At 65.8% G+C, this 57,671-nt stretch carries 42 protein-coding genes (2 of these 42 cut by a window edge); 28 read left to right on the plus strand and 14 right to left on the minus strand.

Annotated features, from left to right (window positions below; all coding sequences use genetic code 11):
* The 7 genes from gyrA to dnaA all read right to left on the minus strand — a co-directional run.
* A protein-coding gene (gyrA, locus tag AB4Y72_RS16705; RefSeq protein WP_441427262.1) for a DNA gyrase subunit A crosses the window boundary here: on the minus strand, nt 1-243 show its 5' portion. Its footprint begins 2,517 nt before the window's first position; only the first 243 of its 2,760 coding nucleotides appear in the window; the start codon lies at nt 241-243; its stop codon lies beyond the left edge, outside the window.
* A 61-nt stretch (nt 244-304) separates the two neighbouring features.
* Nucleotides 305-2,326, minus strand: a complete 2,022-nt coding sequence (gyrB, locus tag AB4Y72_RS16710; protein ID WP_441427306.1) for a DNA topoisomerase (ATP-hydrolyzing) subunit B — start codon at nt 2,324-2,326, stop codon at nt 305-307.
* 505 nt (nt 2,327-2,831) lie between these two features.
* On the minus strand, nt 2,832-3,392 hold the full coding sequence (locus AB4Y72_RS16715) for a DUF721 domain-containing protein (protein WP_441427263.1): 561 nt from the start codon (nt 3,390-3,392) through the stop codon (nt 2,832-2,834).
* Nucleotides 3,389-4,606 (minus strand): DNA replication/repair protein RecF, encoded by a 1,218-nt coding sequence (recF, locus tag AB4Y72_RS16720; protein ID WP_441427264.1) that lies wholly within the window; start codon nt 4,604-4,606, stop codon nt 3,389-3,391. The genes AB4Y72_RS16715 and recF overlap by 4 nt, the downstream gene beginning before the upstream one ends.
* Nucleotides 4,607-4,633: 27 nt before the next feature.
* Nucleotides 4,634-5,518 (minus strand): phosphogluconate dehydrogenase (NAD(+)-dependent, decarboxylating), encoded by an 885-nt coding sequence (gene gnd / locus AB4Y72_RS16725; RefSeq protein WP_441427265.1) that lies wholly within the window; start codon nt 5,516-5,518, stop codon nt 4,634-4,636.
* Between the two features lie 102 nt (nt 5,519-5,620).
* Nucleotides 5,621-6,745 carry a DNA polymerase III subunit beta gene (dnaN, locus tag AB4Y72_RS16730; protein ID WP_018775670.1) on the minus strand — a complete coding sequence of 375 codons (1,125 nt, stop codon included), beginning with the start codon at nt 6,743-6,745 and terminating at the stop codon, nt 5,621-5,623.
* A gap of 597 nt (nt 6,746-7,342) precedes the next feature.
* Nucleotides 7,343-8,764 carry a chromosomal replication initiator protein DnaA gene (dnaA, locus tag AB4Y72_RS16735; RefSeq protein WP_223982550.1) on the minus strand — a complete coding sequence of 474 codons (1,422 nt, stop codon included), beginning with the start codon at nt 8,762-8,764 and terminating at the stop codon, nt 7,343-7,345.
* Between the two features lie 463 nt (nt 8,765-9,227).
* On the opposite strand from dnaA, the gene rpmH reads away from it, so the two are divergent.
* The 8 genes from rpmH (at nt 9,228) to AB4Y72_RS16775 (ending at nt 14,989) form a co-directional block, all read left to right on the plus strand.
* On the plus strand, nt 9,228-9,365 hold the full coding sequence (gene rpmH / locus AB4Y72_RS16740; RefSeq protein ID WP_003800212.1) for a 50S ribosomal protein L34: 138 nt from the start codon (nt 9,228-9,230) through the stop codon (nt 9,363-9,365).
* A gap of 41 nt (nt 9,366-9,406) precedes the next feature.
* Nucleotides 9,407-9,817, plus strand: a complete 411-nt coding sequence (rnpA, locus tag AB4Y72_RS16745; protein WP_441427266.1) for a ribonuclease P protein component — start codon at nt 9,407-9,409, stop codon at nt 9,815-9,817.
* Nucleotides 9,810-10,220 carry a membrane protein insertion efficiency factor YidD gene (gene yidD / locus AB4Y72_RS16750; protein WP_441427267.1) on the plus strand — a complete coding sequence of 137 codons (411 nt, stop codon included), beginning with the start codon at nt 9,810-9,812 and terminating at the stop codon, nt 10,218-10,220. Before rnpA ends, yidD begins: the two co-directional genes overlap by 8 nt.
* Before the next feature lie 15 nt (nt 10,221-10,235).
* Complete coding sequence (yidC, locus tag AB4Y72_RS16755; RefSeq protein ID WP_441427268.1) at nt 10,236-11,216, plus strand: membrane protein insertase YidC; 981 nt, start codon at nt 10,236-10,238, stop codon at nt 11,214-11,216.
* Nucleotides 11,216-11,803, plus strand: a complete 588-nt coding sequence (locus tag AB4Y72_RS16760; RefSeq protein ID WP_441427269.1) for a Jag family protein — start codon at nt 11,216-11,218, stop codon at nt 11,801-11,803. Before yidC ends, AB4Y72_RS16760 begins: the two co-directional genes overlap by 1 nt.
* 16 nt (nt 11,804-11,819) lie before the next feature.
* Nucleotides 11,820-12,470 (plus strand): 16S rRNA (guanine(527)-N(7))-methyltransferase RsmG, encoded by a 651-nt coding sequence (gene rsmG / locus AB4Y72_RS16765; protein ID WP_441427270.1) that lies wholly within the window; start codon nt 11,820-11,822, stop codon nt 12,468-12,470.
* An 87-nt stretch (nt 12,471-12,557) separates the two neighbouring features.
* Entirely contained in the window at nt 12,558-13,625 is a 1,068-nt protein-coding gene (locus tag AB4Y72_RS16770; protein ID WP_441427271.1) for a ParA family protein, read from the plus strand.
* 68 nt (nt 13,626-13,693) lie between these two features.
* Nucleotides 13,694-14,989 carry a ParB/RepB/Spo0J family partition protein gene (locus tag AB4Y72_RS16775; RefSeq protein ID WP_441427272.1) on the plus strand — a complete coding sequence of 432 codons (1,296 nt, stop codon included), beginning with the start codon at nt 13,694-13,696 and terminating at the stop codon, nt 14,987-14,989.
* A gap of 5,768 nt (nt 14,990-20,757) precedes the next feature.
* Here AB4Y72_RS16775 and trxA read toward each other — a convergent pair.
* The 5 genes from trxA to AB4Y72_RS16800 form a co-directional block, all read right to left on the minus strand.
* Complete coding sequence (gene trxA / locus AB4Y72_RS16780; RefSeq protein ID WP_091248528.1) at nt 20,758-21,084, minus strand: thioredoxin; 327 nt, start codon at nt 21,082-21,084, stop codon at nt 20,758-20,760.
* Nucleotides 21,085-21,123: 39 nt separating this feature from the next.
* The gene (gene trxB, locus AB4Y72_RS16785) at nt 21,124-22,080 is read right to left on the minus strand and encodes a thioredoxin-disulfide reductase (protein ID WP_441427273.1); all 957 of its coding nucleotides are present in this window, start codon (nt 22,078-22,080) and stop codon (nt 21,124-21,126) included.
* 225 nt (nt 22,081-22,305) lie between these two features.
* Nucleotides 22,306-23,874 carry an ABC transporter substrate-binding protein gene (locus AB4Y72_RS16790; protein ID WP_441427274.1) on the minus strand — a complete coding sequence of 523 codons (1,569 nt, stop codon included), beginning with the start codon at nt 23,872-23,874 and terminating at the stop codon, nt 22,306-22,308.
* Between the two features lie 171 nt (nt 23,875-24,045).
* The gene (gene murJ, locus AB4Y72_RS16795; RefSeq protein ID WP_441427275.1) at nt 24,046-26,121 is read right to left on the minus strand and encodes a murein biosynthesis integral membrane protein MurJ; all 2,076 of its coding nucleotides are present in this window, start codon (nt 26,119-26,121) and stop codon (nt 24,046-24,048) included.
* A 71-nt stretch (nt 26,122-26,192) separates the two neighbouring features.
* A complete protein-coding gene (locus AB4Y72_RS16800; protein ID WP_441427276.1) occupies nt 26,193-26,741 on the minus strand; it encodes an NUDIX hydrolase in 549 nt (182 codons plus the stop codon).
* A gap of 171 nt (nt 26,742-26,912) precedes the next feature.
* Here AB4Y72_RS16800 and AB4Y72_RS16805 point away from each other — a divergent pair, with 171 nt between their 5' ends.
* From AB4Y72_RS16805 to AB4Y72_RS16825, 5 genes are all read left to right on the plus strand, one after another.
* Nucleotides 26,913-28,391: a CCA tRNA nucleotidyltransferase gene (locus tag AB4Y72_RS16805; RefSeq protein WP_441427277.1), complete on the plus strand. Its 1,479-nt coding sequence runs from the start codon at nt 26,913-26,915 to the stop codon at nt 28,389-28,391.
* Nucleotides 28,392-28,976, plus strand: coding sequence for a histidine phosphatase family protein (locus AB4Y72_RS16810; protein ID WP_441427278.1), 585 nt, complete (start codon nt 28,392-28,394; stop codon nt 28,974-28,976). It begins immediately after the preceding gene.
* A 683-nt stretch (nt 28,977-29,659) separates the two neighbouring features.
* Complete coding sequence (locus AB4Y72_RS16815) at nt 29,660-29,902, plus strand: hypothetical protein (protein WP_441427279.1); 243 nt, start codon at nt 29,660-29,662, stop codon at nt 29,900-29,902.
* Nucleotides 29,903-30,157: 255 nt separating this feature from the next.
* Complete coding sequence (locus tag AB4Y72_RS16820) at nt 30,158-31,642, plus strand: glycosyltransferase family 87 protein (RefSeq protein WP_441427280.1); 1,485 nt, start codon at nt 30,158-30,160, stop codon at nt 31,640-31,642.
* Nucleotides 31,635-33,083, plus strand: coding sequence for a phytoene desaturase family protein (locus tag AB4Y72_RS16825; RefSeq protein WP_441427281.1), 1,449 nt, complete (start codon nt 31,635-31,637; stop codon nt 33,081-33,083). The genes AB4Y72_RS16820 and AB4Y72_RS16825 overlap by 8 nt, the downstream gene beginning before the upstream one ends.
* A gap of 81 nt (nt 33,084-33,164) precedes the next feature.
* On the opposite strand, the gene AB4Y72_RS16830 is transcribed toward AB4Y72_RS16825, so the two are convergent.
* The gene (locus AB4Y72_RS16830) at nt 33,165-33,875 is read right to left on the minus strand and encodes an ABC transporter ATP-binding protein (RefSeq protein WP_441427282.1); all 711 of its coding nucleotides are present in this window, start codon (nt 33,873-33,875) and stop codon (nt 33,165-33,167) included.
* 44 nt (nt 33,876-33,919) lie between these two features.
* Nucleotides 33,920-35,074 carry an ABC transporter permease gene (locus AB4Y72_RS16835; protein WP_441427283.1) on the minus strand — a complete coding sequence of 385 codons (1,155 nt, stop codon included), beginning with the start codon at nt 35,072-35,074 and terminating at the stop codon, nt 33,920-33,922.
* 187 nt (nt 35,075-35,261) lie between these two features.
* Here AB4Y72_RS16835 and AB4Y72_RS16840 point away from each other — a divergent pair, with 187 nt between their 5' ends.
* The 15 genes from AB4Y72_RS16840 to AB4Y72_RS16910 form a co-directional block, all read left to right on the plus strand.
* The gene (locus AB4Y72_RS16840; RefSeq protein WP_441427284.1) at nt 35,262-36,671 is read left to right on the plus strand and encodes a sensor histidine kinase; all 1,410 of its coding nucleotides are present in this window, start codon (nt 35,262-35,264) and stop codon (nt 36,669-36,671) included.
* Nucleotides 36,668-37,324, plus strand: a complete 657-nt coding sequence (locus tag AB4Y72_RS16845) for a response regulator (protein WP_441427285.1) — start codon at nt 36,668-36,670, stop codon at nt 37,322-37,324. The genes AB4Y72_RS16840 and AB4Y72_RS16845 overlap by 4 nt, the downstream gene beginning before the upstream one ends.
* A gap of 88 nt (nt 37,325-37,412) precedes the next feature.
* Nucleotides 37,413-39,434, plus strand: a complete 2,022-nt coding sequence (locus tag AB4Y72_RS16850) for a penicillin-binding transpeptidase domain-containing protein (RefSeq protein WP_441427286.1) — start codon at nt 37,413-37,415, stop codon at nt 39,432-39,434.
* Nucleotides 39,435-39,634: 200 nt separating this feature from the next.
* Entirely contained in the window at nt 39,635-41,317 is a 1,683-nt protein-coding gene (locus AB4Y72_RS16855) for an ABC-F family ATP-binding cassette domain-containing protein (RefSeq protein ID WP_441427287.1), read from the plus strand.
* 180 nt (nt 41,318-41,497) lie between these two features.
* Nucleotides 41,498-42,271, plus strand: a complete 774-nt coding sequence (locus AB4Y72_RS16860; protein WP_441427288.1) for a DeoR/GlpR family DNA-binding transcription regulator — start codon at nt 41,498-41,500, stop codon at nt 42,269-42,271.
* The gene (locus tag AB4Y72_RS16865) at nt 42,268-43,455 is read left to right on the plus strand and encodes an MFS transporter (RefSeq protein ID WP_441427289.1); all 1,188 of its coding nucleotides are present in this window, start codon (nt 42,268-42,270) and stop codon (nt 43,453-43,455) included. The genes AB4Y72_RS16860 and AB4Y72_RS16865 overlap by 4 nt, the downstream gene beginning before the upstream one ends.
* A 56-nt stretch (nt 43,456-43,511) precedes the next feature.
* Nucleotides 43,512-45,008, plus strand: coding sequence for a bifunctional phosphatase PAP2/diacylglycerol kinase family protein (locus tag AB4Y72_RS16870; RefSeq protein WP_441427290.1), 1,497 nt, complete (start codon nt 43,512-43,514; stop codon nt 45,006-45,008).
* A gap of 204 nt (nt 45,009-45,212) precedes the next feature.
* Entirely contained in the window at nt 45,213-46,154 is a 942-nt protein-coding gene (locus AB4Y72_RS16875) for an ABC transporter ATP-binding protein (protein ID WP_441427291.1), read from the plus strand.
* 3 nt (nt 46,155-46,157) lie between these two features.
* Nucleotides 46,158-47,048, plus strand: a complete 891-nt coding sequence (locus tag AB4Y72_RS16880) for an ABC transporter permease (protein WP_441427292.1) — start codon at nt 46,158-46,160, stop codon at nt 47,046-47,048.
* A gap of 34 nt (nt 47,049-47,082) precedes the next feature.
* Complete coding sequence (locus AB4Y72_RS16885; protein WP_441427293.1) at nt 47,083-48,477, plus strand: sensor histidine kinase; 1,395 nt, start codon at nt 47,083-47,085, stop codon at nt 48,475-48,477.
* 16 nt (nt 48,478-48,493) lie between these two features.
* Nucleotides 48,494-49,216 carry a response regulator gene (locus AB4Y72_RS16890; RefSeq protein WP_441427307.1) on the plus strand — a complete coding sequence of 241 codons (723 nt, stop codon included), beginning with the start codon at nt 48,494-48,496 and terminating at the stop codon, nt 49,214-49,216.
* A 319-nt stretch (nt 49,217-49,535) separates the two neighbouring features.
* Nucleotides 49,536-51,035: an amino acid permease gene (locus AB4Y72_RS16895; RefSeq protein ID WP_441427294.1), complete on the plus strand. Its 1,500-nt coding sequence runs from the start codon at nt 49,536-49,538 to the stop codon at nt 51,033-51,035.
* A gap of 256 nt (nt 51,036-51,291) precedes the next feature.
* A complete protein-coding gene (locus AB4Y72_RS16900; protein WP_441427295.1) occupies nt 51,292-52,632 on the plus strand; it encodes a M18 family aminopeptidase in 1,341 nt (446 codons plus the stop codon).
* A 429-nt stretch (nt 52,633-53,061) separates the two neighbouring features.
* Nucleotides 53,062-56,571 (plus strand): N,N-dimethylformamidase beta subunit family domain-containing protein, encoded by a 3,510-nt coding sequence (locus tag AB4Y72_RS16905; protein ID WP_441427308.1) that lies wholly within the window; start codon nt 53,062-53,064, stop codon nt 56,569-56,571.
* A 155-nt stretch (nt 56,572-56,726) separates the two neighbouring features.
* Nucleotides 56,727-57,671 carry the 5' portion of a hypothetical protein gene (locus AB4Y72_RS16910; protein WP_441427296.1) on the plus strand. 369 nt of this gene lie beyond the right edge of the window, so only the first 945 of its 1,314 coding nucleotides appear in the window; its start codon is at nt 56,727-56,729; its stop codon lies beyond the right edge, outside the window.

Raw genomic sequence — 57,671 nt, forward strand, 5'->3', positions numbered from 1 at the left:
GCCGCCGTCGAACATCGCGTAGAGCACCCGGCGGTGGACCGGTTTGAGGCCGTCGCGGACGTCCGGCAGGGCCCGGCCCACGATGACAGCCATGGCGTAGTCGAGGTAGGAGCGCTGCATTTCCGTCTGGAGGTCGACCTGTTCGACGCGGTCGGTCAGCACATCGGTGTCAAGGACAGTGCCCTCGATGGGGGTCTCGGCATCGGCCGGCCCGGCCGGAACTTCTGGTGTTTCGTCACTCATTTTCTATATTTTCCGTTTCAGGTATATATCAGTCCGGGAATATCAAGGGCCCAAACGGCCGCTAGATGTCCAGGAACCGAACGTCCTTGGCGTTCTGCTGAATGAAGTTTCGGCGCGATTCCACGTCCTCGCCCATCAGGGTGGAGAAGATCTGGTCCGCGGCCAGGGCGTCGTCCATGGTGACTTGCAGCAGGGTGCGGTGGTCCGGGTCCATGGTGGTGTCCCACAGCTCCGTGTAGTCCATTTCGCCGAGGCCCTTGTAGCGCTGGATGCCGTTGTCCTTGGGGATGCGGCGGCCGGCGGCCTGGCCGGAGACCAGCTTCGCGTCGCGCTCACGGTCGCTGTAGACGTAGTCGTGCGGGGCGTTCGACCACTTGATCCGGTACAGCGGCGGCTGTGCCAGGTAGACGAAGCCGTTCTCGATCAGCGGGCGCATGTAGCGGAACAGCAGAGTCATCAGCAGCGTCGTGATGTGCTGGCCGTCGACGTCGGCATCGGCCATGAGCACGATCTTGTGGTAGCGCAGTTTGGCCAGGTCGAAGTCCTCGCCGATGCCGGTGCCGAAGGCGGTGATCATGGACTGGACCTCGGCGTTGCCCAGCGCCTTGTCCAGGCGGGCCCGTTCGACGTTCAGGATCTTTCCGCGCAGCGGCAGGATCGCCTGGGTCTCCGGGTTGCGGCCGCGCTTGGCGGAGCCGCCGGCCGAGTCACCCTCCACAATGTAGACCTCGCACTTCTCCGGGTTCTTGGAGGAGCAGTCGGAGAGTTTCCCGGGCATGCCGAAGGATTCCAACGGGCTCTTGCGGCGGGCATTGTCTCGAGCCTTCCGAGCAGCCATGCGTGCCTGGGCGGCCGAAATGGCCTTGCGGATAACGTCCCTGGCGGGGCCGGGGTTGCGCTCGAGCCAGTCGCCCAGACCGTCGGTCACAACCCGTTGGACAAAGCCCTTGACCTCGGAGTTGCCGAGCTTGGTCTTGGTCTGGCCCTCGAACTGCGGCTCGGAGAGCTTCACGGAAATGACTGCCGTCAGGCCCTCGCGGATGTCGTCTCCGGTGAGGTTGTCTTCCTTTTCCTTGATGATGTTCTTCTCCCGCGCATAGCGGTTGATGAGCGAGGTCATCGCGGCCCGGAAACCCTCTTCGTGGGTGCCACCCTCGTGGGTGTTGATGGTGTTGGCGTAGGTGTGGACGCTCTCGGAGTACGCGTTGGTCCACTGCATCGCCATTTCCAGGGCAATGTGCCGTTCCGTGTCCTCGGTCTCGAAGGCGATGACGTCCTCGTGGACCACATCAACCTTCTTGCCGGAGTTCAGGTGCTTGACGTAGTCCAGCAGGCCGTCGTCGTACTGGTACACAACCGTGTGGAATTCCGCGGCAACTTCACCTTCGGTGGGGACAGCATCCAGGTCCAGGTCGTCGTCCTCGGACGGTTCCTCCGGAGCGCGGCGTTCGTCGGTCAAGGTGATGCGCAGCCCCTTGTTCAGGAACGCCATCTGTTGGAAGCGGGCACGCAGGGTTTCGAAGTCGAAGTCGGTGCTCTCGAAGATCGTGGCATCGGGGTAGAACGTCTGCGTGGTGCCGGTCTCGGTGGTCTCCTCGCCCTGCACCAGACCGCCCTGCGGCTTTCCGCCGTCGGCGAAGGACATCCGCCAGACGTGTCCCTGGCGGCGGACCTCGGTGTCGACGCGGCTGGAAAGCGCGTTGACCACCGAAATGCCGACGCCGTGCAGGCCGCCGGAGACGGCATATCCGCCGCCGCCGAACTTGCCGCCGGCGTGCAGGATGGTCATGACGACTTCCACCGTGGGCTTGTGCTCGGTAGGGTGCATGTCTACGGGGATGCCACGGCCATTGTCGACCACCTTGACCCCGCCGTCGGCCTGCAGCACGATTTCGATGTGCGTGCAGTAACCCGCGAGGGCCTCGTCCACCGAGTTGTCCACCACTTCATAGACCAGGTGGTGCAGGCCGCGGGGTCCCGTGGAACCGATGTACATGCCGGGGCGTTTCCGGACAGCCTCCAGACCTTCAAGGACGGTGATGTCGCTGGCGCCGTATTCACGCGATGTCGCGGTCCCGGACATCGCCGCTACGGCAGTCTCAGCCGCCGTCGTTTCCCCCACTACCGCTTCCGCTACGTCTTCCACTGCCGGGATCTCTGCATTGTCGTTAGCCACAGGCGCTTTCGACTCCTCTATGTTCGTTGAAGGCCGGCCGTTGCCCTTTCCGGGGAAAGGGCTCCTGCCAACAGGCACGTCACTGACGACGACGGCTGTTCCGCTGACCTGGTCCCGTCACCCCACACGCTGAAATTGCGTCGGAAACGGACTCAGTCGACGTTTCACCGGCGCCCAGTTATCTACAGTGATTCTATCGTGCTATAGGGCCCAAACCCGCATTCCAGAGCCCTAAACGGGAGGGAAAGTGCCGCTGAGAGGCCGCTGGCTCCCCCTGCAAGGCATTCAGGGTCCATCCCTAAGGTGCCTATACGGCTCCGGGGCGTTCGAGCGCCCTACACGCCGTTTGCGGATTTTTCAAGGTTTTTTGCAAGAAGTGCTTCAGATCCGGCGGCCGGGCCGGCCGTCCGGCCTATCCGTACGTGTCACGGGGCCCGCGGCCGTTGACCGTCCGGAGGCCCTTGCGCCAGCTCGGTGCGGCGGGTCCGAGCACCTGGATGCTGGTGACAACTCCGTCGCCGAGTTCGGTGCGGAACTTTTCCAGGAGGCTGCTGCTCAGCAACCGCAGCTGCGTTGCCCACGCGGTCGAATCGGTCCGCACGTGCAAGGTGGTGTCCGTGAAGCTCTCCGGGGTGCAGTGGGCTGAGATTTCGGGCCCGACGAGGACGGCCCATTGCGCCATCACGGAGCCGACCGCGACGGGCGAGCTCCAGCCGCGTTCGGCCACGAGGCGTCCCACGACTTTGCCCAGGCCCATCGGATCCCGGCCGGTGCCGTGGAATTGTGAGAAGCCGCGGGTTCCCCGCGCGCTGCGCGCGGGTTTCTGGGCCGCCTTACCGGAGCGCGGAAGCGCCCGCCGGATTTCGCCGCGGGCGGCCGCAGCGTCGCGCATCCTGTTCAAGGCGGACTGGGCCGCGTCGATGTCGTCGGGGTCGCGGCCCGGCTGCAGGCCGCCGTCGGTATCCTTATTCATCGATTGTCCTGCTCATCGATTCCTCCCGGGATGACCTTCACCCGCCGCCCGGTCAACTCCTCCGGGATGTCGTCCTCGACGGCGGCGGTGACCAGCACCTGTTCGGCGCCGGATACTATTGCGGCCAGTTTACGCCGCCGCTGGACGTCCAGCTCGGCAAAAACGTCATCCAGAATCAGGATGGGCGGGGACCCGCCGGTGCGGGCATCGTCGAGCATGACATAGTACGAGGCCAGGCGGAGGGACAGGCACATGGACCAGGTTTCCCCGTGCGAGGCGTAGCCCTTGGCCGGCGCCGATCCAAGCACCAGCTCAAGCTCATCGCGGTGCGGCCCCACCAATGAGATTCCCCGTTCGAGCTCCCTGCGGCGGGACGCGGCGAAGGCCTGGATGTACCGTTCCGTGAGCTGCTCGACGGAGAGCAGGCGCAAGTCATCCCTGGGTGCCTCCGCAGCGAAATCCGCACCGGGCTCCGGGCTTGTCCCGGCACCGGCGCCGTCGTCATCCAGGATGTCCTGCAAGGTGGAACGGTAGACCGCGGACGCTTCCTTGGAACCGTCGGTGAGCTGGGCATAGGCATTTTTCAGGTGCGGCTGCAGGCGGTCTACCAGCTCCAGGCGGGCGTGCAGAAGTTCCGCCCCCGCCCGCGCCATGTGCTGGTCCCAGACATCCAGCGTGGCTTCATGGCCGGCGGTGAATTTTCCTGCCCGTCCCGATTTGAGCAACGCATTGCGCTGCTTCAACACCCGGTCATAGTCGCTCCGGGTGGCGGCGTGGCGCGGCATCAGGCTGACCAGGAGTTCATCCAGGAACCGGCGTCGGTTGGACGGATCGCCCTTGACCAGCGCCAGGTCTTCCGGGGCGAAAAGCACGGTCTGGCAAATGCCCAGCAAATCCCGGGCGCGGACCGGATTGCTGCGGTTGATCCGTCCCCGATTCGCCCGGGACGCGTTGATTTCCAGTTCCAGCACCGTGGCCTGCTCGCCGCGGACCAGCTTCGCCCGGATCATCGCCCGGTCGGTGCCGAACCGGAGCAGCGGCGCGTCCGTGCTGACCCGGTGGGAATTCAGCGTGGCCAGATACCCGATCGCTTCCATCAGGTTGGTCTTACCGATGCCGTTGGACCCCACCAAAACGGTGACCCCGGGTTCCAGGCTGAGATCGACCTGGGCGTAGCTGCGGAAATCGGTGAGCGAGAGCTTTTCTAGGTACACGCGGGATTCAGGACCTCACGGGCAGGATTACTTGGCCGGCCGGGTCGCGTGGCCGCCGAACTGGTGGCGCAACGCGGACACCATCTTCATGGTCGGCGAATTGTCCTCGCGGGAGGAGAACCTGGCGAAGAGCGCAGCCGTGATGGCCGGGGCGGGCACCGCGTTGGCGATCGCCTCCTCGACAGTCCAGCGGCCTTCGCCCGAATCCTCGACGTAATCGGAGATCGATTCCAGTCCGGGGTCCTCATCGAGGGCCTTGACCATGAGGTCCAGCAGCCAGGAACGGACCACGGTGCCCTTTTGCCAGGCGCGGAACGTTCCGGGCAGGTCGGCAACGATGTCCTTGGCGGCCAGAAGTTCGTAGCCTTCCGCATAGGCCTGCATCAGGCCATATTCGATCCCGTTGTGGACCATTTTGGCGTAATGGCCGGCGCCGGCGCCGCCCACGTGCACGAAGCTGTCGGCGCGGTCGCCCTCGGGACGGAGGGCATCGAAGACCGGCAGAGCCCGTTCGATGTCCGCGGCATCGCCGCCCGCCATGAGGCCGTAGCCGTTCTGCAGACCCCAGACTCCGCCGGAGACGCCGCAGTCGATAAAGCGGATGCCCTTTTCGGCCAGTGCCGCGCCGTGCTTCTGGTCTTCGGTGAACCGGGAGTTGCCGCCGTCGATCACAAGGTCGCCGGCGTCGAGCTTGGTGCCGAGTTCGCTGATCACGGCGTCGGTGATGTCGCCAGACGGGACCATGACCCAGATGATCCGCGGGGCCGGGACAACGGCGATCAACTCGTCCACGGTGGTGACGTCGGTCAGCTCCGGGTTGCGGTCAAAGCCGGTGACCTCGATCCCGCCGTTGCGCAGGCGTTCGCGCATGTTGAAGCCCATTTTTCCAAGGCCGATTAGTCCGATGTGCACGGGGATGAACTCTTTTCTGCGCTGGGGTACTTCGGGGTGGTATCACCCAACTGACTCGCACTTGTGGCCGTTTTGAGCGGTCAAAACGGCCGTATCTGGGAGTTAGTTGGGGAGCCGGACGGGCATGACCAGGTAGCGATAGTCGCCCTGGTCCTCGCCCTCGGCGTCCTGCTGGGCCGTGATCATGGCCGGTTTCGGTGCGGTGGTGAAGGAGAAGCGCACGAACTTGGTTTCGATGACGCTCAGGCCCTCGATCAGGTAGTGCGGGTTGAAGGCCACGGTGATGTCCTCGCCGGACAGCTGTGCTTCGAGCTCTTCGGAGGCCTGGGCGTCCTCGCCGGTGCCGGCATCCAGGTGCAACTGGCCCTGGGTGAAGGCGAGCCGGACGGGGGTGTTCCGTTCCGCAACGAGCGAGACACGGCGCACGGCCTCGACCAGTTCCTGGGTCTGCACGGTGGCGTGGATCGGTGTGGAGTCCGGGAACAGCGAACGGATCTTCGGGTAGTCGCCGTCCACCAGGAGGGAGGTAGTGGTCCTGCCGCCGCTCTCGAAACCGATCAGCCTGCTGTCATCATCGGCAAGGGCAATGTTGATGTCGCCGCTGCTGCCGAGTGTTTTGGCCACCTCGTTGAGTGTCTTGGCCTTGACCAGGGCGCTCGTGGAGATGCCGGGAGTGGCAGGCTTCCACGGGACCTCGCGCATGGCGAGGCGGTAGCGGTCGGTGGCCAGAAGGGTGATCAGATCGTCCTCGATCTCCATCCGCACGCCGGTCAGGATCGGCAGGGTGTCGTCCTTGCTGGCTGCGATGATCACCTGGGAGACGGCCTGGGCGAACGAGTCGCCGGGAACGGTGCCGCTGATTGTGGGCAGCGCCGGCAGCGGCGGGTATTCGGCCTCGGGCATTGTGGCCAGGTGGAAGCTGCTTCGGCGGCACGTGAGTGTCACTTTGTTGCCGTCGGTTTCAACCTCGACGGGGGCGGAGGGCAGGCTGCGGCAAATATCCGCGAGCAGGCGTCCGGATACCAGGATGGTTCCTTCCGCACTGATGTCAGCAGGGATCTCGAGCCTTGCTGAGGTCTCGTAGTCAAAGCTCGAGAGGCTGACAGTGCCGGCTTCAGCCTTCAGGAGCAGGCCTGAAAGTACGGGAACGGGCGGCCGCGGAGACAACGACCGGGCGGTCCATGTCACGGCTTCTGCCAGGACGTCCCGTTCGACTCTGAACTTCACGGAAGGGTGCCGCCTTTCATTGCTGCTGTTTGTGCTGAAATCGCTAAAACTTTCCACGTTGCCACGGATCCCGGCAGGACTGCCGAAACCCGTCAACGAGGGAATGGTCCGCCTTCCCCGGTCTTCCTGGGCCGCTAGGGAACCACAAAAGATGTCCGGGACGGACGCACTGCAGACAGCTTAGCCCCAAGGTGAGCGATTCTCCCATCCCCGGCTTACATGAGTGTTGTTCGCCGGGCCGGTCTCCTGTGCCGGTCCGGAACGGGCCGGGGCGCTGCGGGGGTCGGGAACGAGATTGTTATTTGAGGGAATTTCATTTTCTTGGGATTAGTAGTGTTAATAACTGCTGTGGAAACTGTGGATAACTCGATCTCACGGCGCGATTCCGCGGTTAAGCCCTGTTCATGGACTGTGGGCGGCGGAGGTTTTAAACAGGGTGTGGATGGGGACAAGATTTTTCGTCGTTTGGCTGATCCACAGGCGGCTTAAGGGTTTTAAGCCCATTAACCGCGGTTGTCCCCTTAAGTATCCACAGGTTTGTCCACAGGCCCCTGTTAATAAGGTAAGAGTGCGCGTCCGGTCAGGACAGGAATCAGCTCAGGAATTGCGCTGCTGCTGCTTGATCCGGTTGGTCAGCTCGGTCACCTGGTTGTAGATGACCCGGCGCTCGGCCATCAGTTCGCGGATCTTGCGGTCGGCGTGGATCACGGTGGTGTGGTCACGGCCGCCCAGCTCCTGTCCGATCTTGGGCAGGGACATGTCCGTGAGTTCCCGGCAGAGGTACATCGCAATCTGCCGCGCGGTCACCAGGGTGCGGGTGCGCGACTTGCTGCAGAGCTCCTCCATGCTGAGCTTGAAGTAGTCGGCCGTTTGCGTGAGGATCTGGGCCGAGGTGATTTCCTGGGCGCCGTCATCGGTGATGAGGTCCTTGAGGACCATCTCGGCCAGGGCCACATCGACCGGCTGCCGGTTCAGGCTGGCGAAGGCCGTGACCCGGATGAGGGCTCCTTCAAGCTCGCGGATGTTGCTGGAAATCTTCGAGGCGATGTATTCGAGGGCATCGTCCGGGGCGGAGAGGCCTTCGCTGAGGGCCTTCTTCCGGAGGATGGCGATACGGGTTTCCAGTTCCGGCGGCTGGATATCGGTCAGGAGGCCCCACTCGAAGCGTGACTTCATCCGGTCTTCGAAGCCGGCGAGCAGCTTCGGCGGCTGGTCGGAGGTGATGACCACCTGTTTGTTGTTGTTGTGCAGGGCGTTGAACGTGTGGAAGAACTCCTCCAGCGTCCGGTCCTTGCCGGCCAGGAACTGGATGTCGTCGATGAGCAGCACGTCCACGTTGCGGTAGGTCGTCTTGAAGCTGGTGCCTTCATCGTCGCGGATGGAGTTGATGAAGTCGTTGGTGAATTCTTCGGAGTTGACGTACCGGACCCTGATCCCGCTGTACAGCCGGCGCGCATAGTGGCCGATCGCGTGGAGCAGGTGGGTTTTGCCGAGTCCGGAGTCGCCGTAGATGAACAGCGGGTTGTAGGCCTTGGCCGGCGCCTCGGCCACGGCGACGGCGGCCGCATGGGCGAAGCGGTTGGAGGATCCGATCACGAAAGTGTCGAACACGTACTTCGGGTTGAGCCGGCCGAATTCGTGGGAGGTGCTTGGCAGCATCGGCTGCGGCTTCGACTCCACGGTCGGGTCGGCGACGAGGGAAAGCTCGACGGCGGGCTCGGGTTCGGTGTGCAGCGGCACCAGGTCGGTGTCGACGTCGATCGCGCAGCGGATCTCGTCGGAGAAGACGCTCCGGAGGGCATCATCGAGGGCTTCCTTGACCTGGGTCTGCAGGACCTCGCGGGTGAGCTCGTTGGGAACGGCCACCAGCAGGGTGGACCCGATCAGGCCTTGTGCCTGAGCGAGGATGACGAAACCGCGCTGCCTCGGTGATACACGGTGGTCGTTCTCCAAAAGGCTCACAACTCGCCGCCAGGAACTTCCGACAGTGTTGGCTTGGTTGGCTTCGTCTACTGTCATCAATCAGTTCCTCAAAACTTGCTGGCCTGCATTACGTGCATCCACACGGCCCGGCGCAGCGCGCCGGCCCGGTCCATCCACAGGGTTATACACAGTCCGTGGATAAGGGGTTACTGAGACACTGTAGGGGATGAAAACGCCAGAAGATAGCTGGGTAGAGTCCTGTGGATAATTACACCGTTGTGGTTCTGAAACGGGGCCTGTGAGCTGACTCATCCACAGGCTCGCGGGCGGGTTAGCCACAGCTGGGGAAAGGTTGCGGGGCGACCCCCGGTTTGACTCGGGCGGCCGGCAAGCCCTAACGTTGTGAAGTCCCATGTGTACGCTTTTCGCCTCATTTGAATCTCTCCCGACGCTCCGCGCCGTGCGAGTTAAGAGGGAAGCGGCACATACAAAACTTAGCGTCGGCCAGTTCTTCCCCTTGATCGGGTGGGCGCACCTTTGATCCACTGGAGTAACTAACGTGAGCAAGCGGACTTTTCAGCCGAATAACCGCCGTCGAGCCAAGAAGCATGGCTTCCGCCTTCGTATGCGTACCCGTGCCGGCCGTGCCATCCTGGCAGCCCGTCGTGGCAAGGGCCGCACCGAACTGTCGGCCTAAATAACTGACTCGTCGGTCCACATCCCTGTGCGAGTTTAACGGTGCTAGCCACCAGGAACCGTCTGCGGACATCAACCGATTTTTCAACAACTGTACGTTCCGGTGTCCGCAATGGACGCCGGAACGTAGTGTTATATGCGGCAGCTCTCGCTGCCGATGAACCAAGCCGGATCGGATTCATCGTTTCCAAGAGTGTCGGGAACGCTGTTGTCAGGAACCTCGTTAAGAGGAGACTGAGAGAAGCCGGCGCATTGTCGTTGCAGAAATACGGCAGCGGGTTCGCCATCGTGGTCCGGGCACTGCCCGCCGCGGCGGGGGCCAGCTGGGACCAACTGCTCGCCGACTATGACGCGGCTTTGGAAACAACCATGAAACGCCTGGGCAACCGCCTTCCGAAGGCTGCTTCGTCAGGTTCTTACGAGACAACACAGGAAGGGACCCCGCGTGCGTAACTCAACTGCCGCCGTCGTCCCCGGCCTGTTCGTTGCGGCCGGCGGATCGGTACTGCGCCGGTTGGGCACGGCGCTCTGGACCCTGCCCCGCAACATCCTCATCCTGCTGCTGATGGCCTACCGCAAGGTGGTCTCGCCGCTGTACGGCCAAGTGTGCCGCTTTTTCCCCAGCTGTTCGGCCTATGCCCTTGAGGCGATCACGGTGCACGGTGCCGTAAAAGGAAGCTGGCTGGCTGTGAGGCGCCTGTTGCGCTGCCATCCATGGAATGCCGGTGGAGTGGACCACGTCCCCGCCGGGCATCGGGAATGGCCGGCCGGCCATACCCCCACAATTGTTGTGCTGAACAATCCGGACAAGTACTTGGCTGCTCAGCCTGATGGAGAAGGCCGCCCTGCGGCCTGACGAATAGGGAATCGTATGGACATCTTTGGAACAATCTTGGCCCCGTTCAAATGGCTGGTATCAGCCATCATGGTGGGGTTCCATGACGGGCTGAGCACCATCGGCATGTCGCCGGCCAACGGCTGGACCTGGACCTTGTCCATCATCGGGCTGGTGCTGGTCATCCGCGCCGCCCTGATTCCCGTCTTTGTCAAGCAGATCAAGGCCCAGCGCGGTATGCAGCTGCTGCAGCCGGACCTGAAGAAGATGCAGGACAAGTACAAGGGCAAGACGGACCAGCTGTCCCGCCAGGCCATGGCGCAGGAACAGATGGCGCTGTACAAGAAGCACGGCACCAACCCGTTCTCGGCTTGCCTGCCCATGCTGATCCAGATGCCGTTCTTCTTCGCGCTCTTCCAGGTGCTCTCGGGCATCAGCTCGGCCAAGACCAACGGCCAGGGCATCGGTGCCATGAGCGCCGAACAGGTCAAACAGTTTGATGAATCCACCATCTTCGGGGCTCCGCTGTCCGCGTCCCTGCTCCACGGCAGCACCGCCGGCGGAGAAGTTGCCGTATGGATCCTGTCCATCGTGATGATCCTGGCCATGACGGCCTCGCAGTTCATCACGCAGAAGCAGATCATGGCCAAGAACATGTCCGAAGAGGCCCTGGCCAGCCCGTTCATGCGCCAGCAGAAAATGATGCTCTACATCCTGCCGGTCGTCTTCGGCGTCGGCGGCATCAACTTCCCCATCGGCGTGCTGATTTACTGGACCACCACCAACCTCTGGACCATGGGGCAGCAGTTCTTCGTGATCCGCCGGATGCCTACGCCCGGATCACCGGCGGCCAAGGCTCTCGCCGAGCGCCGGGCAGCCAAGGGCCTGCCCGCCCTGCCCCTCCTGGGCGGTAAGAAGGTCGATGCCCAGGCGGCAGAAGCCTCCGCTGCCGCCGCCGCCGTGGAAGCGAAGAGCCAGCGCGTCCAGCCGCAACGTAAAAACAGGAAGAGGAAGTAATGTCCGCCGAGAGCACAGAACACGCTATTTCCGCCGAATTGGACGCTGACCGGGACGACGCCCAGGAGTCCTCCCGGGACGCCGCGCCGGAGGGGTCCAGCCCCGTCAAGAGTGTTTCCGCAAACCGCCTCGAGGAAGAAGGCGACGTTGCTGCAGACTACCTCGAGGAACTGCTGGACATTGCGGATATCGACGGCGACATCGACATTGAGGTCCGCAACGGACGCACCTACATCTCAATCGTGGCCGAAGAAGAATCGGCCGGGCTGGAAAGCCTCGTCGGCCGTGACGGCGAAGTCCTTGAGGCGCTCCAGGAGCTGACTCGGCTCGCAGTGTTGTCCGCGACGGAGAGCCGGTCCCGCCTGGTGCTGGACATTAACGGCTACCGTGCCGAGCGTGCCGGTGACCTGCAGAAGATCGCGGAAGACGCCGTCGCCGCGGTCAAGGAATCCGGCGAGGCCGTCGCCCTGGCTCCTATGACCGCCTACGAGCGCAAGATCGTCCACGACGCCGTCGCTGATTTTGGGCTCGTGAGCGAGTCCGAAGGCGAAGGCGCCGACCGGCACATCGTAGTCTCCGCAGACTGAACCGTTGACTAGCTTGATGGTTGAAATTACCGCGCCCGAACTCAAGGCAGCAGAGGCTATCTTTGGGGACCGCTTGGACCTGGCGAAACGCTACGTCGAACATCTGGCGACGTCCGGGACCGAACGCGGCCTGATCGGTCCCCGCGAAGTCCCTAGGCTTTGGAGCCGGCACGTGCTCAACTGCGCCGTTATCGAGAGCCAGATTGCACACGGAAGCCACGTTGCCGACGTCGGCAGCGGCGCCGGACTTCCGGGCCTGTGCCTGGCCATCGCCCGGCCCGACCTGGAACTTACCCTGATTGAACCGCTGGAACGCCGCGTAATCTGGCTCCAGGAGGTGGTGGATGATCTTGGCCTCGACAACGTCACGATCATGCGCACCCGTGCCGAACTTGCGGTGGGCCTGGTGAGCGCCGACGTCGTCACGGCGCGCGCGGTCTCCGCGCTCTCCAACCTCGCCGGACTGACCATTCCGCTCCTGGCAGGCAAGGGCGAGGTCGTTGCCATCAAGGGACGCAGCGCCGGCGAGGAAATCGAAAAGGCCGCCAAGGTCATCCGAAAATTGGGTGGCGTTGAGACGTCCGTCGTGGTGGTCGGTGAACACCTGCTCGAGGAACCCACCACCGTTGTGCGAATCGTTGTGAACAAGCCTCAAAAGATTGCCTAGCACCGGCCCCGGTACCCCGGGAGTCTGAGGGGAAGAGGTTAGGCTAGTAACCGGCAGTAAGAGCCGAATGAGAGTGAGCGTGTCATAGTGAGCAGTAGCGAAGCCTCCACACAACGGATTCCGCCGTTTGTGTCCCTGGGGTCCGCACGGGCGTTTACGGCACCTGCCGTCGCTTTCGACTACTCCGGAAATCACACGGCTCCGGTTGCAAAGGCCACCGGAATGGCCGGTGTTTCACGTGAAACCTCTCTCCCGCACACCGGCAACGTGCTGGACTCCATTGACGACTCCAGCCCCATCGCCCGCGAGCTTGCGCACGAGAACAAGCGCCGCGAACGGCTGCTGGGCCGGGAACTGCCCAAGCCGGAAAAAACCCGGATCTTCACCGTTTCCAACCAAAAGGGCGGCGTCGGCAAGACGACGACGACCGTCAACATCGCCGCTGCACTGGCGGCCGCCGGCCTGAACGTCCTCGTGATTGACATTGATCCGCAGGGCAACGCCTCGACGGCTCTGGGCATTGAGCATCACGCCGACGTCGACAGCATCTACGACGTCCTGATCAACGACGTGCCGCTAAAGGATGTTGTTGCCCGCTGCCCGGACATCGACAAACTGATCTGCGCACCCGCCACCATCCACCTGGCCGGCGCTGAGATCGAACTGGTCAGCCTGGTGGCCCGCGAACAGCGGCTGCGCCGGGCCATTGACGTGTACTCCAAGGAGCGCGCCAAGAACGGCGAGGAGCGCCTCGACTACATCTTTATTGACTGCCCGCCGAGCCTTGGGCTCCTGACGGTCAATGCTTTCTGTGCGGCCGGCGAAGTTCTGATCCCGATCCAGTGTGAGTACTACGCCCTCGAGGGCCTGAGCCAGCTGCTGAAGAACATCGAGATGATCCAGAAGCATCTGAACGCCGATCTGGTTGTTTCGACAATTCTCCTGACCATGTACGACGGCCGCACCAACCTCGCCGCGCAGGTGGCGGCCGAGGTGCGGGAGCATTTCCCCGAGCAGGTCCTGGGCGCCGTGGTTCCGCGATCGGTACGCATTTCAGAAGCGCCCAGCTACCAGCAGACCGTCATGACGTACGATCCATCTTCCAGCGGTGCCTTGTCCTACCTGGAAGCCGCAGCGGAAATCGCTGAACGTTAGAATCTTTTCAAGAATTGCACTAGCCAGAGCCAGGTGAGTCCCGGCTCTTCCACTGGAGGGATTTATCCATGAGCGATAAGCGACGCGGCCTCGGCCGTGGACTTGGCGCACTCATTCCAAGTTCCGCCTCGGCTAACGCCTCCGGAAATGGTGCTGCCCCGTCCCGGCCCGTGGACCTTTTCTTCCCCGAGGCGCGGAAGAAGTCTCCCGACGCCGAGTCGCTCCTGGACGCCGCTGTTCCGCAGGCCGAGGTGCCGCAGTCAAAGACCGCACAGTCAAAGGCCGCACAGTCAAAGGGTCCACAGTCGGCTGTAGCCAAGGCCAGCGGCTCGGCTGATGATGTCGCTGCCGACGCTACCGGTACTGGTGCCACCGCGGATGCCACCGATACCGGTGCCGCTGTCGTTGAGACTAAGACGACGCCTGCCCGGAAGGCGTCCGCATCAAAGGCGGCGCCTGCGGCGGAATCGGCCGCACCGGATGCCGGCGAGCAGCTGACCTTTGACTCGGCCCCCGAAGCCGACGACGGAGTCGAACTCGTGGCGGTTCCCGGCGTCCGGTTTGCGGAAATCTCGGTCACGGACATTCATCCCAACCGCAAGCAGCCCCGATCTGTCTTCGATGAGGACGACATGGCGGAGCTGGTCCACTCGGTGAGGGAAATCGGTGTCCTCCAGCCAATTGTGGTCCGTACTTCAACCGAAGAGGGTGGCGAACCGTATGAGCTCGTCATGGGTGAACGGCGCTGGCGGGCAGTGCAGGCCGCAGGCCTGGAAACCATCCCCGCAATCGTCCGCGACACCACCGACGACGACCTCCTGCGCGATGCCCTGCTGGAAAACCTGCACCGCAGCCAGCTGAATCCGCTCGAAGAAGCCGCGGCCTACCAGCAGCTCCTCGAGGATTTCGGAACCACGCACGAGCAGCTTGCGGACCGGATCGGCCGTTCGCGCCCGCAGGTGTCCAATACCCTGCGGTTGCTGAAGCTTCCCCCGCTGGTACAACGGCGGGTGGCGGCAAATGTCATCTCGGCAGGCCATGCGCGCGCCCTTCTGGCCCTTCCGGATGCCGCTGCGATGGAGCGCCTCGCGCAGAAAATTGTCTCGGAAGGCATGTCCGTCCGCGCTACCGAGGAAGCCGTGACGCTGTACCAGAGCCCGGCCTCCCCGGCCAAGAACAACATTCCGCGTCCCGGTGCGCGCCACGAGCGGCTGGACTACCTGGCGTCGTCGTTGTCCGACCGCCTCGACACCAACGTCAAAATCTCGCTCGGTGCCCGCAAGGGGCGGGTCAGTATCGAATTTGCCAGCGTCGAGGACCTGAATCGCATCATGGACGTTTTGTCGCCGGGGGCGTCCAGCTAAAGCCCGTCGTTCGTATGTTTCCCGGGAGGGCCTGTTTCACGTGAAACAGGCCCTCTTTCCGTAGACGCCGCGTTCCCGCCACGTGGCCGGGCTCGCGGCCGCCGGCTTCTGCTCCAGGGGGCCGTCACTGGGCTTTCATGACGTAAGGGTCTCGCCGCGCCGATGAGGTGATTGCGCGGTGGTCCCGCGCGGCAGCCGCTCGAGCTTGGGTCTTTCTTCCGTTCGCCTGCGCTTGCTGAGGGTGTCGGGAACTTGCTGACAATGTCGGGAAACGGCTGTCCGGGGCGGCCGTGGCACTTCGTGGAGGGGACCCTGTGCGGTGCGTCGACTGGACCCGGCGGGACAAGCGTGGATGTAGCAGCTGAACCGCGGCGAGCAACCCGGGGGCGACCGCCAGCGATGGTTTGCCCGCCTCTACGCCGGGCCTGAGGAGCGGCCACCGGTACACCCACGGGAGTAAGGACTCCCGTTCGACGCCCAACGGGTCCCCAGGGTACCTTCGATCCCTACTGCGCTGGGTGGTCATTGGGAGTCCTGCACAGGGCCGCCGGAGCATCCCTGGACGTGTCGGCCCTTCGTTGGGCTGCGCGGGCCCGCACCCGTCCCGTATTGGAAGCCTGCCCCGTATTGACCCCGCACGAGCTGTGCGCGGGTACGCCTCGCGGTTGTACTTATGGGCGGAAGGAGGACCCGTTCAGCCTAGAGTATGGACACCAGCACAACAGCCATCGGTTTTGCGGAATAGGAACCACGGCAATGCCGATCCGGCAATGAACGGATAGACCGGAATAATTCTTAGTCTATCCGGTCGGGGCAACCGGATTTGCGGCTTACTCACCTTCGTGGGGCGCCCCCAATCGCCGGTGGGGACCGCCGAAAGCCTCGGTATTCCTGCGGTCTTCCAAGGAGCGCAGACACCTCCGTGCGTCTCCGCTGGTGCCGGTACAGCTCGAAAATGCAGGTCCGGCAGCGGTTACTCGGCGTCGTATTTCCGCCCGGGAGTCCGGAAATCGGAACTGATGGGTCCGAACTACGGTACGGGTCCTGAATGATCGTTGCGCAACTGTTGGGAGTGCTTGCCGCCGTCGCCACGAGATCTACGCCCCGGGGCCGGCCGCCCTGCCGCACCGGGCCTCAGGCACGTGGACGAAGGCAGACCCGCGTCCCGTCGACGCTGGTGATTCCTGGGCCAGGAAATTGAAAACGGAGCGTGTGCACCGCCGGAGCGAGCGTCGTTTCACGTGAAACAATCCGACAAGTGCTGGGTTATTTTGAACTCAGCAAGCCGGGCAACGGTCCGGCAAGATGGACGGACGGCATTCGTTGTGGCGAACGGGCGTGGAAGTGCTGAAGCGATGCGATCCAATCATTGGACTGCTGAAGCGATGCGATCCAAGCATTGGTTCGCTGTACAGATGCCGCCTCCACTGGGAAGCTTAGGGAGTTCGGTCTTCGGCGAGACGTTCCGTTGGTGGGCGTGGCGGCTGTGCACCGATGGTTGAGGGAGCGTCCTTCTTTGTCCGGGAATCGTTCGCCAGGAGGAGCGCGGCGGGAATGAGTTCTTGATGCGCTCGCTCCCCTGTGGCGCGACTAAAGGTGTAGTACATGACCGAATGACTTCTGACTCGTCGTTCTCGGCGCAGAGAGGACCCAACGAGACTGCGGACATCGGACAGAAACGCGTGGTCGCATTGCCGGCGATCATCTTTCTGCCGGTCGGCCGGACGCGAGGCAGCTCAGTCTCCGCTGGGACGGCCCGTTCCAACAAGGCCCTCGATCGCTGCCTGCAGGCAACGGGCTCCGCAGGGATCTGATAATCGAAGCGGCGAGATCATGCTGGTCGAATGGGTGGTTGAGGTGGACGGAGCGGTCTCCTCCGTCCCCCGCGGCCGGCGTCCGTCCGACGACCGACGGTTAGGGAGTTTGTCGTGATCCTTGGCGGGCGCCCGTCGTTCAGGACCGCCCCCGATCTGGGTCTTCGAACTGGCGTCGCCTACATGAGTGCGCCCGGTGAAGGGGTTCCGTCGTGACATGGCGTCGCACCCAATGGCGAGTCACACACGAGGTTGCAGGGTGGCTCATCACTTGGCTTCACTCCCCTGCGATGAGCTCTGCAGGCCACGGTGGGGCAGCTTTTACATCGTCATGCTGGGCTATGTCCTCGGCCCGGAGTCGCTGCCGAGGCTCCCCCGTCTCCCGGTGGACGGAGCGAAAGCGGAGTCGAAGGAGAAAGCGTCCCGATGTTGAGGTCCTACTCGCGACGGTCGTCCACCACATCAGACGGGGAACCAGGAGTATCCAGATGCTGGGGTTGGGCATTGCCGCAGACTCTCTTCTCACCGTGCTCGTCCTCCCTGCTGATCAAGGACGGCCATCTGGTGTCCAGCTGATTTGGAGGTCTCTAGACCGCTGGCTCGTCCAGCGCCCCGTCACGACGGGCACTGAGGTCAGTCCGGATTCGAGTGGGGCCATAAGCCGGCAGGCGCGGCAAGCCGGCGTGTATAAGAGAAACCTAGTGGGCTCCGGAACCAAGCTCCTGGGTAACCGGGGCGCGTCATTGGCGGCCTCGGCTCCTCTCATGCCGGTGGATTGCGCGGTGGATATCCCTGTGGATAACTTTGTGGATTATTGGGCGCCACAAACTGGCTCGGCCCGATCAGTGGAGGTGGCGCGGCGCAGTTCAGCCTCAGCGTACGCCTGCCCCGGATTGCTCGAATCGGTTTCACGTGAAACCTCACCGGGCACGTCACCATCCAGCCCAGAGGATTTGAACCGTACGTACTAAATCTCCACCCAGAGGTTAATTTTTCAGGGATTTTGAAGCATTTTGACGATCAAGTCCCCCGACCAAATCGAGCCCACCCGCCGGCACATCAACGGCCCAGTGAAGCCGCCTTGAGCGACAGCATCTGATCACTTGAGGCACGTTCCGCGGCTTGCGGACGAGGGTGTGAACAATCTCTCAGGCCCTGTGGATAACGGTGTGAATAACTTCTGTGGAGAACACTTCGTCGGTCAACCACGGGGACAGCGATACTCTCGCCTGGAGGTGCCCGGCCGACTCAAAACCGGACACCATCAGGTGTTCTACTGACAGCGCCACCTGGGAGGAATCCTCAATCTTTCGATTCGCGCTTCCCGCAAGTCAGCACCGGGCAGCGCCTTCGGGCACTGGCGATGGGAAGTCGGGATCGCCGTCTATCCCTCGAAGTTCGGCATGGGGAAGGACAGGCGGTGGGACTTCAACGAGGCAGAAAAACTGAGTCCCTTCAACAGCAGAGTTTCTCGGGTCGCCGCTGGCGGTAGGGCGGAAGATGGAAGAGGCCAGCGCACGGCACGCCCTTCCCTGCGCGACTGACGAAGTACAAGGGGGTCGTCCGCGCGAAGACATGCGCTCACGAATCGTCGGGATTGAAGGGAAGCGGAGGTGCCGGCCCTTGCGGATCCTGCGGCACCATCTCGGTTCAGTCGCCGATAGTCCGGGCGGATGCGAGGAGCGGCTTGTGCGACGAATTGATCACTGTGTTGGTTCGGGGTTCCTGATAGGGGCGGAGATAGTGCTGGGTCGAGGAAGCCATCCGGTGGGGCTCCGCTTGCGCGGCCGCCCCCTACGTGCGCCCTTGCGGTGACACTCCACTCTGATCTTTGCTATCGGTGCGGAGTGGAACCCTGCGCATAGCGCCAGCCATGACTCAGGGGCTGAACCACAGCGAACAAAGGCCCTCGCATAACTCTGCTTGTGGACGGAGCCGCTGGTTGGCTAGTGGCCGGTGTAGCCCTGTCTCATGGGACGACACCTGCCGATGCAACACTACGTGCAGTGGAGTTCAGTTCGCGGTGCCGACGAGAAGGTTGGGAAGCGGGTCAGGTCATAATCTAAGGGCTGGGCTGGGCTGGGCTGGGCTGGGCTGCCATGTGCTGCGCGGCTGTGTGCAGACCAGAAAGCGCGGTGTCGCGGACGGTGCACCAGGTTCAGTCGCTGGCGGGCTCCCCCACCGGAATCGCTGGCCTTATCGGAGACGTTGTGGATAGCTGTCGGAGCGGCTTGCTGCCTGTCGGTTGGGGCGGAGTACGCTTTGCTGATGGCTTCCCGTCCATTCCTCCCAGGCTCCTCGCAGCACAATGGCGTCAGACGCGTGCTCCAAAGAGCATCTAGAAGCTCGGCTTCAGCTGCGAGCAGTGTGTGTTTCACGTGAAACCTTGGCACAAGGATCATTCAGGCGCGCCATGGAGGTGGGCTTTGAGGATGGGACTTCGCGGATATAGGGTCCTGACTTCGTCCGGTCAGCCAAGCACCCCGGCGATCGGTTGATGATGACTGGGGTGCGTCATGAGTTGTTCTGGGTTCCTGACGTGACCGCCCGTTCGCGACTACAAGGCATGTAAGGGCTTACCGCAAAGCAATGTCCGGTCCATGACGCCGGGAGTCCCCGAATCGCAAGAAGTTGGCGGTCGATTCAAGAGCTAATCTCGTTATCCGACGGAGGGATCTGCCAGGGCCTGGAAGGCATTAGGCATATCCAAGAGTCAAATATCATTTAGTCATTGTCCGCCGGCCTGGCGGTTTGTTTCACGTGAAACATCAGTATCATCGATGTGAGCGACTTAGCGGCGCAGTACGGTCCCAATCGACCCGATGCTGCCAGGCATAGGCGACCCGCCGTGACAGTTACACCGGCTCCCTCCTGGGGTATCCAAGGAGCACGTTTCACGTGAAACATAGAACGGAGCTACACCGGTCCAGTCCAGGTGGCGGATATCAGACCACGTGTCAACCTTGGTTTAGCCGGAAGGAGATTACCGAACGCGTATTTGCAAATCACGCAGGAGAACCGCCGATCGATTGGGGTGGGTGCGGGGTGAACCCGTACGTAAAGCCCATCTGTCGGTCCGGCCTCTGATATTTGACGGTCTGGCGTCATCGAAACCGCTTATACAGCGGCGCAACTGAGACCATTATCGGGTGCAGCGACTTCACTTGGGCTATCCCGAGTTGCTCCCGATTGTTTTCCAGCAATGTGCCCCCCGGTCCGCTGGGTGCAGAATCCAGTCCGTGCACTCTCTAAGCGTTAAACGGAGCGATTGAGCATCATCTGAAACCTTCGTGCTGTTTCACGTGAAACAGTGTTGTCGTCGGGACCTCCCGGACCAAGCGGCAGATCTACCGCGCTTCAGGACGGTGGGTTGAGGGCTGACGACATCCCCCAGCCTGCGCCGGTCCCCACAACAATAAGGTCTAGGTCATAGTCACTGTGGTCGGTCATCGTTGCGTCCGTGCTCCAGGCCGGAGTGTGGTCGGCTTGGGCTGAGATCGAGTCGTTGACTTCGGCCTTCCCGATCCCGCATGATGAAATTCGGAAAGGCGACGCTCCCCAGGCAGGCTTGCCGTGTTTCACGTGAAACATGCAATCGGCCAACGAGAACCGCGGACTCATGTAGGCGCCGAGATCGCGGGCGCGGATCCTTCGCGTTCTCAGGGCCGGCTCCCCCACTTGAGGCGTCAGGACTGGTGACTACGCCGGGTGTCCCTTCCACAGCAAAATCCTGGAAAAAACAACCGAAATGGAATTCATCAGCACGAGGGGCAGATCACCGAGGGATTTGCTCAGCCTCCAGCCCATACCGGGGCTGGAGGAATTCGACAAAAAAGTGGCCCCCGCCGTAAGCGGGGACCACCGCGAGCCGGGAATTACGCGCTCAGCTCCCCGGGCATTCTTACGATGCCCGCTGGAACTACGCGGAAGACCAGCCGTGAACTGAGACCGGAACTAGGACAGCACGTCCGCGAATTCCTTCTCAAAGAACTGCTTGGGCCGGGCGCCGATGACGGTGCTCTTAACCTCGCCGCCCTGGAAAAGGTAAACAGCCGGGATCGACGTGATGCCGTACTCGGCTGCGATGGCCGGGTTGTCGTCAACGTTCACCTTGACCACATCGACCTTTTCGCTGTACTCAACCGAGATCTCGTCGAGAATCGGGCCGAGCTTGCGGCACGGGCCGCACCACTCTGCCCAGAAATCCACAATGACCGGCTTGTCGGAAGCCAGTACATCGGTGCTGAAGCTGGCGTCTGTTACGTCTTTTGCGTTGCTCATAACCTGTGTCTCTCTCTTCGGTTGGTTGCTGCGCGCCGTTTAGGCGTGGGAATCTGCGAGGAAGTGCTCGACGTCGAGGGCCGCTACACAGCCGGAACCCGAGGCAGTGATCGCCTGGCGGTAGGTGGGATCAATGACATCGCCGGCAGCGAAGACGCCGGCAACGCTGGTCTTGGAGGTGCGGCCGTCGACGGCGATGGTTCCCTCCGCGGTCAGCTCAAGCTTGCCCTTGACCAGGTCAGTGCGGGGGTCGTTGCCAATTGCAACGAACACTCCGGTCACGGCCAGTTCGGTTTCCGTACCGTCAACCAGGTTCTTCAACCGCAATCCGGTGACCTTGTCCTGCCCAAGAACATCCTCCACACCGGTGTTCCATACGAAGCTGATCTTCTCGTGAGCCAGGGCGCGGTCAGCCATGATCTTCGAGGCGCGGAGGGCATCGCGGCGGTGCACCACGGTGACGGATTTGGCGAACTTGGTAAGGAACAGGGCTTCCTCCATGGCGGAGTCGCCGCCGCCGATCACGGCAATGTCCTGATCTTTGAAGAAGAAACCGTCGCAGGTTGCACACCAGCTGACGCCGTGACCGGACAGCCGCTTCTCGTTCGGCAGCCCTAGTTCGCGGTAAGCCGAGCCGGTTGAAAGAATGATGGAACGGGCCTGGAAGGTCTCCCCCGTGCCGATCCTGACGGTCTTGATGGCGCCGTCGAGGTCCAGCTCAGTGACGTCCTCAAACTGGATTTCCGTGCCGAAACGGGCGGCCTGCTTCTCGAAATTCTCCATGAGGTCCGGACCCATGATGCCGTCGGGGAAGCCGGGGTAGTTCTCCACATCCGTGGTGTTCATGAGTTCGCCGCCGGCGGTGACCGAGCCGGCCAGGAGCAGCGGCTTCAGGTTCGCGCGCGCTGTGTACACCGCTGCGGTGTAGCCCGCCGGGCCGGAGCCGACGATGATGACATCACGTACTTCGGAGGCAGTGTTTTCTGCGTTGCTCACTGAACGGTGAACCTCTTCCTTTGTCGATGCGCCCGCTTCGATGGCCGGCCACATGGCACAACTATTGCCGGGCACTGAATATTCCGGCCGAATGGCGCCACGGAGCGACGCCACTACTCAGGGTACCGGTTTGCCGGAGCCGAAGCCGGAGGAAGCCTGGAACTCCAGGCCCGCTCCTGCACCGGGCCCGCACCTGAAACTGGGCCCGCTACTGCAATGGGCTGTCTATTGAACCTTGATCTCGGCCAGGCGCAGGCCGTACCCGTAGCGGGTCTTGGGCGCGGCCAGCTTCGGCAACGTCTTGATGGACACGATCACGTACTGCGCCGTGACCGGGGCAGACAACGGCATGGTCAGGTCCGGGGAGGTGAAGCTGTTGCTGCCTACGAGCTTCGCGCCGTCCAGGGAGGGCTGGTCGTTGGTGAAGACGCTGATGCTGCCACCGGAGGCGCCGAGCTGGCTCAGAGTGACGGAGGAGACCTTGGAGGGACTCTTCAGTTTGACGACGAGGGGAACCTCGGAGGCCAGGCCGCCCCAGTCCTCCGTGGCGAATTCCATGTCGGACCAGTAGCTCGCGCCGTTCCCGTCAAAGGTCTTGACGAGGTCGGAGTCGTAGTTTCCAGCGAAATCGAAGTTGCCAAGCCGCGTCACGCCTTCGATGGCGGGCGGAACTGCCGCCGGGGCCTTGCTGGCTGTCGAGGTCGCTGACGGTTGCCCGGTCTGAGCCGGTGCGCTGGCGGACGGAGTTGAGACCGCGGTTGTCTTGGGGCTGCTCTTGAAGAGGCTGCCAAGGTTGGTGACCGCGAAGACCAGGCCGACCACCAGAACGGCGGCCAGCAGGCCGCCGACCAGCCAACGCATGGAACGGGGCTCCCGGCGCGCCTCGTCGTCGTCGTATTCGTCGCCGTACTCGTCCTCGTCCACCGCTGTGCGGGCAGACGCGGGGAAGTTGCCCGGAGCGCGGTCCGAGGTGTCGTATCCAGCAGCGGTGAATCCCGCGGCCGCGGCTGCGCTGTCCTCGCGACCGGAGCCGCCGCGCTGATCGGCGCCGCTGTAGTCGTCGTCGGACCACAGCGAGACCTTGGGCGCTGCGGCAGTGGCCGGCTGCTGGGCTGAAGGTTCGGCGGGGCGGGGCGCTGTGCCCTCCTGGATGGGCTGCGGTGCGGTGGTTTCCTGCCGCGCGGCCGCGTGCGGAGCGGTTCGGGGAGCCTTGGGGGCGGCGGCGCCGGCAGCGGCTGCCGCGGCACCTGCGGCAGCAACGCCGGCAGCGGGTGCGGACGTGGGGCGGGACGGGACCCCGGCGGACGGTGCCGCCGGGGACACCGGCGGCTCGCCGGTCTGCTGGGCCTGTCCGTAATTGATGTACCCGGCGTCGACTTCCTCGTCGTCGTAGAGTCCGTCGTAGGTTTCGGGCTCGTGGGAGCGGGCCTGCCCGAAGATCTCGCTGCCCAAGGTGTCCGTGAAGAAGGGTTCGATATACGGCGGGTTGGAGGACACCACCAGATCGAGCAGGTCCGCCGCCGACGTGTGATTGGTGATCAGGTAGGTGGTGGAATCGCTGACGCCGAGGTCAAGAATCTGCACGCTGCCTGGCCGCTCGCCGGTAGCCACTTCGCGGGCGCTCTGGGCCACCTGATCGGCGTTGCCCGGCCCGGCGACGAGGATGCTAACGGGACGGTTGAGCACTTGGTCCACACCGTCCAGCACCAGATCCTGGTCATGTGAGGTCAGTACGGTGGCAGTGACCTTGTAGCGGCCACCGAGTACTGATCCGACATCGATCGGGTGGGACACGGGCTCCTCCTAGACTGTCCGGGATCTGCCGACGTGGTCACTCCGCGAGCAACCGTGTGTCCTCCGGTAAGCCGGTTGACCACTGGTCCGCAACTCCCCTTGTTAGTCTTCGATCCTAGCCGATGCTCCGTCCGCGCCGCGTGAGCGCGGCTGTTTACGACGGAGCCGGGCTCATTTTTTCTTTTTGCGGCTAAACGGGAAATAGGGATTGTGCCCTGCGGGGCCCTGATACGTCCGGCGGCCCGGCAACGGAACATCGCCCCGGCCCAAGCCGCCCAGCGCGGTGCTGGGGAGATCCTCGGCCGGCAGGTAGCCGCCCTCCGGTCCGGCCGGCCGGCCGTAGGGGAACGAGTCTTCCTCCCGGATGTCGGGACCGGCCCGGAAGGACGCGGCGTCGAACTCGCCGGAAATCCTCGGGATCAGCCCGGTGTCCACGGAGATGGTGGCCCGCTCCGGGGCCCGGCGCACCTCCGTTGTGCCTTCGGCCAGCGCCTCGGAGCCCGCCTCGGTGCCCGGCTCTGCGGCGCGGCGGCGCCGCAGCCGCCCCAGCAGCGGCTGCAGGAGGTCCTCAAGTTCGGTTACCCGGAAGAGCTTCAGCAGCAGGAAGTACGCGGCCAGCATGACCGGGCCGACGACGACAATCGTCACCAGAGCGGCAATCCGGTCGCTCCAGGCGAAGCCGTCCGGGCTGTAACTGCCCAGCAGCCACAACGCCACGGCTCCGGCCAGGGCGGAGCCCAGGGCGGCGTACCCCATGCGGATGTAGGAGCTGGCGATGCGGGGCCCGTCCAGATGGCCCAGGAGCCGGCGCAGGAAGATCGCGCTGACGATCACGGACAGGATATTGCCGCCGGTGTACAGGATGGCGATGGCGAAGATGATGTGATCGAACGGCAGGAACTGGATCGCGAACGCGGCCGCCACGTTGACCATAGCCAGGACCAACTGGATGAAGAACGGCGTGCGGGCGTCCTCGTTGGCGTAGAACACCCGGGACATCATGAAGTTGGCGCTCATGAAGGGGGTGCTGAGGGCCAGGATCGTGAGGGTTTGGGCCAGCATGACCCCGTCCTGGCGCACATTGCCGGAGAAGAACATGCCCAGCGGTCCGGCCAGCGCGAAGAGCGCCAGCGCGCCGAAGACGGTTGCCACGGCCATAGTCCGCAGCCCATGGGAGAGTGCACTGCGCAGCGCTGCCCGGTCACCGTCCTGAGACGCCCGGGTCATCCGGTTGAACAGCACGGTGGCCAGGGACAGGGCAATGATGGAGTGGGGCAGCAGGTACAGCTGGCTGGCCACCTCCAGCACCGCGTTGCCGGGAATGCTGGCCGCCGCGGGGTCGCCTGCTTGTTGAAGGCGCAGCCGTTCCGTGCCCGGGATCGTGGCGATCCGCATGACGTAGAGGAATGCCAGCTGCCCGACGGCGGCCGTCGCCAGCGTCCAGACGCTCAGTTTCGCGGCGTGGCCCAACCCGACCCCGCGCCAGCCGAAGCGCGGGCGCAGCCCCAGCCGCAGCCTGAAGACGGGAATGAGAAGAATGGCGGTCTGGGCGACGACCCCGATTGTGGAGAACCCGGCCACGAGGATGGTCTGGAACGATCCCCAGTTGTCGATGGTGTGCGGGTTGGCGGCGTTGGCGCCCATGATGGCGATGAACATGCCCAGCCCGGCGATCGCCACGATGTTGTTGATGATCGGCGCCCACATCGCGGGCCCGAAGGCCCCGTGGGCATTGAGGACCTGGGTCAGCAGGGCGTACAGGCCGTAGAAGAAGATCTGCGGAAGGCACCAGAACGCGAACGAGACCGCGAGGGCCTTCTGCTGCGGCGAATAGCCCTGCGTGGTCAGTTGAATGACCGACGGCGCCAGCAGCGTCACCAGCAGCGTGAGCACGAGCAGCACCAGGACGGCCAGCGTCAGCAGCCTGCTGATGTAGTCCGCTCCCTTGTCCGGGGACTTGCTGGCCTTGATGATCTGTGGCACCAGGACAGCATTGAACACCCCGCCGGCCACCAGAAGGAAGATCAGGTTGGGGAGGTTGTTGGCGTTGATGAAGGTGTCGTTGACGGTGGAGCCCAGGCCCAGGGCGGCCGCCAGCATCCAGGTCTTGGCGAAGCCCAGGAAACGCGAAACGAGGGTTCCGGCGGCCATGACGGCGCTGGAACGGGCTTCTCCGGACTGGACAGCTTTGGAATCGGCGGAGCCGGAGGGAACGGGGGCGGGTTTGGCTGATGACATCGTCTTCATCGTCTCACCCGGGCGGGGCATTAGTCGCTATCCGCGGCCGTGACCGGCCGCCGCGGTGAGGTTCGACACCGCTAATGCACTTCCGGAAGGACTTCCTTGGCCAGATCCGCGATGCGGCGTTCATTCGGAAAGGACAGCTTGCGCGCCAGCTCCTGGATGGGAACCCACGCGACGTCGACGGCTTCTTTGTCCGGATCGTTTTCGATGGTGAGTTCCCCGCCGGTGGCACGCAGGAGGTAGTGGTGCACGGTCTTATGGACGCGGTGCCCGCTCACGGTGAACCAGTAGTCGATGCTCCCCAGCGGTGCGAGGATCTTCCCTTCGATCCCGGTTTCCTCGGCGATCTCGCGGACGGCCGCTTCCTCGTTGCTTTCCTTGCCCTCGGGGTGTCCCTTCGGCAGGCACCATTCGAGCCGGCCCCCGCGGTTCAGGCGCGCGATGATCGCAACCCGCAGTTCGGCGTCGGACATGTCCACGACGACGCCACCGGCGGAGATTTCCTCCACGGTGGGCAGCGAGGCCTGGCCCGTGTGCTGGACAGGCGCGACGTTGGCACCTATTGCCGACGGCAACGGTGCGTTTGTCCTCCTGCCGGGAGCGCTCGGTACGGGATGGGCCATGAGGTCCACTCTAACGACTCTTGCCCGCTGTTGATGACCTAAACATGGCCGGAAAGTGGACAGCCGGGAAAGTGGGCTCGCGCCGGTTTGCTCGCAATCGTGACGAACCTGCCGGATCCCCAAGGGTTACGGTGTGGTGCTGGCGCGGTTTTCTGACAAGCTTAAGTAACTATGGCGCACGCACATCACAAGATTGACTCCCACACCGTCTCCTTCCAGGTGGACCCGGTGGTTCTGGAGCTTGGGCAGCGCTTCGTCGACGCCGGCCACGAACTCTCGCTCGTCGGCGGCCCGGTCCGTGACCTGTTTCTTGGCCGCGCCTCCCCCGACCTCGACTTCACCACGGACGCCACGCCGGACCAGACGGTCGCCCTGATCAAGAAGTGGGCGGACAACTACTGGGAGATCGGCCGTGCGTTCGGCACCATCGGAATGCGCAAGGCCGACTTCCAGATCGAAATCACCACCTACCGGGCCGACGCCTACGATCCGGAATCCCGCAAGCCGGTGGTGGCGTTTGGAACATCACTGACGGATGATCTGCTGCGGCGGGACTTCACCATCAACGCCATGGCCCTGCGGCTGCCCGCGCTGGAGCTCGTCGACCCCTTCGGCGGCGTCCGCGACCTGCACGCCTCCATCCTCAACACGCCGGGACCGCCGGAAACGTCCTTTTCCGACGACCCCCTGCGCATGATGCGCGCCGCGAGGTTCGCGGCCCAGCTCGGGGTGGCGCTGCACCCCGACGTCCGCGAGGCGATGGTGCGGATGGCGGAACGGATCAGCATTATTTCGGCCGAGCGTGTGCGCGATGAACTGGTCAAGCTCATCAGCGCCGCGCATCCCCGGGCCGGCGTGGACCTGCTGGTGGACACCGGGCTCGCGGACCTCGTGCTGCCCGAAGTCTCGGCCCTGCGCCTCGAATCCGATGAACACCACCGCCACAAGGACGTCTACCAGCATTCGCTACAGGTCCTGGAACAGGCCGCCGCCCTGGAAACGGCGTCGGACGGACCGGTGCCAGGACCGGACTTCGTGCTGCGGTTCGCGGCGCTGATGCACGACGTCGGCAAGCCGGCTACGCGCCGGTTTGAACCGGGCGGCGCGGTGAGCTTCCGGCACCACGACATGGTGGGCGCCAAGCTGACCGCCAAGCGCATGAAAGCGCTCCGCTTTGACAACGACACCATCAAGGCCGTGGCCAGGCTCGTGGAGTTGCACATGCGCTTCTACGGCTACGGCGAGGCCGGCTGGAGCGATTCCGCCGTCCGCCGCTACGTCACGGACGCCGGGCCCCTCCTGGAGCGCCTGCACCGGCTCACCCGTTCCGACGTCACCACCCGGAACCAGCGCAAGGCGGACCGGCTGTCCTTCGCCTACGACGACCTCGAGGACCGGATTGCGGCGCTGCGGGAACGGGAATCCCTCGAGGCAGTCCGCCCGGACCTGGACGGTGGTGCGATCATGGCCCTGCTGGGGCTCAAGCCCGGCCCGGTTGTGGGCCGCGCCTACAAATTTCTGCTGGAAGAACGCATGGAACACGGCCCGCTCGATCCCGCCGTCGCCGAATCCCGGTTGCGGGATTGGTGGGCGGCCCAGCCCGAGGCGGCGCCCGCCGGCGCCGATCCTTCCCCCACTGAGGAGTCCTAAGTGATTGCACCGTCCAATGCTCCGCGCCCGCAACTGTGGATCCTGCGTCACGGTGAAACCGAATGGTCCAAGAGCGGGCAGTACACGGGGCTCACCGATATGCCACTCACAGTGGAAGGCGAGCAACAGGCCGTCGAGGCCCGCAAGGTGCTCGAGACGGTCGACTTTGACCTCGTGCTGACCTCGCCGCTGCGCCGCGCCCGCCGGACCGCCGAGCTCGCCGGATACCCCGACGCCCAGCTGGAGCCGTTGGCGGTGGAATGGGACTACGGCGACTACGAGGGCATCAGCTCAGACCTCATCCGCAAGGACAACCCCGAATACCTGATCTGGACGCACGGCGTCCCGAACGGGGAAGCGCTCGACGACGTCGCCGCGCGGGCCGACAAAATCGTAGCGCGGGTGCTGGAATCTGGCCTGGACAACGTGCTGATCGTCGCGCACGGACATTTCTCCCGAATTCTCACCGCCCGGTGGCTTGGACTCGACCCGCACGAGGGCCGGCATTTCGTGCTGGGGACGGCCAAAGTGTGCACGCTGGGATGGGACAAGAAGACGCCCGCCGTGGTGCGCTGGGGACTCTAAAACCGGTTTTCCAAACAAAGATTAAAAAACTTTATGAATTAGGTAGTCAGCTGCCGCATTCGTAGTGTATTTTTATTTCTGACCCCAAGGCGACTCGCCGGGGTCAGGGCGCGCGTTGCCCGGCCAGTCAGCCGGAGCCACGGCAGAACAGAAAAGGGGGTTGGGAAAATGAAGATTACTTTGACTAGCGGATGGATGTACTCCAATACCGTCACCCCGGCCTCGTTCGCTAAGCCGCGCCCCCATGTCGGACTGACCGTTTCCTAAACGCCCCCGTCCCAGGCCATGCAGCCCGGGACCCGCGGCGGAGGCTTCCCCGAGTGGAAGCCTCGTAGCGGCAGCTTGAACAGGCGGAACCCGCGGCTGCGCAGTCTCCCCATAGTTCGGAACCCAGCTTCTTGTTGGGGTCTGCGACGCTACCGCGTTCAGGGGCCAATTCCCATCTGATATTTCTCTGTATTCGGAATCCTCCGACTTAATCAAGGTCGGAGAATTGCGCGACTAATTGTCGCGCCCGGATTGCCTATTCGAATCCCTGTCCTCATGGCGCTATTTGTTGTGCCCAAAAAGCGCACGCGCGTTTCACTGTGCATTCCTGTACTGCGCATTCCTGTACTGGGCATTCCTGTTAGTCCCCGACTCGACCGTAATCCCCAACGAATCTCCACCCGCGAAAGGTCCCCGTGACGACTACAACCACCAACCCGGCCCGGTACACCGCACTGCCCGCCCCGCTGGCGCCGGGGTCAAGTTCCCGATCAAGCCGCCGGAAGGAGGTGACAACCATGATGAACAAGCTCTACACGGTCCTGTTCCGGGCCAGGAAGCCGGAACTCAAGGAGTCAACGCGCTTCAACGGCCAACTGCTGGACCAGAAACGTGACGACGCCTTCCTCGCCATGCGTCAGGCCGGACTTTTTCGCTGAACACCGGACGCTTCCGCCGCCGTCCCGGCAGGGATGAACTCCGATACCGGCCGGACCGTCCGCAGCGAAGGAGGACCTCATGATCCAGATGGCAACCGATCCGCTGGGAGCCCGTGCGGCGACGCACGGGCTCCCTCATTTAAGCACCGCCGCCGTCTCTCTTGAGGCACCGCAGCCGTGGCTTGGCCGGCGATTCGGCGTGCCCGTCACGCCAGAGCGCGGCAGGCGGCAATCGCCCCCGGTAAGCTCAAGGTCATGCAGGAGACAAAGCCGCCGGAACACCCCAAACGGGCCCGACTGGTCATCCCGAGCCGCAGCGACCCGTTTCTGAGAAACTTCACGGAACTGGTGGGCGGCCCCTTGGGCAATCGGACGGCACCCGGGATCGTGTCGCCAGGATTCTTCACGGTGGAGCGGGTTCTGGTGATCCTCACCGTCCTCGCCGCGCTGGCCGGAATTCTGCTGAAGAACTTCTGCCGGACCCACGGCTGGGAAACGCCCGGACAGTTCTACGCAACGTGCTACTCGGACTTTCCCGAACTGTTCCGCAACCGCGGCCTCGGCGATGGCGTCTTCCCCTTTATCACCCAGGGGAGTCTCTTTGAGTACCCGGTGCTGATGGGGTTCATCGCGGGCGCTACGGCGCTTCTGGTGCCCGGCGCCGGCACCGCGAATCCCCGCGTCCTGGGCTATTTCGACGTCAACGCCACCCTGATTGCCGCCGTCTGGATTATCGCCGTACTGGCCACGGCACGGACGAACAGGCGGCGGTCCTGGGACGCGGCGATGGTTGCCGTTGCCCCCGGCATTGTCCTGGCAGGCGTCATTAACTGGGACATGTGGGCCGTGTGCATGCTGGCCCTTGGCATGTACTTCTTTTCACGCAACAAGCTCGTCCTCGCCGGAATCATGATCGGGCTGGGCACGGCCACCAAACTGTACCCCCTGCTGATCCTCGGTGCCGTCCTGCTCCTGGCCCTGCGGAGCGGGCGCATCCGGGCATTCCTGGTCACGGCCGGAAGCGCGGCCGCGACCTGGCTGGTGGTCAACGTCCCTGTGGCTGCCGCCAATCCCGACGGCTGGAAGTACTTCTACCAGTTCACCCAGGAGCGGCCCGCGGGGTACAGCTCACCGTGGTTCGCCTTCAACCTGGTGGCCGCGAGGCTCGGCTGGAACCCGCTCGAGGCGGGGGCCATCAACTCCCTGGCCATGGACCTGTTCCTCCTGGCGTGCATCCTGATTGGGGTCCTCGCCCTGAGCGCACCCCGGCGGCCGAGGATCGCGCAGCTAGGGTTCCTGATCGTGGCGGCGTTCATCCTGACCAACAAGGTGTACTCCCCCCAGTTCGTGTTGTGGCTGATCCCGCTGATCGCCCTCGCCCGGCCCCGATGGCGTGACTTCGTGATCTGGCAGGCCATCGAAGCCCTGCACTGGGGCGCAATCTGGATGTACCTCGGGCAGGCGACCAGCGGTGGTTCGACCCAGCACAACATCGATATGCCGTACTACGTCCTGGCCGTGGGCGCCCACATGCTCGCCACCGCGTATCTGATGGCGCGTGTCGCCTGGGACATTTGGGACCCGTCCTCCGACGTGATCCGCCAGCACCGCATTGACGACCCGCATGGCGGCCCCTTCGACGGCGCCCCGGACTGGCTGCGGCTGGACCTCCGCCGGCCCGCGGCGTCCGTCGTGCCGTGGCGGACGAGTGCGGTGCCGGAAGGCCACCGCGGTGACTGACGTCGTCGTCGTCGGTTCCGGCCCCAACGGGCTGGCAGCGGCGCTGACCATGGCGCGGGCCGGACTGAAAGTCCACGTGTTCGAGGCCGCCGGCACGGCCGGCGGCGGACTGCGGACGGCCGAACTAATGGAACCGGGCCACTTCCACGACGTCTGCTCGGCCGTGCATCCCATGGTCCTGGCCTCGCCCTTTTTCCGCCGCTTCGAACTGTCCCGGCGCGTGCCCCTCGTCGTACCGGATATCTCGTACGGATCCCCCCTCGACGGCGGCCGGGCGGCCTTGGCGTACCGCTCCCTGGACCGTACCGCTGCCGAACTCGGCAGGGACGGCTCGGCCTACCGCCGGCTCATGGAGCCGCTCGTCCGGCGGGTGGACGGCGTTGCTGACCTGACCCTGAACCAGCTGGTGCGGATTCCGGCGGACCCCGCGGCGGCCGCCATGTTCGGCGTCAGGACGCTCGAACAAGGCTCACCGCTGTGGAACGCCAGATTCAGGGAGGACTTGGCCCCCGCCCTGCTCAGCGGCGCCGCCGCGCACGCCGTGGCACCACTCCCCTCCGTCACCGCCGCAGGCGCCGGCCTGATGCTGGGCGCCCTGGGACATGCCGGCGGCTGGCCCGTTCCGGTAGGCGGATCAGCCGCCATAGCCCAGGCGCTGACCGCCGACCTGGAGGCCCACGGCTGCGTGATCGAGACCGGGCGGCGGATCAGTTCCCTCGCGGAGCTCCCGCCGGCCCGCGCCACTCTGCTGGATGTGGCACCCCCGGCGCTGCTGCGCCTGGCGGACGGCGGGTTCCCCGCAGGCTACCGCCGCGCCCTGGAGTCCTTCCGCTTCGGAAACGCTGCCTGCAAAGTGGACTTCATCCTCTCCGGGCCGGTGCCGTGGACGGCCGACGGCCTCGCCGACGCCGGGACGGTCCATGTGGGCGGCACCCGGGCCGAGACCGCCGAAGCGGAGGGCCAGGTTGCTTCCGGCCGGCATCCGGAGCGGCCCTACGTGCTGGTCTCGCAGCCCTCACGATTCGACGCCGGCCGGGCCCCGGCTGGTCGGCACATCCTCTGGACCTATTGCCATGTTCCGGCCGGCTCCACGGTGGACATGAGCGAGGCGGTCATGGCCCAGCTGGAGCGCTTCGCCCCCGGGTTCCGGGACCTGGTGGTCCAGTTTAGGGTGACGACGGCCGCGGGCCTGGCGGCGTACGACGAGAACTACGTCGGCGGGGACTTCAGCGCCGGCCGCATGGATCTCCGCGGGGTGCTGCGGCGGCCGGTGCTGAGCCGCGTTCCCTGGCGGACGCCGCTGCCCGGCGTGTACTTGTGCTCGTCGTCCACCCCACCCGGGCCCGGCGTCTCGGGGATGCCAGGCTTCCACGCGGCCAGATATGCGCTGAGGGACATGTTCGGGCTTGGCGTGCCGGAACTCGGATACCGCGTCTCGTAGCCGGCTGCGGGCCCCTCCCCGACCCCTTCGCCGCCGCGCCGACCGCCGCCCCAGGCCGCGCCGAAGAGCGCAGCCGGGCTTCTAGCTTGGCTGCCCGGCCGCCATTGCTGGCGTCACCGGGTCCGACAACCGGCCGTCGCGCATGCTCGCCACGGCATCCGTGAACGCCACGAAATCCGTGTCATGCGTGACCATGACGGTTGCCACGCTGAATTCGTCCGTGACTTGCCGCAGGAGCCGGACGATCGCCTCACTGCGGGGGTGGTCCAGGGCTGCGGTTGGTTCGTCCACGAGCAGCACGGCAGGGCTTCCCATGAGCGCCCGGGCGATGTTGACCCGCTGGCGTTGGCCGCCGGAGAGCTGGTGGGGCCGCTTCGCCAGTTCCCGCCCGAGGCCCACGAGGTCCAGCAGCCCCGCTGCGCGTTCCGTGGCCGCCCGGGCGGTCCCTCCGCGCAGGCGCTCTGTGATGACCAGCTGTTCCACCGCGCTGAGGGATGGAAGGAGATTGGGCTGCTGGAAGATGATGCCGATCTTGTCCCGGCGCAGTGCGGTGCGGCCGGCGTCGGGCAGCCCGCCGGCGTCTTGGCCATCGATCACCACCAGGCCGGCGGTGGGCCGGACGAGGGTGGCGGCGACGGCAAGCAGGGAGGATTTTCCGGACCCCGAGGGGCCGATCAGGGAAACGAATTCCCCCGGGCGGACTTTGAGGCTCACGTCATCCAATGCTTTGAGGGTGCCGTCTCCGTCGGGGTATTCCAGCGTGACGTTGACAAGGTCCAGGGCGGAAGTCATTAGATATGCCTTTCTAGGAATATAGCAGGACGGGGCTCGGCCGGTCAGTTGCCGCCGAGGGCGATGAGCGGATCGACCCGCGCGACGCTGCGGACCGCCAGGGCGGCCCCGGCCAGGCCGAGGATCACGATGCCCGCGATGGGCAGCAGCGCGGTCCCGGGGGTGATGAGGAACGGTGCGGCACGGGACGCCAGGACACCGCCGGCCACGCCGGCCAAACCGCCGGCCGCGGCCCCGGCCAGCAGGACCAGGGCTGCCTGAGCCATGGCGTCCCGGAGGATATAGCGGGCGGAGCCGCCCAGGGCTTTCAGGACGGCGATGTCGCGGGTGCGCTGGACCGTCCAGACCGTCAGGAAGGCGACAATGACGAGGGCGGAAATGCCGTACAGGAACGCCTGCATAAGCATCAGCGAGCCGTTCTCGCTCTTGTAGGAGCCCAGGGCCTGGAAGGATCCGTCGACGCTGGTGCTGACCGTTCCGGCGGCCGTGTTGGCGGCACCGATATCCACGCCGGATCCGGTGCCGGCCTTCCCTGAGCCGGATGTCGGTGAGCCGGACGTCCGGGCGTCGAAATTACCGCCGTCGAAGCTCACCGCGAGCACCGTTGCGGCGCCGCCGTCCGGGATGTGGGCCAGCTTGTGCCAGTCGGCCAGCGTGGTCCACACGACGCCGGTGTGCGAATACCACTGCTCCGGAACAATGGCCGCCACGATCAGGTCCGAACCGCCGACCGACGCGCGGCTGCCAATGCTGAGGCCCAGTTCGGCCGCGAGGCCTGTTCCGACGGCGATGGTCCCCTCGGACAGTGCGGCCGGAGCCAGGCCGGCCGCCGGGTCGGTGCCGAAGACCGCCACGCTTGCCGTGCGGGCCGGGACGCCGCCGGCGCCCAGCGCCTGGAAGCGGCTCTGGCTGATCCCCAGGGCATCGGCCCGGGCGACGCCGTCGCGGGCCGCCCACTGGGCCTGCTGGGCCCGCGTGACTTCGGATTCTGTGAAGGAGGCCTTGGCCACGCCGCCAGCAGGGGCGCCGAAGACCAGCTGGTCCGCCGGGAGGGCCGCGAGGGCCGACGTCGACTGGTTGCCAAGTCCGGCGGTGAGGCCGGAGAGCATGACGAGCAGAAGAGTGATGAGGGCGACGACCGCGCCCATGAGGGCAAACCGCCCCTTGGCGAAGCGGATGTCGCGGATGGCGAGATACATGATGGTCCTTTTTCCTGACGTTGGAGGCCTTGATTCAAGCCTCCCCGCGAAGGGGCCCGGGGGCATCGGCCGCCCGGATGGACCGCCGGCGCCGCTCGGACGGCCGCACGGTCAACCAATCGGTTGATTCCGACAGCGCAGCAGCGTTTTCCGCGTGCTGGCCCCCTGCCGGCACTAGGCTGGAAGGATGGAGGGCGATGCCGCGAACACGGTCCACAACGGCACAGTGCCGGCCGGAACAGTGCCGGCCGGAACAGTGCAGGAGGACCCGGAGCCCACCGGGGCGGCCGTCATACTGCGCGTCCTTCGGGTGAGTCTTCACGTCGGCTTTGCGGTACTGCTCCTGGTGGCGCTGGTCCGGCTCCTCAGCGGCGGCATCCATGGCGCCGGCTGGATCACCCTGCTGCTGGCACTGCTGCTCGCCGGCTTCTACCTCCTGGGCACCGTGCTAGAGAAGCGGCACGCCGCGCAGCCCGGCAGGTTCGACCCGCGGCCCTACTCGGGCTGGTGGCTGGGCGGCGTCAGCCTCCTTTGGCTGCTGCTGATCTGGGCCAGCGCCGACTTCGCCTGGCTGGTGTTTCCGCTATTTTTCCTGCAGCTGCACGTGCTCCGGCGACGGCTGGCGCTGCCGGCAATCGCTCTCAGCACCGCGCTGGTCATCACGGCCCTGTGGTTTCACAACGGCGGCATCGCACCCTGGGAGCAGTCCGGTGCGGAACCGGCCGGCCTGGCACCGCAGCTGCCCCTGGTGCTCGGCCCGGCGTTCGGCGCAGCCTTCGCCGTGGTTACCGGGCTGGCGTACCGCGCGCTGTTCCTGGAGGCGGAAAACCAGCGGCTGGCGGCTGAAGAGCTCCGCCGCACCCGAGCCGCACTGGCCCGGACCCAGCGCGACGCGGGCACGCTGGCCGAGCGCACCCGGCTGGCCCGGGAAATCCATGACACCCTCGCCCAGGGCCTGTCCAGCATTGTGCTGATGGGCCGCGCGGCCGAGAAGGCCCTGGATGACGGCAATCCCGCGGTGGCGCGGGAAAGGCTCCGCATCGTCCGGGACACAGCGGCGGCCAACCTTGCCGAGGCGCGCAACTTCGTCCGCGCCCTTCAGTCCCCCGCCCTCGAGGACGGCTCCCTTGTGGCCAGCCTCCGCCGGCTGTGCGAAGAGACCGAAGCGGAATCGGCCGCGCGCGGTGCCGCCCTCCGCTGCCGTCTCGACGTCGAAGGGATGCCGGCCGACCTTCCCGCCGCCCACCAGGCCGCGCTGCTCCGGGCCGCACAAGCGAGCCTGGCCAACGTCCGGGTTCATGCACAGGCGGGCAGCGCCGTGGTCACCCTGTCCTTCCTTGGGCAGGAAGTGGCCATGGACATCTACGATGATGGCTTCGGGTTCGACCCGGCGTCCGTGACCGCCGGCCCGGACGGTTCCGGCTACGGGCTGACGTCGCTGCGGGACCGGGTAGCAGCCCTGCACGGGCAGCTGGATATTGAATCCGCCCCCGGCGAGGGCACCGTGGTGGCCATCCGGCTGCCGCTGGGTCAAGCGTCTGGCTCCGCGTCGATGTTCCCCTCCGCATCCGTGCAAGCCGGCGGGGGCCAGCCATGACTACCATCCGGGTGTTCCTGGTGGACGACCACCCGGTGGTCCGGGCCGGGCTGCGGGCGATGCTGGGTGACCTCGAGGGCCTAACGGTAGTGGCCGAGGCGGCCGACGGCGGCGCCGCCGTGGCGGGACTGGCCAGGCTCCATACCCTGGGCGAGCCCGCGGACGTGGTGCTCATGGACCTGCAGATGGGCGCGGGCATGGACGGCGTCACCGCCACCGGCCGGATTAAAGCGGGAGAAGCCGGCCAGCCGGCGCCCGCGGTGCTCATCCTCACCACGTACGACTCCGACTCGGACATCCTTGCCGCCGTCGAGGCCGGCGCCAGCGGCTACATGCTCAAGGATGCCCCGCCCGAACAGATCCGGCAGGCCGTGCTCTCCGCGGCGGCCGGCGGGACGGCACTCGCACCCGAGGTGGCGGCCAGGCTGATGGGCCGGATCAGAAATCCTGAGCCTGCCCTGTCCGGCCGCGAGATCCAGTTGCTGGAACTGCTGGCGACCGGCATGGGAAACCGGGCGATCGCGAAACAGCTTTTCATTTCCGAGGCCACGGTCAAGACCCACCTGGTGCACATCTACGGCAAGCTCGGCGTGGACAACCGCACCGCCGCAATCGCCGTGGCCGCGCAGCGCAGGATCATCCGGCGGCCCTAAGCCGCGTCGGCCGCCGGCAGCGGCAGCCCGGCGGGTGCCTGAGTCATGTGACAACGGAGTTGTCAGCGGTTCAGTGCATAATGGCGCGATGGGGAACTCTTCAAAACTTTCACTTGCCCTCGTGGGTCTCGTTCTTGGCGCCTCCCTGGTGGCCTGCGATGACGGGCGGTCCGGCGCTCAGGGCGCCGCCACGCAGCTCGCGACCGCGGTGTCCGCGCTCGACGTCGGGTCCGTCGCCTTCGACGGCAAGGACTCCGGGGCGGCAAATGACCAGCTCAAAGAGGTGTTCAAGGCGCTCGATCCGGCCAAGCCGTCGGTGCAGGCCGGAGAGCTGAAACTGGACGCCGACACGGCCAAGGTCCCGCTCAACTACACCTGGAAGGTGGGCGCCGACGAGTGGAAGTACACCGTTTCCGCCCAGCTGAAGAAGTCGGGCGACAAATGGCTCACCGTCTGGAATCCGGCCATTCTGGTGCCGGATCTGGCGGACGGGGAGGTCCTCAGCACCTCCAGCGAGACCCCCAAGCGGGCACCCATTCTTGGCGCCGGGGACGTCCCCCTGGTCACGTACCGGCCGGTGGTCAACGTCGGCATCGACAAGACCCAGCTCGGCCGGGCCGACGCCGCGGACTCGGCCACCAAGCTCGCCCAGTTGGTCGGCGTGGACCCGGGCGTCTACTCCAAGCAGGTGGCGGCAGCCGGAGCCCAGGCGTTCGTGGCAGCCATCACGCTGCGCGACGATAGCACCCGGACCATCACCAACGAGCAGATCTCCGCCATCCCCGGCGGCCGCGCCATCCCTGACACCCTGCCGTTGGCGCCCACCCGGACGTTCGCGCGGGCCCTCTTGGGAACCGCCGCCGAGGCCAGCGCGGAACAGATCGAAAAATCCGGCGGAGCACTCAAGCCCGGCGACACCACCGGCAACGGCGGACTCCAGCAGCAATATGACACACAGCTGCGCGGTTCCAACGGCCTCGTGATCCGCGCCCAGAAGGCCGGTCTGACGGCAGAACAGCTCAAGGCGGCGCCCACTGACCCGCGCCGGATCCTGTTCCAGGCACCGATGAAGCCCGGGACCCCGCTGAAGACCACGCTCGATCCGAAGCTCCAGCAACTGGCGGAGGACGTCCTCGGCAAGGTCGGCCCGGCCTCGGCCATCGTGGCGATCCGACCCTCCAGCGGCGCCGTCCTCGCGGCCGCTTCCGGGCCCGGCAGCAACGGCTACGATACGGCCATGCTGGGCCAGTACGCGCCGGGTTCCATCTTCAAAATGGTGGATTCCCTGGCGCTCTTCCGCAAGGGAATGACGCCGGACTCCAAGGTCGAATGCACCCCGACCCTCACCGTGGACGGCCGGACGTTCAAGAACGCTGAGGGCTATCCCGAGTCCTCGCTGGGTTCCGTGCCCCTCCGTGAGGCCTTTGCGCATTCCTGCAATACGGCCTTCATTAACGCGCGCGACAAGGTCACCCAGGCCGAGCTGGAATCCGCCGCCACGTCCCTGGGGGTCGCCGTCGACGCGCCGGCGCTGGGCGCCGCGGCCTTCCTCGGATCGGTCCCGGGCGCCGCCGAGGGCACCGAACACGCCGCTTCGATGATCGGCCAGGGCAAGGTGCTCCTGTCCCCGCTGGCCGCCGCCATCATGGCAGGCTCCGTGGCCAAGGGAGCGCCCGTTTCGGCCCAGCTCGTGCGGAATCCGAACGCCGCGGCCACCCCGGCGCCGCCCGCGTCCGGCAACGCCGCGGCGACAGGCACGCCGTCCAGCTCGGCCGCGCCAACGGCGGCCGGCGATGCGTCTTCGTCCGCTGCCGCCCCCGCAAAGGCTTCCGCCGCGCCGGTGACAGCAGCGGAAGCTGCCTATTTGAAGGACATGATGCGCGCCGTCGTGACCTCCGGCCACGCCGGTTTCCTTGCCTCGGTGCCGGGCGCGCCGGTGGGTGCCAAGACCGGCACCGCCGAATTCGGCACGGATAACCCGCCGAAGACCCACGCCTGGATCGTGGCAGTGCACGGCGACCTCGCCGTCGCGGTGTTCGTGGACGACGGCGGCCTGGGCGCCACGACCTCCGGGCCGTTGCTGAAGGAGTTCCTCACCGCCGCCGGGTAACGCCGGATCCTCCCTCAGGTCCTGCGGCGAATCTGCGGACGCTCCCTCAGGTCCTGCAGCGAATCGCTGGATCCTCCCTCAGGTCCTGCAGCGAATCGCTGGACGCTCCCTCAGGTCCGGCAGTGAATCGGCGGACGCTCCTTCACGGTGGCCAGGAGCGTCCGCTTGGGCGGGAAGATGCACGTGGGAAGATTGAACGCGTGGCTCATATTGACGTTTCCGGCATCGACTATTTCCTCTCCGACGGCACCCAGCTGCTCAACGGGGTGACATTCAAGGTCCCGGACGGCACCAAGACGGCGCTGATCGGGCCGAACGGCACCGGCAAGACCACGTTGTTCCGGATCATTTCCGGCGATCTCGTCCCGGACGAAGGTGTGATCGGCCGCTCCGGCAACATGGGCATCATGCGCCAGTTCGTCGGCCAGGTCCGGGACGATTCCACGGTCCGCGACCTGCTGGTGTCCGCCGCGCCGCCCGCACTGGCCGCCGCGGCACGCGCCGTAGACGAGGCGGAACTGGCCATGATGGAACACGACGACGAGCCCACCCAGATGCAGTACGCCCAGGCGATCGTGGACTGGGGGGACGCCGGCGGCTACGACGTCGAAACGGTCTGGGACGAGGTCTGCATGGCGGCCCTCGGCCTGCCCTTCGACCGCGCGCAGCACCGCCCGGCGTCGAGCCTCTCCGGCGGCGAGCAGAAGCGCCTGGTGCTCGAGGCCCTCTTCGCCGGCCCCGATGAACTCCTGCTTCTCGACGAGCCGGACAACTACCTCGACGTCCCGGGCAAGCGCTGGCTCGAGGGCAAGCTGAACGACTCGAAGAAGACCGTGTTCTTCATCAGCCACGACCGCGAACTGCTCAACAACGCCGCGGGACGCATTGTCACCCTGGAACCCGGTATCAACGGCGCCGGCGCCTGGGTCCACGGCGGCGGCTTCGGCTCCTACGTGGATGCCCGCGCGGATCGGAACGCGCGCTTCGAGGAGCTCCGCAAGCGCTGGGACGAGGAGCACGTCAAGCTCAAGGAACTCGTCAACATGTACAAGAACAAGGCCGCCTTCCGCTCCGACATGGCCAACCGGTACCACGCCGCCCAGACCAGGCTGGCGAAGTTCCTCGAGGCCGGGCCGCCCGAGGCCCTGCCTATCGAGCAGAACGTGAAGATGCGGCTCAAGGGCGGACGTACCGCCAAACGCGCCATTGTCGCGGAGAAGCTGGAACTGACGGGCCTCATGAAGCCGTTCTCCACCGAGATCTGGTTTGGCGACCGGGTGGGCGTCCTCGGGTCGAACGGTTCGGGCAAGAGCCACTTCCTGCGCCTGCTCGCCACCGGCGGCACCGATCCGGAGCGGGAGCACCTGCCGGTGTCCGACGTCGAGATCGCGGAGGTTCCGCACGAAGGCACAGTGAAACTCGGCGCCCGGATCCGGCCCGGCTTCTTCGCCCAGACCCACGTCCGGCCCGATCTCCTGGGCAAGACCCTGCTGGAGATCCTGCACCGGGGTGACGAGCACCGCTCCGGGCTCGGCCGTGAAGCCGCGGCCGGCGCGCTGGACGGTTACGGCCTCGCGGGGCAGTCCGAGCAGAAGTACGAATCCCTCTCCGGCGGCCAGCAGGCCCGCTTCCAGATCCTGCTCCTGCAGCTCTCCGGGGCCACCCTGCTGCTGCTCGACGAGCCCACGGACAACCTGGACCTGCACTCGGCCGAGGCCCTGGAACGGGCGATCGACCACTTCGAGGGCACCGTTCTGGCGGTCACCCACGACCGCTGGTTCGCCCGCACCTTCGACCGCTTCATGGTTTTTGGTTCCGACGGCAGGGTCTATGAATCCGCGGAGCCGGTCTGGGACGAAAAGCGCGTCGATCGGGCCCGCTAGGCAGACCCTCCCTCACGTCCGGCACGTTTTTCGCCAACGCTTCCTCACCCGGTGAGGGAGCGTTGGGGGTTTGCTTGCGGTAGGTGAGGGAGCGTTGGGGGTCTGCTTGCGGTAGGTGAGGGAGCGTTGGGGATTTGCGCATCCGATGATTAAATGATCACCATTTGTTAGCATTTGATCATGCATACTGATGAACGGCGCCGCCTGATCGGCGAGCTGCTGCGCCGCAGGGAGCACGTGACCGTCGACGAACTGATGAGCGCCTGCGGTGCCTCGGGGGCCACGATCCGGCGCGACCTCGACGTCCTGGCGCTCCACGGCGTGCTGCGGAGGGTGCACGGCGGGGCGATGAGCCTGGTGACGGGCGGTGAAAACCCGGAATACGGGCACCGCGAGCTGGAGGACCACGCGGCCAAGGTCCGGATCGCCGCGGGCGTGGCGGCCATGCTCCCTGACCGGGGGCACGTCTGGCTGGACAGCGGCACCACGGCCACGGAGATCGCCCGCCGGCTGCGCCAGCGCGAGATGACCATCATGCCGATGTCATTGCGGGCTGTCAGCCTGCTGTGTCCGGACGATCCGCCGGCCGGACGGCGGCCGGAGGTCCTCATGCCGGGCGGCAGTCTCGTCCCCGGAGAACTGTCTTTTCGGGGGCCGATGACGGAGTCCAACATCCGCTCGCTGCGTTTCGACGCCGCGGTGGTCACCCCCTGCGCCCTGAACCTCAAAGACGGGCTGCTGGCCCATGACCTTGACGACGCCGCGGTGAAGCGCGCCGGCCTCGAATCCGCGGCCAGGGTGATCGTCGCGTGCGCCGGAGCCAAATGGGATGCCAGCGCCGTCGCCCTCGTGGCGACCCTGGACGCCGTGGACGCCATCGTGACGGATCGCCGGCTCAGTCCGGAAGAACGTGCCCACCTCGCACAACACTCAGTGGAAGCAGTGATCGTATGACCAGTACCGCAACGGATTCACAAGTGAAAGCCGCCGCCGGGGCCACCTTCCTCGTCTTCGGGATCAACGGATTGGTCTTCGCCAGCTGGGCCGCCCGCATCCCGGCGGTCACGGACATGCTGCACATCACTGCGGGACAGATGGGAACCCTGCTGCTGTGCGTGGCGGTCGGCTCGCTGATCGCCCTGCCGACGGCCGGCTTCGTCGTGGGCAAGATCGGCACCGCCAACACCGTGCGGAGCGCCGGACTGGTGGCCGCGGCCGCCGGCGTCGGCGTCGCACTGTCCCTGATGGCCGAGTCCGTCCCGGCGACGGCGATTGCCCTGTTCTTCTTCGGAATCGGGATCGGGTTGTGGGACGTCTCGCAAAACATTGAAGGCGCCGACGTCGAACACCGGCTCGGGCGCACCATCATGCCGCAGTTCCACGCCGCCTTCAGCGGCGGCGCGTTCGTCGGAGCGCTGATCGGCGCCGGCCTCTCCACCCTGGGGGTTGGACTCCCGGCGCACCTGCTGGTCATCGCCTGCGTCGTTGCCGTCCTGACCACGGTGGCGCCGCGGTACTTCCTGCCCCATACGGCCAGCGCCGCACCCGTCGGCGGGGACTCGGCTCACGCCGCGGGCCGGTCGGCCTGGCGGGACGGCCGCACGCTGCTGATCGGCGTCGTCGTTCTGGGCGCCACCCTGACCGAAGGCGCCGGCAACGACTGGATTGCCAAGGCCGCCGTAGACGGTCTGGGCGCGGAACAATCCACGGGGGCGCTGCTGTTCGCCGCCTTTGTGCTGGCCATGACCGCCATGCGGTTCTTCGGTGGCCGGGCGATCGATGCCTACGGCCGTGTGGCCGTGCTCCGCGCCAGCATGGCCGCTGCCGCTGCGGGCCTCTGCCTCTTCGTGTTCGCCGGCACGATCTGGCTGGCCGCGGCCGGTGCCGTGCTCTGGGGCGTAGGTGCCGCCCTGGCGTTTCCCATCGGGATGTCCGCCGCGGCAGATGATCCCGGGAAGGCCGCCGCCCGGGTGTCCGTCGTGTCCACACTGGGCTACGTCGCGTTCCTCGCCGGGCCGCCCCTGCTGGGCTACCTGGGGGACGCGACGGGAATCAGGACCGCGCTGCTAGCGATCGGGGTCCCGATTCTGGTGGCCCTGCTGCTCGCCCGCGCCGCGAAGCCACTGGCCGCCAGGTAACGATGGGCGGCCGCGCCCCGCCTGCGGTGCGCCCCCTCCGGCAGTAGGGTGGTCCAATGCGAACCATCCTGAGGAAGGCCCCCGGACGCCTGTCGAAATTCGACCGCAAACTGGTGCGCGCCGTCTCCAATCTTCCGGGCGGAAGCCACGATGAGTTCTTCCGCCGCCTCTCCGCCGCCGCCAACAAGGGCAAGCTGTGGTTCGGCATCGCCGGGGTCATGGCCCTCGTGCCCGGAAAGACGCGGAGGGCAGCCGTGCACGGGCTGATCGCTCAGGGCGCGGCATCGGCAGTAACCAACGTCGTGTTCAAGACACTCCTTCCCCGGGCCCGCCCCCTGCCCGAACACCTCCCGGTCTTCCGGTTCGTCAACCCGCAGCCGACAAGTTCGTCGATGCCGTCGGGGCACTCCGCCTCCGCCGTTGCCTTTGCCCTGGGCGTCGGCCTGGTCCGCCCGGCCCTGGGCGCGGCGCTTGCCCCCGTCGCGGCCGGGGTGGCCTATTCCCGCGTGCACACCGGCGCGCACTGGCCCTCGGACGTGCTGTTTGGTTCAGCGATCGGTGCCGGAGCGGCCATGGTGACACGGAAGTGGTGGCCCGTCCGGCCGCCGTTCCCCGACACCCGACGCAGTGCCGGCCAGGCCGCAGAACTCCCCGACGGGGAGGGGCTCTGCATCGCGATCAACACCCTGGGCGGATCCTATGCGGACGAGACCGCTGACGCCCTGCAAAAAATATTCCCCAAGGCGTATATACAGGAGATCGGGCCGGACGGGGACGTCGCCGCCGAAATCGCCGGGCTCGCGACACGGCCGGGCATCGCGGCCTTGGGGGTCTGGGGCGGCGACGGAACTGTCGGCGCCGCGGCGGCGGCCGCCGCGGACCATTCCCTCCCGCTGCTGGTGCTCCCGGGCGGAACGCTCAACCACTTCGCCCGCGACGCCGGGACGCCCACGCTGGAGGCGGCTGTGCAGGCGGCTTCGCACGGCGAAGCCGCCGTGGCCGACCTCGGCCACGTGAGGGTGGAACGCGGCCTGCCCGACAGCCCCGAACACCTCGAATTGAGCATGCTCAACACGGCCAGCATCGGCCTCTATCCGAACCTGGTCCGCCGGCGGGAGCAACTCCAGCCGGCACTGGGCAAGCCGCTCGCCGGCGTGGTGGCCATGTTCCGGACCTTCGCGGCGGGCACCCCCACCACCCTGATCGTCAACGGGGTGCGGCACCGGCTGTGGATCCTGTACATCGGACGCGGCCGCTACTACCCCCGTGACCACGCGCCGCTGGTCCGGCCCGTGCTGGCGGACGGGATCCTGGACCTGCGGATGATCACGGCCGATGAACCGTTCGCCCGGCTGCGGCTGCTCTGGGCCGTACTGACCGGCACCGTGGCCAGCTCCGGGATCACCCACCTCACTGAAACGGACCGGATCACGGTGGAGCCCGGGAACGGGCCCATGGTCCTGGCCGTCGACGGCGAGGTCATGCCCGGGGTGCGCAGCGTGGAATTCACCGTCCGCGGCGGCGCCCTGACCTACTACTCTCCGCGCGGCTGAGCCGCCGGCCGCGTGGCTCCGGGCTCACCCGCCCCGGCCCGGACCCCGCGGGCGGGCGCGTCATCCTCACGGACTACCCTGATTCGCCCCTGAATCATCCCTGAGACCGGCGAAATATGCCCCCGGCATCGGTAGCGTGGGGTGGAGACGGCCCCGCACCTGCGGTGTACCGGACAATCTCCCGCTACGCAAAGGAACGCTTCCATGATCGAAGCACGAGGCCTGACCAAGGTTTATGGCGACAAAACCGCCGTCGACGGCGTCAATTTCACCGTCGAAGCCGGCCGGGTCACCGGCTTCCTGGGCCCCAACGGGGCCGGAAAATCCACCACCATGCGCATGATCATGGGACTGGACCGGCCGACGTCGGGCTCCGTGACCGTCAACGGATCACCGCTCACCCGGCACGCCGCCCCGCTGCGCGACGTCGGCGCCCTGCTCGACGCCAAGGCCGTCCACACGGGCCGCTCCGCCCACAACCACCTGCTGGCCATGGCCGCGACCCACAGCATCCCCAAGGCGCGCGTCCGCGACGTCATCGAGATGACCGGTCTCGCAGAAGTAGCCAAGAAGAAAGTCGGCGGCTTCTCGCTCGGCATGGGCCAGCGCCTGGGCATCGCCGCCGCCCTCCTGGGCGACCCGCAGACCGTCATCCTGGACGAACCCGTCAACGGTCTGGATCCGGAGGGGGTGGTGTGGGTCCGCAATCTGGTGAAGTACCTGGCCTCCGAGGGGCGCACGGTCTTCCTCTCCAGCCACCTCATGAGCGAAATGGCCGTCACGGCGGACCACCTGATCGTGATCGGCCGCGGCAGGATCATCGCGGACGCGCCGATTCAGGAGATCATCACCGGCAAGGGACGCGGCAGCACGCGGGTCCGGACCGACCAACCGGACCGGCTCATGCAGCTATTGGCCGGCGCCGGCGTCTCGGTGGAGGTCCAGGAGCGCGAACTCCTTGAGGTCAAGGGGCTGGACCCGCGGCAGATCGCCACTGCGGCGCTGGAAAACCACGTCATGATCTACGAACTGACACCGCTCCAGGCCAGCCTCGAGGAGGCCTACATGGAACTGACCAAGGACGAGGTCGAATACCACTCGCTCATCACCACGGGCGCCGTTCCCGTCGAAGCCGGAGGCAACTAAGCCATGAGCTCCACAACCGTTGAATCCACGCCCTCGCCCCGCGGCGCCGGCTCCCACACGCAACGGTCCGGAAACGGCACGAGTGCCGGCCCCGGCCCCACCTTTCTGCGGGTCCTCAACTCAGAATTCATCAAGTTCCGAACCCTGCTCTCCACCCTGATCCTGCTCGGCTCCACGGTGATCGTCATGGTGGGGTTCGGCGCACTCTCGGCCTGGGGAACGGGGCAGTTCTCCGAGGCCGCGACCCGGGACCCGCAGGCCGGCGCCCGGCTCGCGGCGCAGGGCGGGGACCTCGCCGTCGGCGTCCCCACCTCCGGTATCGCGTTCGCCCAGCTGATCCTCGGCTCCCTCGGCGTGCTGTTAATGAGTTCGGAATTCACTACCGGCATGGCCCGGTCCACGTTTGCGGCAGTGCCCAAGCGCATCCCCGCGTTCGCGGCCAAGCTCGTGGTGGTGGTGCTGACCTCCTTCGCCGTCACGGCCGCGTCCACCCTGGCCGCCGGGTTCGTGGCAGTGCCGATCCTGGACAACTACGGCCTCGACCTGGACCTGGGCAGTTCCCAGTCGATCAAGATGCTCATGGTCAACAGCATCTACGTGGCCGCGGTCGCCGCGATCGGCATGGCCTTGGGCACCTTGATCCGCAACTCCGCGGGCGGCATCATGAGCCTGGTCGGCCTGTTCTTCGTGGCGCCCATCGCCTTCCAGCTCATTCCGGGCGACTTCTTCGTGGAAGCCCGCAAATACCTTCCCGGCAACACGGTGGAACCGCTGACCGCGGTGGATCACGTCACGAATACCCTTGAGGCGTGGCAGGCCGCCCTGGTCCTGGGCGCCTGGGTGGTCATCCCGGTGCTGCTGGCCGGCTTCCTGCTCAAGAAGCGCGATGTCTAGCCCGGTCCACCGGCTCGGCCTCTAGGCTCGACGCATGATTGAGGCAGTCCCTGCGGCAGTGCAAGTGCCGGTGAAGGACGCGCTTGCCGGACCGGCGGACGCGTCCTTCGCCGAACTCGCCGCCCGCCGCCGCGGCCGGCTACGACGCTACCTGCTGGCCAATCCGCGGGTCATGGATGTCCTGGTGGTGCTCGGCTACCTGGTCCTGGTGGTGCCCACGGCGGTCGAGTCACTCGGCCGGGGGGACTGGCCGGTGGCCGTGCTGCTGGCTGCGGCCGCGCCCGTCCTGCTCTTCCGGCGGTCCCATCCCGTAAGGGTGGCGGCGGCCGTGGGCGTCCTGGACCTGGCCGTCACCTGCCTGCATCCCTGGGGGTCCAACGTCTCCGCCGGGCTCTGGTTTGCGCTGTACGCCGTGGCGGTGGTCCGCACGCGCCGGTTCGCCCTGGCGGCCCTGGCCCTGACGACCGCCCCGCTGGTGCTCCTGTACCTCCAGTTGGCCGTCGGCCCGCTGGACGGGCGGCTCCCGGACATGGCGGACCGCTCGCCGGAGAATTTCCAGCTGGTCGCGAGCATCGCTGCCGGCATCGGCATCACGCTTTCCAACGTGATCGCCACGGGAATGGGGATCTCGGTGCGGCAGCGGCGCGAGCACGAGCACGAAATCGCCGCCTGGGCGGCCCGCGCCCAGCAGCTGGGCTCGGTCACGGAAAGGAACCGGATCGCGCGAGAAATGCATGACATCGTGGCGCACTCGCTGACCGTGATGATCAGCCTTTCGGACGGCGCCGCCGTCGTGCTCACGAAAGATCCCGAGCGCGCCGCAGGCGTTCTCGCGGAACTTTCCCGCACGGGCCGCACCGCGCTGGCGGACATGCGGCGCGTACTCGGCGTGCTGCGCGACGATGCCGCCGGACATGCTCCCCGCGAACCGCTGGTGGCCGGGGACAATCTGGCCAAACTTCTCGAGGGCTTCCGCACGGCTGGTCTGCCGCTGCATTACACGCACACCGGCCCGTCCCTGCCTTCGGATGCGGCGTTCCAGCTGACCGTGTACAGGATCGTGCAGGAGTCGCTGACCAACGTGCTGCGCTACGGGCGGGCACTCAGCCGCGTGGACGTGAGCATTGTCCGGGACGGCTCCCTCGTCACCATTGATGTGGCCGACGACGGCCGGGGCACCGGTGAACCCGGCAGCCCCGCGGCCGGCGCGCACGGCAGGCCCGATGCCCTGGAGTTCCTCGGCACCGGCCAGGGCATCGCCGGGATGCGGGAACGGGCAAGGATTTACGCAGGAACCGTGCAGGCCGGCCGCTCCGGCGACGCCGGTTGGCGGGTTCACGCGGAACTGAACTGCATTGACGACACCGCAACGGAAACAAGGGGGAACAGTGGTCGACGAACGACTCATACGCGTTCTGCTGGTGGATGACCAGCCGCTGCTGAGGATGGGGTTCCGCCTCATCCTGGAGGGTGAAGACGATCTGTGCGTCGCGGGCGAAGCGTCCGATGGCGCCGAAGCGGTCCGGCAGGTCCGGGAACTGGCGCCCGACGTCGTCCTGATGGACGTGCGGATGCCGGGGCTGGACGGGATCGAGGCCACCCGGGCCATCGCGGCGTCCGGATCCTCCGCCAAGATCATCATTCTGACCACTTTTGACCTGGACGAATACGCCTTTGCCGGGCTGCGGGCCGGGGCCTCGGCCTTCCTGCTCAAGGACGTGGCCCCGGCCGAGCTGATCAGTGCGGTCCGCGTCGTCGCCAGCGGCGATGCCGTCGTGGCCCCGCGGGTTACACAGCGGCTGTTGGAGACCTATGTCCGCGGCGCCGGAGCGGGTTCCGGTGCGGGCGGCGGTGCGGGCGCGGCCGGGGCGGCCCGCACGGGTGCGGGCAGTATGCCGGGCGACGACGGCGGTCCGGCCGGTGGCCCGGCGCGCCCCGCGAAGGACCCGCTGCTGGAGGACCTGACCCCGCGCGAAACCGAGATGCTCGGCGCGATGGCGGAAGGTCTTTCCAATGCCGAAATCGCGCAACGGTACTTCCTGTCCGAGGCCACGGTCAAGACGCACGTGCGCCGGATCCTCACCAAGCTGCACCTCCGCGACCGCGTCCAGGCGGTCGTGTACGCCTACGAGACCGGCCTCGTGGTCCCCAGCAACGCGGATTACTAGCGGCCGGTTATTGGGGGCGTCTACTGGGGGCGGGTTGGGCGGCCAGCCGGACCCCGGGCGTTCTGCCGGCGCCTGGTTCTTTGAAGCAGTGGTTTCAGGCACATGGCCAAATTGCCCTTGAGTGAACTTTAGTTGTTTATTGCACCTTCATGTTGGACCAAAGCCCGGTCCGGCCCGCCGTCATATGTGGGACTGCACAAGACTGGCGACGCTCCGCGCGGTCTAGGGTGAAACGACATTGTGGCCCGCCGCACAGCATGGAACCCATGCTGTGCGGGCATACGAACGGGCCTGACCCCCCACGAAGGACGGCGCTTCCATGCACGCTGACCAGCAGCTCTCAAAATCCCTAAAACCCAGGCATCTGTCCATGATCGCGATCGCCGGCGTGATCGGCGCCGGACTGTTTGTCGGGTCCGGTGCCGCCATCCAGCAGGCCGGCCCCGGCATCCTGGTGGCCTATGCTGCGGCGGGACTCGTCGTCATCCTGGTCATGCGCATGCTCGGCGAGATGGCTGCGGCCAACCCGGAAACCGGTTCGTTCTCCACCTACGCGGACAAAGCCTTGGGCCGCTGGGCAGGGTTCAGCATCGGCTGGCTCTACGCGTGGTTCTGGATCATCGTCCTCGGCATCGAGGCCACGGCCGGCGCCGCGATCATGCACCGCTGGGTACCCGGCATCGACCAGTGGGTCTGGGCCCTGGCCCTCATGGTGCTCCTGACGCTGACCAACCTCGGCTCCGTAAAGTCATACGGGGAGTTCGAGTTCTGGTTCGCCTCCATCAAGGTCGCCGCGATCGTGCTGTTCCTGATCTTCGGCGTCGCCGCCATCCTCGGCCTCATCCCGGGTGTCCCGGCCCCCGGCCTGGAAAACCTGACCGGCAGGGGCGGCTTCATGCCGAACGGTCCCGGCGCGGTGCTGGCGGGCATCCTCGTCGTCGTTTTCTCCTTCTTCGGGGCGGAAATTGCCACCATCGCCGCCGGCGAATCCGAGAACCCGGTCGACGCCGTCAAGAAGGCCGTCAAGTCCACCGTCTGGCGCATCCTCGTCTTCTACATCGGTTCCATCGCCATTGTGGTCACCCTGCTGCCCTGGAACTCGGCCTCCGTCGCCAAGAGCCCCTACGTTGCAGTCATCGAACTGTTCGGCATCCCGGGAGCCGGCACCATCATGGACATCGTGGTGCTGACCTCGGTGCTCTCCTGCCTCAACTCGGGCCTCTACACCGCCAGCCGCATGCTGTTCTCCCTGTCCCGGCGCGGCGACGCCCCCCGGTCCTGGATGCGGATTTCCAAGAGCGGCGTGCCTTCTTCCGCCGTCCTGGCCTCCACGGTGGTCGGCTTCATCACGGTCGGCCTGAACTACATCGCCCCGGACACCGTGTTCCTGTTCCTGGTCAACACCTCCGGCGCCATCGCGCTGTTCGTGTGGCTCGTGATTGCCGTCTCGCAGCTGATCCTGCGCCGCCGCATGGGCGCCGCAGCCAAGGACCTCGAACTGAAGATGTGGCTCTTCCCGTACCTGACCTGGGCGGCCATCGTCAGCATCGTCGCGCTCCTGATCGGCATGGTGATCCTGGAATCCACGCGGGAATCGCTGGTGCTCTCGCTAGCCCTCGCCGCCATCGTCGTGGGGCTCGGCGTCTTCCGCTACCGCAAGAACGGTTCCAAAGCCACCGTTCCCGCCGCGGGTGACGCCGAGGCTCCGGCTGACGCTCCCGCGGTGGACCGCTTCGACGCTCAGGCTGACGATGTCAAGGTGGATCGCGCCGGGGCTCCTGCCGAGGAAGCCACAGTGGGCGGCCGCCCGACGTCGTAGGCGCCAGCGGTCTCCCGGATCACCGGACATGCCCTCTCCCCGCGCCCAGCAGTGGACATAATCCCATCATGTCCATTCTTTGGCCCGAGGGGAGGGCATGTCCCTTGTGCACCGGGGGACATGCCCAATCCTGCGGCGGAGGGGAGGGCATGTCCGGTGCCCGAGTACCCCGCGCCGAGTGCCTCAGTGCCCCGGCCCGCGTGCCCCGCGCCGCCCGCGCCCAACGCTCCGTGCGCCCCGGGATAGACTCGAAGCCATGCCAATACCGAGCTCTGCCGCAGACCACATCCAGGACCTCGGCGCGTATGTGAGCGCATCGCCGTCAAGCTTCCACGCCGTCCATGAGGCCGCGCGCCGGCTGGACGAGGCAGGCTTCACGGGCCTTGACGAGCTGCAGCCGTGGGACGGCGTCGCACCCGGTTCCACCTCCGGAACGCCGGCCGCCGCGGGCGGCAAGTTCTACGTGATCCGCGACGGCGCCATCATCGCGTGGGTGGTGCCCACGGGTGCCGGGCCGACGACGGGATTCAACATCCTTGGCGCCCACACGGATTCGCCGTCCTTCAAGCTCAAGCCCAAGCCCACCACGGGCAGGTTCGGCTGGCTGCAGGCCGGCGTTGAGGTCTATGGCGGACCCCTCCTGAACTCCTGGCTGGACCGCGAACTCCAGCTCGCCGGCCGGCTCGTCATGCGCGACGGCACGCAGCACCTCACGGCCACCGGCCCCTTGCTGCGCTTTCCGCAGCTCGCCATCCACCTTGACCGGGCCGTGAATGAAGGCCTGGCCCTGGACAAACAGCAGCACATGAACCCGGTGTTTGGGCTGGGCGATCCTGCCGGCGCGGACCTGCTCGGCCTCCTGGCGGCGCGGGTCACGGACGCCGACGTCGATCCGGCGCAGATCGGCGGGTACGACGTCGTCATCGCGGACACCCAGGCCCCGGCCGTGTTCGGCGCGAAAAGCGAATTCTTCGCCTCCGGCCGGCTGGACAACCTCTCCGCGACGCACGCAGGCCTCACTGCGCTGATCGCCCACGCCGGCACGGCGCTGCCGGAAGGTTCACCGATCGCCGTGCTGGCGGCCTTCGACCACGAGGAAATCGGGTCCGCGTCGCGCTCCGGTGCCTGCGGACCGGTCCTTGAAGACATCCTGGTGCGGATCTCCGACGGGCTCGGGGCTTCGGCGAGCCAGCGGCGGCAGGCCTTCGCGGCGTCCTTCTGTGTCTCGGCGGACGCGGGCCATGCCGTCCACCCGAACTATCCGGAGCGGCACGACCCCGCCAACCGGCCGGTCCTGAACGGCGGCCCGCTGCTCAAGATCAACGCCAACCAGCGCTACGCCACCGACGCCGCCGGGGCCGCGCTCTGGGCGCGGCTGTGCACCGACGCCGGCGTCCCGTACCAGGAATTCGTCTCCAACAACGTGATGCCCTGCGGCTCCACCATCGGCCCCCTGACGGCCACCCGGCTCGGAATCCGGACGGTCGACGTCGGGGTTCCCCTGCTGTCCATGCACTCGGCGCGCGAGCTCTGCGGGGTCGAGGACCCGCACCGGCTGGCCACGGTCACCCGGACGTTCTTCCGCACGGCGGCCTAGCCGCTTCAGGGCCTCAGCCGGCGGCGTAGCAGGCCGGGGCATTACATCAGGTCAACCCTGAATCGAGCGGCACACTGCAGACCCACATGGATCCTGCGGATACCCACAAAGTTGGTTCCGATGCTCTGGCCGGCGTTCCGGGGCGGTCCTAGAGTTCAAGGCGTATGGAAGCCCCGCATGTTGGTGGTCCAGGTTCCGGACTGCCGCGGAGAGTCACTTCGACTCTTCCGCGTGCGAATGGCTTCACGACAATTGGATAAGCATCAAACGACAGGACTTCGAGGGATCGGCGTCCTCGTCGGGCCAAGGTAGTGCAGACACCGCGGCCGCGCCCTTGAACGATCGCGCCCCAGCAGGGAGTCCACTGTGAAGTCTGCCCACGCCTTTTTGCCACCCCGGATTGTCCGGCCGACAGTCCTGTCAGTGATCATGGCACTACTCGCCGCCGCCTTATCGGTCTTCGCGGTCCCGGCGGCGTACGCGGCCGGACCATGCACGGCACCCATTGCGAGCAAAGTGGCCTGCGAAAACACTCAGCCGGGCAATCCGGCCTCGGAGTGGCAGGTCACCGGAGCTGGCGATGCCACGATCCAGGGGTATGCGACGTCCATGAGCGTCGATATTGGCGATACCGTGAAGTTCAAGGTCAAGACGCCGTCCACTTCGTACCACATCGATGTGTACCGGCTTGGGTACTACCAGGGGCTGGGCGCCCGCAAGGTCGCGGCGAACGTGCTGCCGAGCGCAGCGCTTCCGCAGAGCCAGCCGGCGTGTTCAACGTACTCCGACACGGGTCTGATTGACTGCGGAAACTGGGGCGTCTCGGCGACTTGGCAGGTCCCGGCCTCAGCCGTGTCCGGGGTTTATCTGGCCCGTTTGGTGCGCAATGACACCGCGGCCGCGAGCGTCATTCCTTTCGTGGTCAGGGACGATTCAGCCCATTCTGATGTCCTGTTCCAGACCTCGGACACTACGTGGCAGGCCTACAACAGCTACGGCGGGAACAGCCTCTACGCGTGCACGGTGTCCTGCCCTCCGGGTAGCCCGCTGGCGTACAAGGCGGCGTTCAAGGTCTCGTACAACAGGCCGTTCAACTCGGCGGCGGATGACCAGGGGCGAAGCTGGCTGATGTACGCCGAATATCCGATGATTCGGTTCATGGAAGCTAACGGCTACGACGTGAGCTACATGAGCGGCTTGGACGTGGCCACCAAGGCTCCCTTGCTGTTGAACCATAAAGTATTTACCTCTGTGGGGCACGATGAATACTGGTCCGGGGACCAGCGGGCCAGTGTCGAGGCCGCCCGGGACGCCGGCGTGCATCTGGCCTTTTTCAGCGGCAACGAAGCCTTCTGGCGCACCCGATGGGAAGCCAGTGCCGACGGCACGAACACCCAAGGACGCACCCTGGTGGCCTACAAGGACACCCATTTCAACGCCCCCACCGATCCCGTGGCGTGGACCGGGACCTGGCGGGATCCACGGTACGGGACCGCCACGGGAGGAGGGAACCCGGAGAACGCCCTGACGGGACAGTTCTTCCTGGTCAACTCCGGCACCACCGACATCACAGTGCCCTCCAGTTTCAGTAAGCTGCGGCTGTGGAGAAACACCGCGGTTGCCGGGCTGGCCTCCGGGGCCATGGCGACTCTGGGAGCCGGACTGGGCACGCTCGGCTACGAATGGGACTCCGACGCCGATAACGGGTTCAGGCCGGCGGGAGCATTCAAGTTGTCGCAAACAAACAGCACCTCGGCGGAAATTTTCACCGACTACGGTTCCAGTACGGTGAACGGTCAGGCCGCGACCCATAACCTCACGCTCTACAAGGCGCCCAGCGGCGCCCTGGTGTTTGGTGCCGGCACCGTGCAATGGTCCTGGGGCCTGGACGGCTTCACCACCGGCAAAGCAGTCGACAAGAACATGCAACAGGCCACGGTCAATCTTTTCGCCGACATGGGAACCCAGCCGGTGACCATCATTTCTGGGCTGACTCCGGCCCAGGCCTCGACGGATACTGCCCCGCCGACGTCAACAATTACCTCCCCGGCGGCGGGCGCGACAGTAGCTGATGGCACCGTCGTGACCGTCAGCGGCACCGCCGCGGACACCGGCGGAGGCGTCGTCGCCGGCGTCGAGATCTCCACCGACGGCGGTGCAAATTGGCGCCCGGCAACAGGTACATCGAATTGGACCTTCAGCTGGAATGCTCACGGAAACCCGACGTCGACTCTGCGTTCCCGGGCCGTTGATGACAGCGGGAACATCGAATCGCCCGGCCCCGGCAGTGTTGCGAACATTCCCTGCCCCTGCTCACTGGTGGGCGTGAACATTGCACCGACGGCTCCGGACGCCGGGGATGCGGGCGGCGTTGAGGTCGGGGCAAAGTTCTATTCTGACGTGGCCGGAACCATCAGCGCCGTACGGTTCTACAAGTCCGCCAAGAACACCGGCACCCACGTAGGCAGCGTCTGGAGCGAATCCGGGCAACGGCTTGCAACGGTCACTTTCAGTGGGGAATCGGCAACCGGTTGGCAGAGTGCGACGCTTTCCCCGCCTCTCGCGGTGACCGCGAACACGAAATATGTAGTGTCCTACTTCGCCCCGGCGGGTCACTATGCCCAGGACACCGGGTTCTTCTATAACCACCCGTCTCCTCCGCCTGCAGGAAATGGCAGCACCGACAGCGCTCCGTTGCATTTCACCCGCAGCCTGCCGGGAGCCCCCAACGGGTTCTACCGTTATGGCAGTTCGTCCACCTTTCCAAACCAGATCTACGACGCGGAATATTACTGGGTGGACGCCGTCTTTAGCCCATCTGCTCCGGCGGCGCCGGCTGTTTCGTCGGTGTCGCCGGCGAATGGGGTGACGGGTGTGGCGGTGTCGGTGAAGCCGGCTGTGACGTTCAATCAGCCGGTGACGGCGTCGTCGGTGGTGTTCACGTTGAAGGACAGCGGCGGGACTGCGGTGGCGGGTGCGGTTTCGTATGATTCGGCGGGCAACACGGCGACGTTCGCTCCGGGSAGTGCCCTGGCGTACGGCACGACGTACACGGCGACGGTCAGCGGGGCCGCGAACAGYACGGGGCAGGTGATGGCGGCACCGTATTCATGGCTGTTCACCACGGCCGCGGCTCCGGCGGCGCCGGCTGTTTCGTCGGTGTCGCCGGCGAATGGGGTGACTGGTGTGGCGGTGTCGGTGAAGCCGGCTGTGACGTTCAATCAGCCGGTGACGGCGTCGTCGGTGRTGTTCACGTTGAAGGACAGCGGCGGGACTGCGGTGGCGGGTGCGGTTTCGTATGATTCGGCGGGCAACACGGCGACGTTCGCTCCGGGSAGTGCCCTGGCRTACGGCACGACGTACACGGCGACGGTCAGCGGGGCCGCGAACAGTACGGGGCAGGTGATGGCGGCACCGTATTCATGGCTGTTCACCACGGCCGCGGCTGCGACCGGGTGCCCCTGCAGCGTGTTCAGTTCGACTTCGGTGCCGTCCACCGTGACGGTGAATGACCCCAATGCCGTGGAGCTGGGGATGAAGTTCCGCTCTGACGTGGCCGGGACCGTCACCGGAGTCAGGTTCTACAAAGGCAGCAGCAATACCGGGACCCACACGGGTCATTTGTGGTCCGCTTCCGGGACACTGCTGGCCTCGGTGACGTTCTCGGGTGAAACGGCCTCGGGCTGGCAACAGGCCTCGTTCTCCAGCCCGGTGTCCATCACGGCCAACACGACGTATGTGGTTTCGTACCAGGCGCCGAACGGGTTCTACTCCGCCAACAGCGGCTACTTCAGCAGTGCAGCGGACAACGCGCCGCTGCATGGCCTGGCCGCCGGTACTGACGGATCCAATGGCGTCTACAACTACGGCGCCACCGCATTCCCCACCAGCAGCTACAACAACACCAACTACTGGGTCGACGCCATCGTGAGCCAATAGTCGCCTAGGGAACAGGCGGAACACACATGAGAGTCGTTGAACGCTTCGCGGCGGCGGCAGTGGTCGGGTTCATGGCGCTGGTGACCGCGTGTTCCGGTATCTCTGCGGACGAAAGGCGGGAAAGTACGCCCCAATCAACACCCAGCCCCACTGCTGTGTCCGATACACCCAGTCCCGACGGTCCGGAACGCTTCCAGACGGTCTCGGGACTGGGGGTGAACGCGAATGTACACAGCTGGGACAACGGTCGGCTCCGGCCCGCGATCGACATGATTGCCGATCTGGGCGAGGTCAGCTGGCGCGTGATCATCGACAAGGCGGACTGGGAGGTGGAGAAGGACCCGTCCGACCCTGCCACCATTGACTGGACCCGCTACACACCCATCTACGAACGCGGCAAGATGGCCGATCTATGGAACACCATCGAATACATCTCGTCCAAGCCCGGACAGCAGGTCATGGTCAACGTCATGGGCGGCGTTCCCAAGTGGATGGGCGGCAACCACATCGACGCGGTCGCCGAAGACCAGTGGGTCCGCATGATTGCTTCCATGGTCGCCTACGGACGGAAAGTCCGGAAGCTGGATTTCACCTTGCTCAGCCCCATGAACGAGACCGACTGGAACGGGATCGAAGGACCCCAAGTGGGACCGGACCAATATGTACGTCTCCTGCACAAACTCGTAGTTCGCCTGGACGGTCTGGGCCTTCGCGACATGCGCCTCGTTGGACCGGACACGGCGTCCGCCCCCAAGGCCAGCTCAGAATACCTGCAGGCACTGGACGCGGATCCCCTGGTCATGTCCCGGATGGCTCATTTCGGGATCCACAGCTACGACGGAAGCTCCGGCGGCGTGACGGAAGCGCTGGGCAAATCCTCGCATCCGGAGCTGGACTACTGGGTGACTGAATTCTCCGGGCCTTGTCCGGGTTGCGACACGGGTTCACCGAACCCCGCCGATTGGTCATCCGCCGCGCAAACAGCCTCCCTGGCGATCAAGCTGCTCCAGGAGGGCGCCGCAGGGCTCATGCAATATGACGCGTGGGACGGCTATTACGAGCACCACGGAAGCACCGGCTATTGGGGTCTCCTCGCCTAC

The organism is Arthrobacter sp. YAF34, assembly GCF_052113245.1.
Lineage (GTDB): Bacteria > Actinomycetota > Actinomycetes > Actinomycetales > Micrococcaceae > Arthrobacter.

Coding starts and splice junctions, on each gene's coding strand:
- rsmG (WP_441427270.1), top strand. CDS start 11,820: ATGGTTGAAATTACCGCGCCCGAACTCAAGGCAGCAGAGGCTATCTTT.
- AB4Y72_RS16890 (WP_441427307.1), top strand. CDS start 48,494: ATGGGGTTCCGCCTCATCCTGGAGGGTGAAGACGATCTGTGCGTCGCG.
- gyrB (WP_441427306.1), bottom strand. CDS start 2,326: ATGTCCGGGACCGCGACATCGCGTGAATACGGCGCCAGCGACATCACC.
- AB4Y72_RS16865 (WP_441427289.1), top strand. CDS start 42,268: ATGACCAGTACCGCAACGGATTCACAAGTGAAAGCCGCCGCCGGGGCC.
- AB4Y72_RS16860 (WP_441427288.1), top strand. CDS start 41,498: ATGCATACTGATGAACGGCGCCGCCTGATCGGCGAGCTGCTGCGCCGC.
- dnaA (WP_223982550.1), bottom strand. CDS start 8,764: ATGACAGTAGACGAAGCCAACCAAGCCAACACTGTCGGAAGTTCCTGG.
- AB4Y72_RS16775 (WP_441427272.1), top strand. CDS start 13,694: ATGAGCGATAAGCGACGCGGCCTCGGCCGTGGACTTGGCGCACTCATT.
- murJ (WP_441427275.1), bottom strand. CDS start 26,121: ATGAAGACGATGTCATCAGCCAAACCCGCCCCCGTTCCCTCCGGCTCC.
- AB4Y72_RS16800 (WP_441427276.1), bottom strand. CDS start 26,741: ATGGCCCATCCCGTACCGAGCGCTCCCGGCAGGAGGACAAACGCACCG.
- AB4Y72_RS16845 (WP_441427285.1), top strand. CDS start 36,668: ATGACTACCATCCGGGTGTTCCTGGTGGACGACCACCCGGTGGTCCGG.
- AB4Y72_RS16870 (WP_441427290.1), top strand. CDS start 43,512: ATGCGAACCATCCTGAGGAAGGCCCCCGGACGCCTGTCGAAATTCGAC.
- trxA (WP_091248528.1), bottom strand. CDS start 21,084: ATGAGCAACGCAAAAGACGTAACAGACGCCAGCTTCAGCACCGATGTA.
- AB4Y72_RS16880 (WP_441427292.1), top strand. CDS start 46,158: ATGAGCTCCACAACCGTTGAATCCACGCCCTCGCCCCGCGGCGCCGGC.
- AB4Y72_RS16895 (WP_441427294.1), top strand. CDS start 49,536: ATGCACGCTGACCAGCAGCTCTCAAAATCCCTAAAACCCAGGCATCTG.
- AB4Y72_RS16835 (WP_441427283.1), bottom strand. CDS start 35,074: ATGTATCTCGCCATCCGCGACATCCGCTTCGCCAAGGGGCGGTTTGCC.
- AB4Y72_RS16760 (WP_441427269.1), top strand. CDS start 11,216: ATGTCCGCCGAGAGCACAGAACACGCTATTTCCGCCGAATTGGACGCT.
- AB4Y72_RS16875 (WP_441427291.1), top strand. CDS start 45,213: ATGATCGAAGCACGAGGCCTGACCAAGGTTTATGGCGACAAAACCGCC.
- AB4Y72_RS16830 (WP_441427282.1), bottom strand. CDS start 33,875: ATGACTTCCGCCCTGGACCTTGTCAACGTCACGCTGGAATACCCCGAC.
- AB4Y72_RS16805 (WP_441427277.1), top strand. CDS start 26,913: ATGGCGCACGCACATCACAAGATTGACTCCCACACCGTCTCCTTCCAG.
- AB4Y72_RS16850 (WP_441427286.1), top strand. CDS start 37,413: ATGGGGAACTCTTCAAAACTTTCACTTGCCCTCGTGGGTCTCGTTCTT.
- yidC (WP_441427268.1), top strand. CDS start 10,236: ATGGACATCTTTGGAACAATCTTGGCCCCGTTCAAATGGCTGGTATCA.
- AB4Y72_RS16840 (WP_441427284.1), top strand. CDS start 35,262: ATGGAGGGCGATGCCGCGAACACGGTCCACAACGGCACAGTGCCGGCC.
- AB4Y72_RS16900 (WP_441427295.1), top strand. CDS start 51,292: ATGCCAATACCGAGCTCTGCCGCAGACCACATCCAGGACCTCGGCGCG.
- AB4Y72_RS16885 (WP_441427293.1), top strand. CDS start 47,083: ATGATTGAGGCAGTCCCTGCGGCAGTGCAAGTGCCGGTGAAGGACGCG.
- AB4Y72_RS16820 (WP_441427280.1), top strand. CDS start 30,158: ATGCAGGAGACAAAGCCGCCGGAACACCCCAAACGGGCCCGACTGGTC.
- AB4Y72_RS16715 (WP_441427263.1), bottom strand. CDS start 3,392: ATGAATAAGGATACCGACGGCGGCCTGCAGCCGGGCCGCGACCCCGAC.